This is a genomic window from Brevundimonas sp. (assembly GCF_046295595.1).
Lineage (GTDB): Bacteria > Pseudomonadota > Alphaproteobacteria > Caulobacterales > Caulobacteraceae > Brevundimonas.
Map to the genome: position 1 here is coordinate 1 of NZ_JBKBMX010000005.1, position 56,888 is coordinate 56,888.

Genomic DNA, 56,888 nt, shown 5'->3' on the forward strand with positions numbered 1-56,888 from the left:
GGTGGCGGTCTCGGCCGGCGGCCAGGGCGGGCGCGGCGGCGACGCCGACAGTCGCGGAGATACGCCCGGCGGCGACGGCGGGGCCGGGGGACGCGGCGGGGCGGTGGCCATCGTCAATCGCGCCGCCATCCAGACCGGCGGCGAGCGCGCCGGCGGCCTGTTCGCCTCCAGCGTCGGCGGCGGCGGCGGCCAGGGCGGCGCGGCCACCGCCATCTACGGCGCCTATGGCGGCGGCGGCGGGGCCTCGGCCGACGGCGGCGCGGCGACGATCGAGAATTTCGGCGACGTCGCCACCGGCGGCGGCTACGCCGCGGCGGTGATGGCCCAGTCGATCGGCGGCTTCGGCGGCGGCGGCGCGTCCAGCCTCGGCTTCTTCGGCGGAGCCTATGGCGGGGACGGCCGCAACGCCGGGGCGGGCGGCGCGGTGCGGGTCGACAACGCCGGCGACCTGACGACCGACGGCTACCAGTCCTACGGCCTGTGGGCGGGATCGGTCGGCGGCGGCGGCGGGGTCGCCGGCGGCGGCCTGGGTCTGGTCAGCCATGGCGGCACGGGCGGGGGCGGCGGCGATGGCGGCTCCGTCATCGCCTCCAACACCGGCCAGATCCAAACGCGCGGCGACACCGCGACCGCCATGCTGGTGCAGTCGGTCGGCGGCGGCGGCGGCTCGGGCGGCCTCGCCCTCGGCGCCGTCCTGACCATGGGCGGGACCGGCGGCGACGGCGGCGACGGCGGCGACGTCGCGGCCCGGCTGGCCGGCGGCCTTCACACCGAGGGCGCGGAGGCGCACGGCCTGTTCGCCCAGTCGGTCGGCGGCGGGGGCGGCTCGGGCGGCGCGGCCGGTTCGCTGTCGCTCAACCTCGCCATGGCCTTTGGCGGGCAAGGCCAGGGCGGCGGCGACGGCGGGGCGGTCAGCGTCAACGCCGGCCTCGCGGCCGATGCGCCCGGAGCGATGATCCGCACCGAGGGTGATCGTTCGGTCGGCCTGTTCGCCCAGTCGGTCGGCGGCGGCGGCGGCTCCGGCGGCCTCGGCGCGGCCCTGTCGGCCGGCTATATCGGGTCGATCAGCGCCAGCCTCGGCGGCTCGGCCGGAACCGGCGGCTCCGGCGGCGACGTCGACGTCGCCTTCAACGGCGGCGTCGAGACCTCCGGCGATTTCGCCGCCGGCCTGTTCGCCCAGTCGGTGGGCGGCGGCGGCGGCAACGGCGGCCTGTCGATCGCCGCGGCCGGCTCCGACCAGGTCGCGCTCAGCGGCGCCATCGGCGGCCGCGGCGGACGCGCCTCCAGCGGCGGCGATGTCGAGGTCCGGACCCGCGCCGACCTCGTCACCCATGGCCGGAACGCGGCGGCGCTGCAGGCCCAGAGCGTCGGCGGCGGCGGCGGCTCCGGCGGGTTCGCCGTCTCCGGCGCGGCCTCCAGCCTGACCTCCGCGACCCTCGCCCTGGGCGGCGAGGCCGGCCCGGGCGGCGACGGCGGCCTGGTGCGGGTCGATCACTTCGGCGACCTGACCACCACCGGCGACCTGTCCTACGGCCTGCTGGCCCAGTCGGTCGGCGGCGGCGGGGGGTCCGGCGGCTTCACCGCCTCAGCCTCGTTCGTCAGCGGGCCCCTGACCGCCAACCTCGGCATGTCCGGCTCTGGCGGCGGGGCCGGCCACGGCGGCGCGGTCGAGGTCGGATTCGACGGCGCGGCGACCACCGCCGGCGCCGGAGCCCACGCCCTCATCGTCCAGTCGGTCGGCGGCGGCGGCGGCGCGGGCGGGCTTACGGCGGGGGTGGCGGTCAGCCTCGCCGGCGCCGCCGTCAACGCCCGACTGGGGGGTACCGGCGGAGCCGGCGGCGACGGCGGAACCGTGACCTTCGACGGCCGCGGCGCTCTGGTCACCACCGGCGAGCTCGCCACGGGCGCGCTGATCCAGTCGGTCGGCGGCGGCGGCGGCTCCGGCGGCCTCGCCCTGGCGCTGACCGGCACCGGCGGCCGGCCCAATATCTCGGCCAGCCTCGGCGGCTCGGGCGGCGTCGCCGGCTCGGGCGGAACCGTCACCGCCCGCTTTGAGGGCTCGATCGAGACCAGCGGCGCCAGCGCCAACGCCCTGCTGGCCCAGTCGGTCGGCGGCGGCGGCGGCCAGGGCGGCTCGGCCCTGTCGCTGCAGGGCGGCGGCGGCGGCTCGTTCAACCTCAACGCCAACGCCGGCGGCTCGGGCGGGATCGGCGCCGTCGGCGGCGCGGTCGATCTGACCAGCCGCGGCCTGTTCGTCACCGGCGGCGACCTCGCCTCGGCCATCGTCGCCCAGTCGCTCGGCGGCGGCGGCGGCTCGGGCGGCGCAGCCCTGCAACTGACCGGCGGCGGCAATTGGCAGATCGACGCCAATGTCGGCGGCTTCGGCGGCTCGGGCAACTCGGGCGGCGACGTCGTCCTCGACCACAGCGGCGCCGTCCAGACCCGCGGCATCCGCGCTTATGGGGTGCTGGCCCAGTCGGTCGGCGGCGGCGGCGGCGCCGGCGGCGCGGCCCTGCGCGGCACCGGGACCAGCGCCTATCCGAGCTTCGGCTTCACCGTCGGCGGCTTCGGCGCCGACGGTTCGATCGGCGGCGCGGTGTCGCTGACCTCGGCCGGCTCGGTCTGGACCGAGGGCGACGGCTCGCACGCCGTCCTCGCCCAGTCGGTCGGCGGCGGCGGCGGCCAGGGCGGCCTCGCCGGCAGCCTCAGCGTCAATGTCCAGGGTGGCGGCAGCCTCAATGTCACCGTGGGCGGCGGCGGCGGCGCCGGGGCCCACGGCGGGGCCATCGATCTGGCCACCCGTCCGGTCGCCGGAACCGACTTCATCCGCACCCGCGGCGTCGGCGCCTTCGGCGTGGCGGCCCAGTCGGTCGGCGGCTCGGGCGGGGAGGGCGGCTTCTCCATGGCCCTGAACGGCGGACGCAGCAGCACCGCCCTGTCGGTCTCGCTGGCGGTCGGCGGCGCCGGCGGCGACGGCGCCTATGGCGGCGCCGTGGACCTCGACAACCAGATCAACGTCCTGACCGATGGCGATTGGAGCTATGGCCTGTTCGCCCAGTCGATCGGCGGGTCCGGCGGGGCCGGCGGCTCGGCCGCCGCCTTCGACATCCAGACCGGCGACCGCTCGATCAACCTGACCGGCTCGGTCGGCGGGATCGGCGGCGACGGCGCCTACGGCGGGGATATCCGCCTCGCCAACACCGGCCAGATCCGCACCGAGGGCGACAATGCGGTCGGCGTCTACGCCCAGTCGACCGGCGGCGGCGGCGGCGCGGGCGGCTGGAGCTTCGCCGGCTCCCTCTCGGCCCAGGGCGGCAAGGCCTTCAAGGTCGCCCTCGGCGGCGACGGCGGAACCGGCGGCTTCGGCGGCGACGTCCTGCTCGACAATGACGGATCGGTGCATACGGACGGCCTGATGGCCACCGCCCTGATGGCCCAGTCGGTCGGCGGCGGCGGCGGGGTCGGCGGCTTCTCGGCCGGGGCCGGGATCAACGCCGCCACCGCTTCGTCCGCCATCAGCATGCAGCTGATCATGGGCGGCGCCGGCGGCTCCGGCAACCACGGCGGCGACGTCCGCCTCGACAACACCGCGGCGCTCAGCACCTTCGGCGTCAGCTCCACCGCCATGATCGCCCAGTCGATCGGCGGCGGCGGCGGCATCGGCGGCGGCGCGCTCGGCGTCCTGCTGACCGGAAACGGCGCCCGGGCCAACTCCGGCGTCGGGGTGCTCAGCGTCAACGTCACCATGGGCGGCAATGGCGGCACGGGGGGCGACGGCGGCGAGGTCGAGGCCCGCAACAGCGGCGCGATCTGGACCCGCGCCGCCGACAGCCACGGCCTGTTCGCCCAGTCGCTCGGCGGCGGCGGCGGCATGGGCGGGGCCAGCAACAACATCAACATGATCATCGGCGAGGGCTGCGGCCTGCCCCTGGTCTGCAAGGGCAGCCCCAACGCCGGCAACAGCTCGGCCCTGTCGGCCAGCGTCGGCGGCAAGGGCGGCGTGGCCGGCGACGGCGGCGCGGTGACGGTGGCCAACAGCGGCGACCTGCTGCTGGAGCGCGAGAATTCGCTCGGCATCACCGCCCAGTCGATCGGCGGCGGCGGCGGCTTCGGCGGCAATGGCGTCATCGGCCTCGGCGGTCTGGTCCCCTCGGCGGTCGATCTGGCGGTGACCATCGGCGGCGCCGTGCCCGATTATTCGACCTTCTGGGTCACGGCCAATGTCGCCGTCGGCGGCCAGGGCGGGGCGTCCGGCGAAGGCGGCGCGATCTCGGTCGACAATCGCGGCGACATCGCCACCCTCGGCGGCTATGCCGAGGCCATCTTCGCCCAGTCGGTCGGCGGCGGCGGTGGCCGCGGCGGGGTCGGCGCGACCGGCGCCACCGGCCGCGTCGGCGTCGGCGGCCGGGGCGGCGCCTCGGGCGACGGCGGCGTCGTGGAGGTCGCCAACGACGGCGTCCTGTCGACGAAGGGTGTCGGCTCGACGGGCATCTTCGCCCAGTCCGTGGGCGGCGGCGGCGGCATCGGCGGCAATATCAACCGCGCCATGGCCGAGCCCCTCAGCGACGATCCGCGCCTCGGCTTCTACAATTTCGGCATCGCCGTCCCGATCGGCGGGGCGGGCGGGGCCGGCGGCGACGGCGGCGCTGTCACCGTCACCAACACCGGCTCGGTCCTCACCGAGGGCGAGGGCGCCGTCGGCATCTTCGCCCAGTCGGTCGGCGGCGGCGGCGGCGTGCGTGGCCGTGTCGGCATCCAGACGCCCGTGACGCCGGACATCTTCGACAGCCTCGCCAACTGGATCGGCAGCATGGGCGGGGCCGGCGACGCGGGCGCGGTCCGGGTCACGACCGGCGAGGTCGTCACCCGCGGGGCCTATGCCGACGCGGTGTTCGCGCAGTCGACCGGCGGGACCGGCGTCGGCGGCGATGTCCACGTCTCGGTTGACGGCGACGTAATGGCCTTCGGCGAGGGCGCCCACGGCGTGCGGGTGCAGAGCGCCGGCATCGCCGGCGACGGCGACATCCTCGTCGAGGTCGCGCGCGGCGCCCGGGTCTTCGGCGGCGCCGGGACGATGGCGAGCGCCGTCTGGTTCATGGACGGCGAGGCGGCGGACGGCCGGAACAGCCTGCGCAACGACGGCGTCATCGCCGCGTCCGAGGGCGTCGCCGGCTACGCCGTGCGGGGCTCGACCGCCGAAGACTCGGTGCTGAACCGGGGCCTGATCTCCGGCAACATCGACCTCGGCGACGGCGTCAACCGGCTGATCAACGAGGTCGACGGCGTCCTGTGGTCGGGTCTGGTGCTCCGCCTCGGAGCCGGCAATACGCTGCACAACGCCGGTCTGGTCTCCATCCGCGGCGACGACGTCGGCCCGACAGTTATCACCGGCGACTACGCCCAGTCGGCCGACGGGCGTCTGCTGTTCCAACACGACGCCCTGACCAGCATCGGCGACACCCTGCGCGTCGTCGGCACGGCGGCGCTTCAAGGAACCGTCGTCGCCGATGTCGCCAATCTGGACCAGCTGGCGACCGGGCGGCACGCCACAGACCTGATCTCGGCCGACCAGTTGAGCCTGTCCGGCATTTCGCTGATCGCCCCGCAGTCGCTGGTGGTCCAGTTCTCGCTCGAGGATGTCCATCACAGCCAGGGCGACCGGCTGCGTCTGGTCTATGACATCGACTATTCGCCCGACCTGCCGGGGCTCTCCGGCAACCGCGCGGCGCTCGGCGACTATATCGGCCGCATCCAGGACGCGGGCGGGACGCCGGCCTTCCGGCCGATCGCCAATCTGATCCTCCAGGTCGTCGATCCGGAACAGCTCAAGGCGCTGTACGACAATCTGTCGCCGCAGCTGAACACCGCCTCGACCTCGGCCGACTTCGGCTCGCACGCCCGCTTCTCCGACAGCCTGTTCAGCTGCTCGCCGATGAGCGGCGCCGCCCGCGTCGAGGCCGCCGACGGACGCTGTGTCTGGGGACGCGGCGGTCGGCGCGAGGTCGAGCGCGACGCCGACGCCTCGGCGTCCGGCTACGACAGCGCGATCGACACCTTCGCCCTCGGCGTCGAGGCGCCGGTGGGGGCCGGCCTGCGCGCCGGCGTCGCCCTCGGCGCTGAACGGGAAAAGGTCACCCTCGCCGACCACACCGGCACGGGCGACATCCGCCGCAGCCAGCTGGGCGCGGTGATCAAGGCCCCGGGGCGTCTGGCTGACCTCGCGGTCTTCGCCACCGTCGGCTGGTCGGAGACCGACCTGCGGCGGGGCGTGGCGATCCCGACGCCGTCGCTGGCCCGTTCGGAACAGGCGGCGACCGCCTGGGGCGTCGGCGTGCGCGCAACGGGCGACTGGGGCGACGAGTCCGGCTGGATCCGCCCGATGGCCCAGGTCGACGGCCTGGCGGTCGACCGCGAGGCCTATGTCGAACAGGGCGGCGGCCCCGGCGCCCTGTCGGTCGAGGGGGAGCGCGAGGACTACTGGCGGGTGCGCGTCGGCGTCGAGACCGGGGCCGGCCTGCCGTTCGGCGACGGCATGATCCTGCGCCCGACCGCCCGGATCGGGGTCTCGCACCGGCTCGACACCGCCCACACCGCGGTCAACGCCGGCTTCGTCAGCGCGCCGATGGGGACCGGCCTGTTCGAGACCCGGATCCAGGAGGACGAGACGGTGCTGGAGACCGGCCTCGGCCTCGAGATCTCCAGCGGCCGGGGCGGTGCGGTGCGGTTCGACTATGCGCGGCGCGACGGCGACATCACCCGCGAGCAGAGCTTCACCGCCAAACTGGTCGTGCCATTCTAGCCCGACCGGCCGCCGCCCGCGCCGTCAGACCATCCGCGGCTCGAGGGTGGCGAAGACGGCGTGGGTGGCTCCGGCCGCCTGCGCTCCCAGCGCCCGCTCCGGCCGCAGGTTGATCAGCAGGATCTGGCCGCAGCTCTGGCGCGCCGCGGCGATCAGATCGACCGCGGCCTGCCAGTCCCGGGCCCCGTCATGGGCCACCCCGGCGAAGTCGATGGCCAGGCAGCTGACCCGCGCCCCGCGCAGTCGCCGGGCCGTGTCGATGTCCGGCGCGATGTGCAGGATCAGGCCGCGCGATCCGGTTTCGAACCGGCCGGTGATGTCGTCGATCACGTCCAGCGGCGCCTGTTCCGGGCCGCCGACCACCTCGACCAGCAGGCTGCCGGGGTTGGGACTGTGCTGCGCCTCGGCGCACAGCAGGGCGTAGCTTGCGCGATTCTCGGTCAACGACCGCCAGAAGGCCGGGACGATGCCGCAGTCGCCGGGCCCCAGCCGTAGCAACTCCATGCCGTGCTGCAGGGTCAGGGCGTCGATCCGCCTCAGATCGGCCAGTTCCAGCGTCTTGCGTTCGAACAGGGTCCGCTCGCCGCAGCGGCGGATGGACCGGCGCAGCCGGCGGCTGACCGGGGTCGAGGTGGACAGCTCGAACACCGGCTGGGCCGCCAGGGTGATGGTCAGATTGGCGCGCGCCCGGGTGGCTGTCGGGAAGGTGATGCTCTCATACGGCGCCCCGAACGCGCGCCGCGTCGGCGCGCCTCCGGGGCCGACGACCGCGCGCGGACTGCCGTACCGCCGCGCCATGCCGTCTTCGTCAACCATGACTGTTCCCCCGCGTGCTTAATTTCTGCGTCTAGGGGAACAGCGTTCGATTAAAGACGTGTTTAACGTCATGATTAACCATCATGGTTAACGCAGTAATCATTTCTGGTGTGACGCGCAGAGAAGAAGAAACTGGCACGGGAGCGGCTGCCTCTCCATGGTTTCACAAATACAAGCTTAGCAGTGAAGGATGATATAGAGTCGAACCGATTTGAGTTTCGTCAAACGGTAACTCAATATAGCAAAACGACGACGGTGCGAGAATCACCACGCGCGGCGAATACAACGGCGACGCTGAGTAAAAAGAACTCAGTCTTTTAGCTTAACCGCGGGTAGTTCGTTAAGGTTGCCGCGAATTCTGGGCGTCTTACCGCCAGCGTGACCCGTCGCCGTGCTTGCCGTTGCTCTCGAACTCGGGCGGCGCGGCCTTGTGGATGTATTGTTCGGACACCAGCCAGCCCTTCAGCGGCCGCAGCACGCCGAGGCAGCCGATCACCAGCAGCGGCATGGTCACCACCATATGCACCCAGATCGGCGGGTGAACGCTGAATTCGAACCACATGAAAAGCGCCATGCCCACCACGCCGACCAGGCTCATGCCGAAAAAGGCCGGCCCGTCCGCCGGCTCGGCGAAGCTGTAGTCGAGACCGCAGGCGGGGCAGGATCCGCGAATGGTCAGATAGCCCTGCAGCAACGGCCCGACGCCGCAACGCGGGCAGCGACAGCGCAGGCCGGTCGCGAGTGTGTTCAGGCGGGGATAGTCGGGGTCGGTCACGGCGTGTCCTGACGATCGGGAGGCTTGATGTCGGCCCGGCGGACCGGCCTCGCAAGCCGTCTCATTGTCGCGGGAACGCGGGGGCGGGGCGGCCGTTGCGCCAGCATGACCGAAACCCTGAACCCCGCCCTGACCGACGACATCGAGGCCCTGGTCGCCCGGGTGCTGGAGGCGGCCCACCAGCACGGTCTCAGCCTGGCCACGGCCGAGAGCTGCACGGGGGGGCTGATCGCCTCGGTCCTGACCGATGTCGAGGGTCGGTCGCACGTCTTCGAGCGCGGCTATGTCGTTTACACCAATGACGCCAAGGCCGACGAGCTGGCGGTCCCGCTGCGGCTGATCGAACAGCACGGCGCCGTGTCCGAACCGGTGGCGAGGGCCATGGCCGAGGGCGCGCTGCGGGCCTCCGGGGCCAGTCTGGCGGTGTCCGTAACCGGCTTCGCCGGCCGCGCCGGGGACGACGACGAGCCGGGCCGGGTGCATTTCGCCCTCGCCGCGACCGGAGCGCCGACCCGGCACGAAGAGCACCATTTCGGCGACATCGGCCGGGGCGCCGTTCGGCTCGACTGTCTGCGGGCGGCCCTGCGCCTGCTGGAACAGGCGGTCACCAACCGTTAACTGCGTTGAAAGGCGGCTCGCGCGAGGGTGCGCGCGCATGTCCGGGGCCTCGACCAAACGCATCCTGCGAACCACCGCCGCCGCCGCCGCGGCCGGCGCGATCGTGTTCGCCCCGCTGGCGCCCCTCGCCCAGGAAGCGACCGCCCCGCTCGACCCGATCACCATCCGCATCGGCGCCAATGCCGAATTTACCCGCATCGAGTTCGCCGGCGTGGTCGGCTCCCGTTCGCGCGTGCGGCGCGAGGGCGACCAGGTCATCGTCCGCATCGGCTCCACCGCCGCCCCCGACGTCTCGCGTCTCAAGGTTGATCCGCCCAAGGGCGTCAGCAAGGTCGAGACCCGGGCGGTCCCGGGCGCCACCGAACTGGTCCTGACCCTGACCGAGGGGGCTGACGCCCGCTCCGGCAGCGCCGACGGGGCCGTCTATCTGAACCTCTACGCCGAGGCCCCGCCCGCCGCGGCCGCCGGGGCCAGCCCCGCCCGCGCGGTGCCGGTCGTCGCCCGGGCGACCTCCGGCAAGGTCAGCCTCGCCTTCCAGTGGCCGTCGCCGGTCGGGGCCGCCGTCTTCCGGCGCGGCGAGGCGGTGTGGATCGTCTTCGACACGCCGGCCCGACTGGACATGTCCGGCGCCGCCCAATTGGGCCCCGCCTCCGACGTCCACTGGACCGCCGGCCCCGACCACGTCGCGGTGCGCGTCGCCGCCCCCGCCGGGGCCCCGGTATCGGCCGTCGCCAGCGGCTCGACCTGGACCGTCTCGATCGGCGGCGAGCCCGTCGCGGTGGAGGGCGTCCAGGTCGAGCGCGACGACACCGGCAAGCCGGTCCTCATCGCCCGCATGGCCGGCGCCACCAAGGCGATCTGGCTGACCGACCCGCTGGTCGGCGACCGCTTCGCCGCCGTCACCGCCCTCGCCCCCGGCAAGGGCTTCGCCGCCCGCCGCAAGACGGTCGACCTGGGCCTGCTGCCGACCGCCCACGGCCTGGCGGTCGAGACCGCCGCCGCCGACCTGGCCGTCCACGCCGACGGCGATCTGGTCACCCTCAGCCGGCCCGGCGGCCTGACCCTGTCGCCCCCCTCCGCCGGCCTCGACGCCGCGCCCGCCACCGCCGGCGCCCCGCAGCGCGCCCGCCATCCCGGCCTGATCCTGACCGAATGGGCCGACCCGGGCCATGCCGGCTTCCTGGCTCGTCACCGCCAGCTTCAGGACGCCGCCTCGGCCGAGGCCGTGGCCGCCGGCGAGGACCCCCGCGCCCCGGTCGAGGCCCGCTTCGCCCTTGCCCGCTTCCTCGTCGGGTCCGGCCTCGGCTATGAGGCGGTCGGCGTGCTCAACGCCATCGTCGCCCAGGCCCCCAATATGGCCGGCGAGCCCGAACTGCGCGGCCTGCGCGGCGCCGCCCGCGCCTCGATCGGTCGCTTCGAGGAGGCCCAGGGCGATTTCGCCTCCGCCGCTGTCGCCGGCGACCCGGCCTCGGCCGTCTGGCGCGGCTATATGGCCTCGGCCCGCGGCGATCATGTCGCCGCGCGTCAGGCCTTCGCCGCCGGGGCCGAGGCCGTCGACCTCTTCCCCAAATCGTGGCGCGCCCGGTTCGGGGCGGCGCACGCCTTCTCGGCCATGGAGACCGGCGACCTCGACGCCGCCCGCGCCCTGCTGGCCTACAGCTTCAGCCAGGACGCGCCCGCCGCCGACCAGCTCACCGCCCGCCTCGTTCAGGCCCGGCTGTTCGAGCTGGACGGCCAGACCGACCGCGCGCTCGCCGTCTACAATGCCGTCAGTCGCGCCCCGCTCGACGCCGTCGCCGTGCCGGCCAAACTGGGCGTGGTCCGCCTGTCCCTCGCCAAGGGGACGATGAAGCCGGTCGCCGCCGCCGCCGCCCTCGAGAGCCTGCGCTGGCGCTGGCGCGGCGACGCCACCGAACTGGCCGTGATCCGCCAGCTGGGTCAGCTCTACCTGTCGCAGGGCCTCTATCGCGAGGCCCTGACCGCCCTGAAGGGCGCCGGGCCCGGCCTGCAGCGCCTCGCCGGCGCCTCCGAGATCCAGGCCGACCTCGGCGCCGCCTTCCGCATGCTGTTCCTCGAGGGCGGGGCCGACGGCCTCCAGCCGGTCCAGGCCCTCGGCCTGTTCTACGACTTCCGCGAACTGACCCCGATCGGCGCCGACGGCGACGAAATGGTCCGCCGTCTCGCCCGTCGTCTCGTCGACGTCGACCTGCTCGACCAGGCCGCCGAACTGCTCAAATACCAGGTCGACAACCGCCTCGAGGGCGTGGCCAAGGCCCAGGTCGCCACCGATCTGGCCACCGTCTATCTGATGGACCGTCAGCCCGAGGCGGCGCTGCAGGCGATCTGGAGTTCGCGCACCACCCTGCTGCCGACGCCCCTGAACGCCGAGCGCCGCGCGCTGGAGGCCCGGGCGCTAACCGAGCTGGGCCGCTACGATCACGCGCTTGAGGTGCTGGGCTCCGACGCCACGCCGGAAGCGCGCGATGTCCGCGCCGAGGTGCTGTGGAAGCAGGAGAAATGGGCGGGCGCGGCCGCGATCTACGAGGCCCGGCTCGGCGACCGCTTCAAGGATCCAGCGCCCCTGACGGCGGACGAGGAGGCCCGGCTGATCCGCGCCGGCGTCGGCTATTCGCTGGGCCGGGACGCGGGCGCCCTGGCCCGCCTGTCCCGCAACTACCGGCCGTTCATCGCCGGGGCGCGCGCGAAGTCGGCGCTCTCGATCGCCCTCGACACGGGGCATGGCGGGGGACCGGACGTCGGCGACTTCGCCGCCCTCAGCGCCTCGGCCGACACCTTCGCTGGCTGGGTTTCGACCATGAAGGCCGACCTCCGACGGAAAACGGGCGGAGACCGACCCGCGGCCCCCGCCCGTCCCCAGGCAGCGGCGGCGGCCCCCGCGAGGCCCGCCGCCTGACCGGTTAAGGTCTTACTTGTTGACCGCGTCCTTGAGCGGCTTCGACACGCGGAAGCGCACGGCCTTGGAGGCGGCGATCTTGATGGTCGCGCCGGTGGCCGGGTTGCGGCCCTCGCGGGCGGCGCGGGCGGCGGTGTCGAACACGCCGAGGTTCGAGATGCGAACGTCGCCGCCGGCGGTCAGCGACTTCTGGATGTTCTCGACGATGGCGGTCAGGACCTTGCCGGCGTCGGCTTGCGAAACGCCCGCGTCCTTGGCGACGGCGGCGATGAGTTCAGCTTGGGTGGTCATTGTGGGTCGTTTCCCGATTGAAGCTCGCCCCGTGATTCAGGGGCGATGACGGACGGATTGACGCCGGTTTTTCTTCCCTTGGCAAGCGGCATTGCCGTTCAAACCCCCACGGGCTGGGGATTCACCCGGATCCGGAGGCCCGCTGGAAGCTCTCGACCAGGCTCCCGGCGACCAGTCTCCAGCCGTCGACGAGGACGAAAAAGATCAACTTGAACGGCAGGGAAATCACCACTGGAGGCAGCATCATCATACCCATCGACATGAGCACGCTGGCGACCACCAGATCGATCACAAGGAACGGAACGAAAAGGAGAAATCCGATTTCGAAGGCGCGCTTCAACTCGCTGATCATGAAGGCCGGGGTGACCACCCGCAGGGGCAGGTCGGCGGCGACCGTGGCGGCCTCGATATTGGACAGTCGGGTGAACAGGGCGAGGTCGTCCGGGTCCACCTGACCGAGCATGAAAATCTTCACAGGTTCCGACGCCGCATCGAAGGCCTGGGGCAGCTCCATCTGCTGGTCCAGCAGCGGTCGGATGCCCGAATCATAGGAGTCCTGCCACGTCGGGGCCATGACGATGGCGCTCAGAAACAGGGCCAGGGACACCAGAACCGCGTTCGGCGGCGACTGCTGCATGCCGAGGGCGGTGCGCAGCAGCGACAGCACCACGATGATGCGGACGAAGCTGGTGGTCATGATCACGATCGACGGCGCCAGCGACAGCACGGTCATCAGGCCGACCAGCTGGACGACCCGCTCGGTCAGGCCCGATCCGGTGCCGAGATCGATATTGATCGCCGAGCCCGACTGGGCGGCCTCCTGCGCCAGCGTCGCCAGCGGCCACAGCAGGCAGAAGCCGGTGGTCAGCAAGGACAGAACGGCGGCGCGCTTCAGTTCGGCGCGGCTGGGCAGGACGAAGACGTCCCTGAGGGTCACGTGTCCGCCCCCGGTCCCCGCGGCTCGATCAGCTCGCGGCCCTCGCCCAGAATCAGCAGCCGCTCCTCGCCGTCGATTCGCACCAGCACCAGCCGGCGCACCGGGTCCAGCACCAGGGTCTCGACCACGGCCATGCGCCGCTCGCCGCGTTCGGCGCTGAGCCGGGCCAGCAGTTGCGGCGCATAGCGGCGCGCGGCCCAGGCGGCCAGGCCGATGATGCCGAGAGTGAAGGCGAGGGCGAAAACGGCCCGCAGCAGATCGAGAAAATTCATGCGACAGCCCCGCCGGCGAAGCATGTCCGGCGCCCCAGCCTTCGGCGATCATGGTTAACGCGGGGTTGAGATAACCTCCCATTAACCATGGAGGCGGCAGTTTCTGCCCATCGACCCGTGGGCGACTCGCGCCCGCGCCCGTCGCGTGCATCCGTGGAGAGGGAGGCAGACCCCGTGGCCATCACCGACCTGCCGCTGCTTGGCCAGATCAAGGGCCGGCTGACCTGGCTGGACGAGCGCCAGCGCGTCATCGCCGAGAACGTCGCCAACGCCGACACGCCCGGCTACGCCAGCCGCGATCTCAAACAGCCGACCGACTTCGCCGCCGCCCTGCGCGGGGGCGGGCGGCTGACCATGACCCGCACCAGCGCCATGCATATCGCGCCGGCCGGGCCGGCGGCCCGTTTCGACGCCCACAAGGCCCCCGATTCCGAGACCACGCTCGACGGAAACTCCGTCGTGGTCGAGGAGCAGATGCTGAAGATGGCCGAGAGCCGCATGGCCTATGACGCCGCCATCGGCCTCTACCAGAAGTCCATGCAGATGCTGCGCATGGCGGCCAAGGCGCCCGGGCGCTGACAGGGGCCGCTGATCCCGTGAGGAATAACCGATGACCGATCCCGTTCCGCCCCGCAACGGCGCCATGGCCGTCGCCGCCGGCGCCCTCAAGGCCCAGCAGTCGCGCATGCGGGTGATCGCCGAGAACATCGCCAACGCCAACTCCACGGCGCTGGTGGCGGGCGGCGAACCCTATCGCCGGCAGGTGCCGGTCTTCCAGGCCCGCGAGATCGACGGCGTGACCGGCGTCACCCTCGCCGAGGTCCGTCCAGACATGGGCGACTTCAAGAGCGAATACGACCCGACCCATCCGGCCGCCAACGCCGAGGGCTATGTCCTGCGCCCCAACGTCGACACCCTCGTCGAGGCGATGGACATGCGCGAGGCCCAGCGCGCCTACGAGGCCAATCTCAACGTCATCGAGACGGCGCGGTCGATGGACACCCGCACCCTCGACCTGCTCAAGCAATAGAGGCTGAACGATGAATCCCTTGATGGCGGCCAAGGCCTATGCGGCGATCCAGGGCGGGGCCACGCCGACGGCGCCGGCCGCCGCGGCGGGCGGGCCCGGCTTCTCCGAACTGCTCGGCAATGTCATGGGCGACATGACCCGGACCTCGAAGGCCGCCGAGACGCAGATGACCGCCATGGTCCAGGGTCAGGGCAGCCTGATCGATGTGGTCACCGCCGTCTCCTCGGCCGAGGCCTCGCTGGAAACCGTCATGGCCGTCCGCGACCAGGTCATCTCCGCCTATCAGGAGATCATGCGGATGCCGATCTGACGGCTCAGCCCTCCAGCGACACCACCGGCTGGGTGACCCCGCTCGGCCGCCGCGAGCGCCCCTTCAGCCAGTCGCGGATGCGTGACTGCAGCGGATTGTCGATGGCGTGGTGGAAGGCAAAGGCGAACAGAAAGGCCGCCAGCACCCCGCCGGCCCACAGCGCCCACTGCGCCGCGACCGGCAGGGCGAAGCGGGCGATCGCGACATTGGTCACGCCGAACCATGCGATCCGCACCACCTCATTGGTGATGAACATGGCGAACGAGACCTGCGCCGCCCGTTCGACCCATTTCGACGGCCGCGGCGTCGGCGTCGCGCCGGCCGCGAGGATGATGACCGCGATACAGGCCAGCGACACCAGGGCGTGCTTGTCGAAAGCCTGCACAAAGGCCAGCAGCAAGGCCGCGCCGATCCCGGCCCAGCCGGCCAGCCGCGGCGAGATCCAGACCTTCTGCGCGAACCAGGCCAGCGCCACGCCCAGCGCGAACAGCGGCAGGGCGCGGACGAAGCCATAGCCCATCGGCATCTGATAGACCGGATAACCCAGCAGGCTCCAGCTCAGCTGGTTGGCCAGCAGATAGCCGCCGACGCCCAGCGCCAGCACGCTCCACGGCCCCAGCCGCATGACGCCCTTCAGCAGCCACGGGAACACCAGATAGCAGCCGATCAGGGCCGAGATCGACCAGCTCGGCGCGTTCCAGCCATAGCCGCCGGGCACGCCGTAAGCCTGGGTCAGGGTCAGTTGCGCCCACAGCTGGTCCCAGCGGAACCACTCCGGCGAACGCGGCGCGACGCCCAGCGCCGTGCTGGCGAGGACCAGGCCGACGAGGGTCAGCCCCATCATCAGATGCGCCGGCACGACCCGCAGATACCGCTTGAGGAAGAAATCGCCGCCCGACATCCGGCCCGTCGCCACCGAGGCGCCATAGACCCGCATCAGCACATAGCCGCTGTCGATCAGGAAGAAATTGGTCAGCAGGAAGCCGCCCCGCTCGAACACCGGATGCAGTCCCTCGGCCAGGGCCACCGGCCCCGAACCCTGGAAGTGGTGCAGGATGATCAGTCCGGCCACAATGAAACGCAGGGCGTCGAGCCATCCCCCCCTGACGATGGGAAGTGTCTCATTCCGGGTCGAAATCGCCGTCCAGGCCATTGGAAACGTCTCCTTGGAGGCGAATTCCGCAAGGACCGGGCCGTTCACGGCGACGACGGCAGGCCCCAGTTCTCCGGCGCGAGCACCGCCGCGGGCAGGGCGACATCTTCCGGCGACAGCCGCCCGCGGATGACCGAGGTGGCGACGAGGTCCTGCGCCGTGTGCCCCCAGGTGGTCGTGGTCATTCTCAGCGGAACCGCGTGCTGCGTCAGGCAGAAGCTCGTGCTGCCGTCGGTCGGGTGGGGTTCCATATTGTGCCACCGGCAGGTGAGGCCGTTGATGCGGAGGGGCGCGTGACGCTCCATGAGGCGGGGTTTCATATCGTAGGCTTGCGGAGCCAGCAGGCTCAGGCGCTCGTAGCCGCCGTGCGGGTCTATCGTCAGATGGACGGAGGCACCGCTCTCGCGGTCGAGAACGCTGATGGAGCGGGGTTCATCGACCCGTTCGACTGAGCCCACGCGACGATACCTCCTCCCACTTCCTATGCGAGAGCGCTCGAGGCCGCTGCTCAGGATCACCTCGACCGAGTCCGCGCCCGCCCGGGGTCGTGACAGCGGCCAGAGCGCCGGATCCAGCAGATCGTCCGGCGGAGTCGTGAGCGTGGCCGGGACCGGCTCGCGCCGGACGCTGACGGCGCGGTGCTCGACGCGGTGGTCAGTGCGCCACAGCTCAATCCCGTCCGGCGTCAGGCAGCTTCGGCGCCAGGTATTCAGCCTCCAGACTTCGCAGGTCTCGCCCAGGATCGTGCGGCGTTCTCCCGTCGCGCGCCCGCCGTGCGGAAGCGCGCTGTTTCCGTCAGCGAACAGGAAGATCTCGCTGTAGCCTCCGCCCGGCGCGCGCTTGTAGCGGACCAACAGAGGACGGGTCAGGCTGACGTGCACATCGTTGACCAGGACCCAGTCGTCGTGGCGGCGCACCGTCCGGTGTTCGCCCGCGCCGGCGCCCACGGACTCCATGACCACCACATGATCCGGAGCCGTATGGGGCGAGAACGGCGCGACGCTGTCGAGCGGGCCGGGGTCGGCCGTCGTCGTCGGCCCGTAGGTTTCGTCCTCGACACGCCAGGGCGAGCTCATCGCGACGGCGAGGAGTCGCTGTTCATGGTCGAGGTTCGCCGGCACGAGCGGGCGCGCGGGCTCGGGCGCGTCGCCACAGCCGGCCAGAATCAGGACGAGGGGCAGCAGGCGGCGCATGGCGGCAGTCTGACGGTGTCGCGATGAAGGCGGGGTTAGCGGCAGGCTAAACGAGAGCCGGCCTACCCCCGCACCAGCCGCAGAAACTCTTCCCGCGTCCGCGGGTCGTCGCGCACCACCCCGCTCAGATGGCTGGTGGTCAGGCTGGCGCCGGGGGCGTTGACGCCGCGCAGGGTCATGCAGCTGTGCTCGGCCTCGATCACCACGCCGACCCCCTGGGGCCGCAGCACTTCCTCGATGGCGACGGCAATTTCCGATGTAAGCTTCTCCTGGATCTGCAGCCGCCGGGCGTAGCCGCGCACCACCCGCGCCAGCTTGGAGATGCCGACGACCCGGTCGGTCGGCAGATAGCCGACATGGGCCACGCCGACGACCGGCAGCATGTGGTGCTCGCAGAAGCTGACGAAGCGGATGTCCTTCAGCACCACCAGTTGGTTGTAGCCGCCGACCTCCTCGAAGGTCCGCTCCAGATAATCGCGCGGGTCGACCTCATAGCCGGCGAACAGCTCCTTGTAGCTGCGCGCGACGCGGGCGGGCGTGTCCAGCACCCCCTCGCGGTCGGGATCGTCCCCGGCCCAGCGGATCAGGGTGCGAACGGCGGCTTCGGCCTCGGCCTGGGAGACGGTGGTGTCGGTCATGCCGCACCCATACATGCATCTCCCCCTGTGCGAGAAGGCGGACCTTCAGTCACATGGCGAGGCGCGTCGCTAACGGCCCGTTAACCACGCTCCCGGCATTTTCTGCCCGGTAGTGAAGGGCCCGCCATGGGCCCGCGTAGTCTCGGGGCGTGGAATGAACGGCGCGGAAGTTCTGGATGTGGGTCGCGACGCCCTGTGGCTGACCATCCAGCTGTGCGCGCCGATCCTGATCGTCGGCCTCGTCGTCGGCGTCGTCATCGGCCTGTTCCAGGCCCTGACCCAGATCCAGGAACAGACCCTGGTCTACGCCCCCAAGATCATCGCCATCTTCGTCTCCCTGCTGCTGTTCCTGCCGCTGATGGGGGCGCTGCTGGGCGGTTTCATGCGGACCATCGCCGCGCGCATCGCCGGCATGTAGGGCGTGGAGCCCTGGGCCACCGCCGATCAGGTCTGGCAAGGGGCCCTGATCTTCGCCCGCATCGGCGCCATCCTGCTGATGCTGCCCGGCGTCGGCGAAAGCTATGTTCCGCCGCGCATCCGCCTGTCCCTGGCCCTGCTGATTTCGCTGGTGCTGTGGCCGCTGGTCGTCGGCAGCCTGCCGGCCCTGCCGGCCACCTTGGGCGGCCTCGCCGGCTGGATCATCCGCGAAGTGCTTGTCGGCCTCGCCATCGGCGCCCTGCTGCGCAGCTTCCTGACGGTGCTGGCCACGGCCGGCGAGGTGGTGGCGCTGCAGACCACCCTGGCCTTCGCCCAGACCGCCAATCCGATGCAGGCCCAGCCGGGCAGCACCATCTCGGCCTTTCTGATGCTGCTCGGCACCACCCTGATCTTCGCCACCAACACCCATCACCTGTTCATCGCCGGCCTCGTCGGCTCCTATGAGCTGATCGCCCCGGTCCGGCCGCTGGTCACCGAGGACTTCGCCACCATGGCCGTCCGCACGGTCGGCGACGCCTTCATGCTGGGGGTCCAGCTGTCGGCGCCGGTGCTGGTCTTCGCCATCATCTTCAACCTGGCGTCAGGCCTCGTCGGCCGGGTCATGCCCGCCTTCCAGGTCTATTTCGCCGCCGCCCCGCTCAGCATCATCCTGGGCCTTTCGATCTTCGCCCTCAGCCTCGGCGTTCTGGGCACGGTCTTCATCGACCGCTACCGCGCCCTGGCCAATGTCTTCGTCGGAGGCGCCGGTGGCTGACGCGCCGGATCCCGACTCGAAGACAGAAGAGGCGACACCGCGAAAACTCGCGGATGCGCGCAAGAAGGGCGATGTCGCCAAATCGCCCGATGTCGCCGCCGCCCTGTCGTTGATGGGCGCGGCCGCCGTCGTGCTGATGTCCGGCGGCTGGTTCGCCACCTCGATCGCCAACCAGCTGCTGCCTTTCATCGCCGAGCCGCACGCCATGACCGGCGGCCTCGAGGCCGGGGCCGGCGTCGAGATCGGCGTCCGCGCCCTGTGGGCCGTCGCTCCCTTCCTCGGCGCCGTCATGCTGGCCACCATTCTCGGCGGCGCCGGCGGCAACATGGCCCAGTCCGGCCTGCTGTTCACCGCCGAAAAGCTCAAGCCCGACTGGTCCAAGGTCAGCCCGCTGAAGGGCTTCAAACGCATCTTCGGCCCCGACGGCCTGGTCCAGTTCATCAAGACGTTCCTCAAGCTGATCGCCGTCGGCGTGATCTGCTGGCTGGTGCTCAAGCCGCATGTGCGGGAGCTCGAAAACCTCGCTGCCATGTCGCCGGCCCTGATCCTGCCGTTCGCCCGCGACCTCGCCATCGCCCTGATGGTGTCGGCCCTGATCTTCCTCGGCTTCACCGCCGGGGCCGACTACATCTGGCAGCGCTACCGCTTCGCCGAGCGGATGAAGATGACCAAGGAAGAGACCAAGGAGGACTACAAACAGTCCGAAGGCGACCCGCATGTGAAGGCCAAGCTGAAGCAGATCCGGGCTCAGCGCAGCCGCCAGCGGATGATGCAGAACGTGCCCAAGGCCACGGTCATCGTCACCAACCCGACCCACTATTCCGTGGCCCTGCGCTACGAGGCCGGCGACGCCGCTCCGGTCTGCGTCGCCAAGGGCGTCGACACCCTCGCCCTGCGCATCCGCGAGGTGGCCCGCGAGCACAAGGTGCCGATCGTCGAGAACGTCCCCCTGGCCCGCGCCCTCTACGCCGCCGTCGACATCGACGAGACCATCCCGCGCGAGCATTTCGAGGCCGCCGCCCGCGTCATCGGCTTCGTCATGCAGAAGCGGAGAGGGTGGTAGGGCCTATTTCCCGCCCGCCAGCGGCAGCGGGATGATCTGCGCCCCGCCCTCGTGCGCGACCCGCGCCACCTGAACCACCGGCAGGCGCACCGTCACCGCCGTGCCTTCGCCCAGGGTGCTGTCGATACTCATCCGCCCGCCGTGCAGTTCGGCGAAGGCGCGCACCAGCGACAGGCCCAGACCCGTGCCCTGACGCCGCTGCTCGATCGCTCCGGCCTGTTCGAACGGCCGGCCCAGCCGCCGCACATCCTCGGGCGCGATGCCCACGCCGGTGTCGGCGACGACGATCTCCAGATAGGGCCCGACGGCCTCGACCGTGACCGTCACCGTTCCGCCGGCCGGGGTGAATTTCACCGCATTGGACAGCAGGTTCAGCGCGATCTGCCGCACCGCCCGCTTGTCGGCCGAGACATCGACCGGCTCGGCCGGCAGCACCCCGGACACCGACACGCCCTTGTCCTCGGCCGTGACCCGCACCAGGGCGATGGCGGCCGAGACCAGTTCGCGCGCGTCGAACCGCTCCAGCGTCAGCACATAGCGTTCGGCCTCGATCTTCGACACGTCCAGCACGTCGTTGATCAGCTCCAGCAGATGCCCGCCGGCCTCGTGGATATTGTCGACATAGGCGGCGTAGCGGTCCGGCATCGGTCCGAACAGCCGCTGGCGCATGATGTCCGAGAAGCCCAGCACGGCGTTCAGCGGCGTCCGCAACTCATGGCTCATATTGGCGAGGAAGCGGCTCTTGCCCGCCTCGCGCGCCTCGGCCTCGGCCCGCGCCGTCTCCAGCCCCAGTTCGCGGACATACTGGCCGGTGCCGTCGAAGGCCTGGGCGATCAGCCGCGGCGCCTCATGCCCCGGCTCGTCCAGCCGCCGCAGGATCAGCTGCACCCGCCGGTCCAGCGCCATACGCGGGGCGAAGGTGGCCGAGGCGTCCTGCCCCTGCAGCGCCCGGTCGATGGCGGCCAGCAGGCGAGGGCGGTCGGGCGCGTGCGCCGCCGCGATCAGTCCCAGTTCGAACAGGGGGTCGACCGGCAGGGCCGGCGGCGGCGCGCCATAGGCCGCCAGCACCCGGCCGGAGCGCTCCAGCACCAGCGTCAGTCCCGGCTGGGCCGCCAGCAGCCGTTCGACCCTTGCCGCCGCGCCCTCCGCCGCCGCCAGCCGCGCCTCGCCCTGCCGCCACGACAGCCGCACGGCCAGGGCCGCGGCCCCGGCGGTCAGGGCAGCCGAAATCGCCGCCAGCACGGGCAGGTGCGGGCCCGCCACGCCCAGCCCCGCCGCCGCCAGTCCGGCGAGGGCGGCGAAGGCCACCGCCAGCGCTCCGAACTGCACCCGCCGCACCCCGCCCAGCGCCAGTCCGGCGGTCAACGGCAGGAAGACAAACCCCGCCAGCGGTCCGGTCAGCCCCCCCGACAGACTCGCCGCCACCGCCGCCGCCAGCCCCCACAGCCCCAGCAGCGTCATCCGCTCGGCGCCGCCGTCGCGCTGCAGCAGCGCCAGCCCCGCGACCCCGGGCACGACCATCGCCAGCACGCCGTAGAATACCGGCCCCTCGACCCCGTCCAGCCAGCGGGCGCCCAGCGCCAGCAGCGCCGCCGCCACGGCCCAGCCGGCGTGCCAGGCGGCCAGCGCCGGAAGGTCGCCGCCGGGCTCTCGCGCGGTCGGCGTCTCCGGGGCGGCGGTGTCGGCGGCGGGATTCAAGGGCGGGGCGGACCATGGCGGACGACGGGACAGGGACGCCCGGCCGTCGAGCCTAGCCCCGCGGGCGAGTCGTCCAAAGCGCACACCCGTCACAGGGGAGCGCCGCGACGGCCGGCGGCCCGAAATCTGGGGAGCGACGGCGTGGTTGTCGTTAACGCCGGCGCGGCCTATCTGCCCCCGATGCACGACCCCGACGCCACCATCGACGCCGCCCTCGCCGAACTGGTCGAGGAGTTCGACCTGCTCGGCGACTGGGAGGGCCGGATCGAATACGTCATTGAGCTGGGCAAGGACCTCGAACCCCTGCCCGCGGCCGATCGCACCGAGGCCAACAAGGTGCCCGGCTGCGCCGCCCAGGTCTGGCTCGCCGTCCGGCGCGAGGGCGACCGCCTGCATTTCCGCGCCGACAGCGACAGCGCCCTGTCCAAGGGCAATATCGCCCTGCTGCTGCGCCTGTACTCCGGCCGCATCCCGGCCGAGATCCTCGCCTTCGACGCCCGCGCCGCCCTCGACCGCCTCGGCCTGCCCTCGGCCCTGACGCGCCAGCGCGCCAACGGCCTCAACAGCATGGTCGGCCGCATCCGCGAGGCGGCGCTGGCGGCTCAGGGATTAGGGATTAGGGATTAGGGATGAGGGATGAGGGATGAGCGATCCGGGACTGGGGCTCGGCGTGGCGGGACTTCTTGCGGCCAAGGCCAAGCTGCGGGCAGTCCAGTCACTGCCCCAATCCCTAATCCCTCATCCCTCATCCCTCATCCCTCATCCCTCCCTCACCCCATCCCGTAATACCCCGCCAACGCCCGGAGCCCCGCCTTCAGCACCGCCTTGCCCGACCGGCGGCGCAGACCCAGGTCCTGCTCCGCCGCCTGCAGGGCGCTGGCGTGGACGCAGACCGCCTCGACCATCCGCCGTCCCGGCCCGCAGGCGGCCAGCGCCGCCTCGACCCGCCGCGCCGCCGCCATGGCCCGGTCGCCCGGCTCGACCCGCGCCGCCGAGCCGCCGCCGGCGCGGGGCAGGGCGTCCCAGCGCATCGTCAAGGACGGTCCGGCGAGGGCGATCTCGGCGTCGGCCGCCAGCCGTTCGGCGGCCGCCCGCTCAGCCCGCTCGATCCACGGCCGTCCGTCCGCGTCGCGTCGCCCGGACAGCCAGGCGATCGGCGAGACCGTCAGATTGGCGCGGTGCGACCGCATCCGGCCGTCGCCGTCCATCACCGTCCGCACGCCCTCGGTGACCCCCGGCCGGCCGGCCGCCGGCGCCTCCGCCTGGGCAGGGTTCGTCCGCGCCGTCCAGCCTCCGCCCGGCCGGGCCTTCAGCCCCGGATCGTCGACCAGCCGTCGCCAGCCCGCCTCGTCCAGCCTCATCAGCACCCGCGCGCGCCGGTCCCGGCCGACGCGCAGCGCATAGCCGCCGTCGCCCGCCGCCTCGATCCAGCCGCCCGGCCGCGCCAGCAGCCGCCGCGCCCGCCGGTCCTCGCCGCTCATGCGGTCAGCTCGCACGCCGGCGCCTCCAGCACCGCCCGGGCGCTCTGCTCCAGTCGGTCCAGCAGGTCGTCCAGCGCCGGGAGGTCGCGCCCGTCCTCGGCCCAGCGGCAGGCGGCGGCCGCCGTCGCCCGGTTCAGCCCGAAGGCGTGGCCAACCCGGTCCATCGGCCAGTTGAAGGTCACATAGGCCAGATACATCGCCAGCCAGCGGGCCCGGCACGCCCGACCTTCCAGCCGCGCCTGCGTCTCCATCCGTTCGCGCGGCACGCCCGTCGAGGCCGAGACCAGCTGCAGGGCCAGTCCCGCCCGGATCCGGTCCTCGCGCCAGATTTTCGCCAGTGCTTCGTCCACCACGTCTCTCCCATTCTGCGGACCCAGCGGCGACGGGTCCGGAATAGGAATATATGTCTACGATCCGTCGAAATCGGACGTATCAGACACGCGGGGCGGCAATTCGTTAAAATTCGCGCGCCGTTGACTCGCGACTCTCGACGCCGATTCGCAAATCAGCCTACGATTCGTTTTGGGACAGGCGTTAACCCTTCTTAAGGTTTTACCCGGTTAACGTTCGAACAAGGTTACCCGGAAACGGGTCAGTCATACTCAAGCTTAAGCTCTGCCTTGGAGGGCATCAATGCGCGTCCTGCTTATCGAAGATGATCATGCGACCGCGCAGAGCATCGAGCTGATGTTGAAGTCGGAAGGCTTCAACGTCTACACCACCGACCTCGGCGAGGAAGGCATCGATCTCGGCAAGATCTATGACTACGACCTGATCCTTCTCGACCTCAACCTGCCCGACATGAACGGCCTTGAGGTTCTGCGCCAACTGCGCGTCGGCAAGGTCAATACGCCGGTGATGATCCTGTCCGGCTCCTCCGAGATCGAGACCAAGGTCAAGACCTTCGGCGGCGGCGCCGACGACTACATGACCAAGCCCTTCCACAAGGACGAACTGATCGCCCGCACCCACGCCGTGGTGCGTCGCTCCAAGGGTCACGCCCAGGCCATCATCCACACCGGCGAGATCGCCGTGAACCTGGACGGCAAGACGGTCGAGGTGAACGGTCACCGCGTCCACCTGACGGGCAAGGAATACCAGATGCTGGAGCTGCTCTCGCTCCGCAAGGGCACCACCCTGACCAAGGAAATGTTCCTCAACCACCTGTACGGCGGCATGGACGAGCCCGAGCTGAAGATCATCGACGTCTTCATCTGCAAGCTGCGCAAGAAGCTGGCCACGGCCGCCGGCGGCAAACACTACATCGAGACCGTCTGGGGCCGCGGCTATGTCCTGCGCGACCCGTCGGAATCCTCGGCGCCGATCACCGTCGCGGCCTAGGTCGGCTCAAGCCGCGAGCCTCCGCGAGGCGAGCGATAGCCCACAACGACGAACGCCCGCCGGATCGCTCCGGCGGGCGTTTTTTTCGCGCCCCGTGAAGGTGCGATCGAACAGTCGGCCGGTCGAGGGCGCTCTCATGGACCGATGTAATTCGGCCCTTATACCGACGGGCCCGGTTTGTTAAGAAATCGCTGAAACGCCGCGGATGAGGCGGCAGGAAACGAGGGGTTTCTGATGATCGCATTTCGGGTTTCGGGCCAAGCGCTCCGCCGGTGCCTGCTCGGTTTGGCGGGGGCCATGGCGCTGGCCATGCTGGCGACCCCCGCGGCGGCCCAGACCTGCGGGTCGGGCGCCGCGACGGGCGTCAATTCGGTCGCTTGCGGGACGAATGCGGACGCCTTCGGTGCGAATTCAACAGCGGTGGGCAACGACGCCGATGCCGGGCCGGACGCCACGGCGATCGGGTCGACCGCGAACGCGACCGGCGACGGCAGCACCGCCATGGGTAGTGAAGCCAACGCCCTTGGCGACCGCGGCACGGCCGTCGGCAACGATGCGTCGGCCATCGGGGCCGACGCCGTCGCGCTCGGCGTTCAGGCCCTCGCCAATGACGATCTCGCAACGGCCATAGGCCCCTATGCAAGCGCGATCGGTCTGCGCTCGGTGGCGATGGGCGCCAGCGCCTCGGCCAACGCCAACGAGACCGTCGCCCTCGGCTACAATTCCTATGCGGGCGACGACATGGCGACGGCGATCGGCCGCTACGCCCTCGCAAACGCCGCATGGACCACCGCCCTGGGCGCCTCCGCCAATGCCTATTTCGACTATTCCAGCGCGTTCGGCGCGGGGGCGCTCGCCAACGGCGTCGGCTCAACCGCCCTCGGCTCGGGGGCGCGCTCTGCGGCGGGCGCCGTCGGGGCCGGCTATAACAGCTCGGCGACAGGCGATCAGAGTGTCGCCATCGGCCAATCCGCCTCCGCCACCCAGACCCGCGGCGTCGCCATCGGCGGCTGGATCGATCTCGACAGCGACGGCATCGCCGACGCGGGCGAGTTCACGCGCGCTTCCGGGCTTGACGCCATCGCCCTGGGGACCATCGCCAGCGGCGGCGGCGCCCGCGCCGTGGGGATCGGCTACAACGCCAGCGCCGCCGGCGGCGGCGCGCTCGCCCTCGGCGCCTCGAGCAGCGCCGCCGGAACCAACGCCACCGCCGTCGGCCAGGGCAGCAGCGCCGCCACCACCGGCAGTGTCGCTCTCGGCTCCACCGCCAACGCCAGCGGCAATTCCGCCATCGCCATCGGCGGCGGCTTTCAGGGCGGCCCCGGACCGACCGCGGCGGGCGGCGATTCCATCGCCATCGGCTCCGACGCCGGCACCGCGGTCGGCGCCGGCGGCGCCATCGCGCTCGGCGGAGCCGCCTATGGCGGCGCCACCAACGCCGTCGCCCTTGGCCAGCAAGCGCGCGCCGAGGCGGTCAACTCGACCGTGATCGGCGATTCGGCCCGGGCGTCGGCCTCGGGCGCCGTGGCGCTGGGCGCGGGGTCTCTGGCCGACGTCGCCGACACGGTCTCGGTCGGCAACACGACGACGCAGCGCCGCATCGTCAATGTCGGCGCCGGCACGCTGACGGCGGACTCCACCGATGCCGTAACCGGCGGGCAGTTGTTCACCACCAATGCGAACGTCGCGGCGGCGCAAAGCACCGCCGACACCGCCCTCGCCAACGCCGCCACGGCGCAGACCGCCGCGGACACGGCCCAGGCCACCGCCGACATCGCGCGCAGCGAAGCCGCCGCGGCCCAGGGCACGGCCAACACCGCCCTGAGCCACGCCGCCGCGGCGCAATCGCGCGCCGACTTCGCCGCGATCGAAGCCGCCGACGCGCGCGGCGAGGCCGTCGCCGCACAGGCCCGCGCCGACGAGGCGCGCGACCTCGCCAATCAGGCCTTGGCGAGCGGCGCGGTGACGGCGCAGACGGCGCAGGCCGCGCTCGCGAACGCCGAGACCGCCCAGCGCACCGCCGATTCTGCCGGCGTGCGCGCCGACGCCGCCCAGCAGGCGGCGAACAACGCCGCGATCGACGCCAGTCTCGCCCGCTCGGTGGCCGACAACGCCCTGGTCAACGCCGCCGCCGCCCAGACCTCCGCCGATCGCGCCCTGGCCCGCACCGCCTATGTCGAGATGAACATGACCGGCCCGCTGGCTCTGGCCAGCGGCGCCAATGCGATGGCCATGGGCAGCGGCTCGGTCGCCAGCGGCGCGCGCTCGGTCGCCATCGGAACCGACGCTGTGGCCGAGAATGGCGCGGCCGTGTCGATCGGCGCCGGCAACCGCGCCTCGGGCGCCGGCGCCGTGGCGATCGGCGATCCCAATATCGCCACCGGGCGCGGCGCCGTCGCCATCGGCGCCGACAACACCGCGACCGGCGACGGCGCGATCGCCCTCGGGGCCGACAGCATCGCCAATGGCCGCTCCGCGATCGCCCTCGGCTTCGGCGCCCGGGCCGACGCGGCGGGCAGCGTCGCCATCGGCGAGGGCTCCGTGGCCAGCCGCCCCGGACAGGTCGCGCTGGGCGGCGCCGGCTCGACCTACACCCTGGCCGGCATCGGTTCGACCGCCAGCCGCGCGGCGCAGTCGGGCGACACCCGCTATGTCACCGCGGACGCCGGGGGCAATCTGGCGCTGGCCGACTTCGGCCCCGCCGCGATCGATCAGCTCGACCAGCAGATGCGGGCCGATCGTCGCGAGATGCGCCGGGGCGTCGCCACCGCCATCGCCATCGGCACGGCCCCGATCCCCTCGCGGCCGGGCCGGACCAGCTATGTCCTCAACGGCGCGACCTACCGCGACGAACAGGCCATCGGCGGCGCGATCGCCCGCCGGCTCGATCTCGACGCCCCGCTCGCGCTGACGGCCGGCTTCTCCTACGGCGGCGGCGACAACGCGGCCTTCAGAGTGGGGATCGCCGGGGAGTTTTGACGGCGGGCGCAACCCTCGTCCCGGTTCAGGCCGGGCAGGGCGCTCGTCCTTCGGGGGCGAGGCTCACTGCAGCAGACCCGCCGCGCGCAAGGCGTCGTTGATCACCCGGCTTACGCCGTCAGCCGGGCCAGGCCGTACCGGCGCCGGGCGCTCCATAGCCGCCGGACGGGGCGGCGGGCGCGTCCCTGACGGCGCCGCCGCGGCGTCCCGTTCGACCAGACCCCATCCGAGCGCGATCTCGAAACTGGACGAAACCCCCGTCTCCGGCGTGTAGAGCGAGGCGTGGCCGCAGCCGTTGGGTCCGGTCGCCCTGACCGGCGCGCCATGGCCAAGGCCGGGGACGCGATGCAGCTCCACCGCCGGCTCGCCGTCCGGCGCCAGCCAGACGAGGAAGTCGCGCCCGTCCGGCGTGCGGGCCGTCTGCGCCGGCCCCGTGGCGCCGTGCACCGCGCGCCACTGGGCGGCGACCGCCTCCCCGGCGGCCGGGCGCACCACCCGGTCCGCCTGGCCGTGCCAGACGCTGACGGTCGGCCACGGCCCGGCGTGAGCGCTCGCGCCGCGCACGGCGGCTCCCAGCGTCGCGGCGGACGGCGCGGCCGTCATCGCCATCGCCTCCATCGCCTCGGGCACGGACGCGGCGACCCCAAAGGGCAGGCCGGCGACGATCGCGCCGCCGGCGAACAGCTCCGGGTAGGTCGCCAGCATCACCGAGGTCATCGCCCCGCCCGCCGACAGGCCGGTGATGAACACCCGGCTCGCATCCAGATCGTACGCGCCGACCGTGTGCGCGATCATCTGCGCTATCGACTCCGCCTCGCCGGCGCCGCGCCGGATGTCGCCGGGCTGGAACCAGTTGAAGCACAGGTTCGGATTGTTCGGCCTCGCCTGTTCCGGCGTCATGACGACGAAGCCGAAGCGGTCGGCGAGGTCCAGCCAGCCGGCGGCGGCGGCGTACTCCTCCGCCGTCTGGGTGCAGCCGTGCAGCACGACAACCAGCGCCGCGCCCGGTCCTCGATCCACCGGCGCATGCACCTTCATCACCAGCCGGCCGGGATTGGAGCCGGATCCCGCCACGGTCCGGAGTCTGCCGGCGCCCGCGGCGTCCGCGCCGGGCATGCGCGGCATCCTGAGAGCGGCGACGGTCGGGCCGAGACGGGGCATGAAGACTCCTCACAGGCCGACAGGGCCCTGCATCCCATATGGATGCTGCGGCGCAGCATTTCATGGTGCATCGCAATATTATTCACCGGACGGCCGTTCGGGCAATCCCCGCGCCCGCACGGCGCCATCCGTTTTTCGTTTCTGAAAACGGTCGAAAAGCCGTCACAGGAACGAGTCGTGTCGCGGGTAGTTCACTGCGCCCAAGGCGAGGATTCCATGGACAGCTACTACTGCATCGTCGGCACGGACGCGGAACCGGTGGCGGAGCTGTGCGTGCTGGACGCGCGCGACGACCTGACCGCGCGCGCCCGTGCGCTCGAGGTCGCCGACACCGTCGCCGGCTGGGCCCGGGTCAGCGTCCATGCCGGCGAGCGGGTGGTCAGCCGGATCGAGCGCGCCGTGGCGCCCACCGCCCTGCCGCTCGCGGCCTGAGCCCGGCTCCGGCCCGGCCCGGTCCCCCGAGACCATCGGGAACAGCCCCCCGCGCACAACGTTACATGGGCCCCGTCGCCGCCGCCACGCGTGCTGACGCCTCCCCCGAGCCCAGGATACCGCCGCCGTGTTCGACGCCGAGCCCAACCTCGCCGATTTCGATTTTGCAGCCTCCGTCGCGCACAGCCTGTCCCTGCGGCCGCGCCGGCTGGCCAGCAAATGGCTGTATGACGACGCCGGCGCCGCCCTGTTCGAGGGCATCGTCGCCTCGGACAACTACTATGGCGCCCGGGCGGAGCGGGAGATCCTGCGGACGCACGGCCCCGATATCGCCCGCGCCCTCGGCGCCGGCGGCAGCCTCGTCGAACTGGGCAGCGGCGCCAGCGTCAAGGTCCGCCATCTGCTCGACGCCATGCCCGACCTGACCCGCTATGTCCCGGTCGACATCTCCCAAGCCCAGCTCCTGGCGTCCGCCGCGGCCATCCGCCGCGACTATCCCGACCTTGAGGTCGTGCCGATCAGCGCCGACTTCACCAAGGATTTCGACCTGTCCGCCATCGTCGGCGACAGCCTCGTGCTCGGCTTTTTCCCCGGCACGACCCTGTGCAACTTCCTGCCCGAAAACAGCGAGGCCTTCCTGCGTCGCATGCACGGCCAGCTGGGTCCCGACAGCCTGTTCCTCGCCGGCGTCGACCTGCAGAAGGACCCGGAGGTCCTGCGCCGCGCCTACAACGACCCGGGCGGCGCCATCTGGGACTTCAACCTCAACATCGTCGACCGCATCAACCGCGAGCTCGGCGCCGACCTCGACAAGGCCGACTTCCGCCACGAGGCCATCTACAACACCGAGGCCCACCGCATCGAGGCCGGCATCTATCCGTTACGCGACCTGTCGCTGACCATCGCCGGCCAGACCTTCGACCTGCCGGCCGGACAGCCGATCGTGCTGGAATATTCCCACAAATACACCCTCGACAGCTTCGCCGCCCTCGCCGCCCGGGCTGGCTGGCGCACCCTCGACGCCTGGACCGACAGCGAAAACCTCTACTCGGTCCACCTGCTGACCAACCGGACATCCGCATGACCGCCGCCGTCACCACCAACGACCATCCGCTGGCCCAGGCCTTCGAGAGCTTCGTCCGCGACCAGGCCTTTCCCTGCGTCGGGGCCAAGTCCGCCCTTGCGCGCAGCCAGATGGACATCATCGTCGCCCGCGACATCACCTCGTCTTGGGACGACTTGCGCATCCACCCCGGCCTGTTCGAGGCGGCTCGCCGCTTCACCGTCGACCCGACCCTGTTCCAGAGCTTCGTCGTCATCTTCGAGGGCCCGCGCGACCTCGACGAACTGGCCTTCGAGCGCGCCATGTGGGACCGCATCCAGTCGCTCGCCGACAAGGACGCCTTCAACGGCGTGCCCTATGACGCCACCGTCGACCCGGACCCCAACAGCCCGCATTTCTCGCTCAGCTTCGGCGGCGAGGCCTTCTTCGCCGTCGGCATGCACCCGGGCGCCAGCCGGCCGGCGCGGCGCTTCCACACCCCGGCGGTGGTCTTCAACCTGCACCGCCAGTTCGAAATGCTGCGCGCCGCCGGCACCTATGAGAAACTGCGCGCCAGCATCCTGCAGCGCGACGTGACCCTCGCCGGCGCCGTCAATCCGATGCTGGCCCGCCATGGCGAGACCTCCGAGGCGCGCCAGTACAGCGGCCGCGCCGTCGACGAGTCCTGGTCCGCCCCCTTCGACCCCCAGTCCGTGAAATGCCGCCATGCCGAATGAAATCCCGCCCCGCTCCGGCGTCGCCTTCGAGCTCAAGGCCGGCCAGCGGCTCAAGGTCATCGACCCGCGCGGCGAACAGGTCAGCGACCTGCTGGCCTTCAACCGGCACGACATCGCCGAGGTCATCTCCTCCGGCCGCACCCTCGACTACGCCAGCCGCATCTATCTGACGACCGGCGACGCCCTCTATTCCAACCGCTCCAACGTCATGCTGCGCATCGGCGAGGACCGGGTCGGCCGCCACGACTTCCTGCTGACGCCCTGTTCGGCCGACACCTTCCGCATCATCTACGGCGACACGGACCCGCACCGCGGCTGTTTCGGCAACCTCGCCGAGGCCCTCGCCCCGTACGGCGTCGTCCCCGACCAGATCCCGACCGCCTTCAACGTCTTCATGAACGTGCCCGTCGACGGCGCCACCGGCGCCCTGACGGTCGAACCGCCGCTCAGCAAGGCCGGCGACTTCACCGTCTTCGAGGCCAAAATGGACCTGATCATCGGCCTGACCGCCTGCTCGGCCCTGCAGTCGAACAACCACTCATTCAAGCCGATCCACTACGAGATCCTCTGAGGGACTGCGGCCGGCTCGCGACCATCAGGACCGGTCCGCGGCCTCCGGTCGATACAGCCAGTCCGCCGGCAGCCCCATCCGCACGCAGGCCCGGGCCGACGGCAGCGTCTCCAGCGCCAGCCGGTCGGCCGCCCGGCCCGTGGCCCGCACCACCGGCCGCTCCCACGGCGCCAGACCCTCGTCGGCGAGGTCCAGCCGCGCCCGCGCCCAGCCCGGCAGCACATCGACCGCCGCCCGCACCAGCAGCGGCTGCGCCAGCCGCATCCCGGCGGGCAGGGCGGGGGCCCTGCGGATGATCTCAAGAAACTCGCGGATCACCGGCGACGCCGCCAGCTTCGGCGCCATGGCGTCGAAGGCCCGCTCCACTTCGGCCTCACTCATCGGACTGTTCAGCGCCCCGTACAACCGCGCCGCCGGCTCCGCCTCGGCGTAGAACCGGTCGCGCTCCGCCGGCGACAGCGGCGCCACGAACCGGTGGTAGCCCTGCAGAAAGCCATACGAGGCCGTGGCCTGCACCCAGTCCAGCAGTTCGGGATCGTCGGCCGCATAGGCCGCGCCGTCGTCCGCCGTTCCGGTCACCCGGGCGTGGCGGCGGTTGACCCCGGCGATCATCGCCTCGGCCGTCTCGCGCGCCGCATAGACGGTGATCATCGCCGCCAGCCCGGTGCGCCTCAGCCGCGTCACCGGCTCTGTGCGAAAGCTCGTATGGTCCCAGACTCCCGAGCGCACGCGCGGCTCGGCCAGCTCCAGCAGCACCGCCGCCACCCCGCCGATGAACAGGGCGACCGGGTTCTTGAACACCCGCCAGGACACCGAGTCCGGCGCCGCGAGGGCGGGCGCCCCGGCCGGCGCGGCGAAATCCACCGCCATCCCGTCGGCCCGCATCAAGGCTCCGGCCATTGTCTCAATCCGCCGGTGGAGCGGCGCAGGCAATCGCAGGGGGATCTGGCTCATTCCGGTCTCAATGGCTGAATTTCCGGCGCAGTTCCGCTGCGTATCGTCGCGCACGAAAACGCCCGCCGGATCGCTCCGGCGGGCGTTATTCGTTCTAGTCCCTAGACCCTGGACCCTAAGCCCTACCCCTTGGACGCATACCCCTGTCCGCCATTCGACGGACGCCGGCGCCGCGGACGGCGCTTGATCTCGCCGTCCGGCTTGGCCGCCACGGCCACAGCGACATTGCCGCCGCCCTGACGCGGATCGTTGTTGGACGGACGCGGACGCTCGCGCGCCAGCGGGTCGAAGGCGCGTTCCGGCGTCGGCCGAACGTCGCGGCCCGGGCCCGGCTTGCGGACGCGGTGCGGTTGCCCGCCGCCTTCCAGCTTGACGCCGTCGCGGCGCGGATTGCGGTTGCGATGCTCGCCGCCGCGGCCGCCCCGGCCGTCACGGTCCTCGCGGTCCGGCATGGTCGCCTTGGTGCCGACGCCGGCCGCCATGATCGAGGCGTCCAGCAGGCCCAGGGCCTTGTCGTTGCGGCGGTCGATGGCCGGGATCTTCTGGCGCGTGACCTTTTCGATGTCGCGCAGCAGTTTCATCTCGTCGCCGGCGACGAAGCTGATCGCCGTGCCGTCGGCGCCGGCGCGGGCGGTCCGGCCGATGCGGTGGACATAGGCTTCCGGCACGAACGGCAGTTCGAAATTGACCACGTGCGAGACGCCGTCGACGTCGATGCCGCGCGCGGCGATGTCGGTCGCCACCAGCACCCGCAGCTTGCCCTTCTTGAAGGCCTCCAGCGTGCGCTCGCGCTGCGGCTGGCTCTTGTTGCCGTGGATGGCGCCCGACTCGACGCCGCCGGCTTCGAGATAGGCCGCGACCTTGTCGGCCCCGTGCTTGGTCTTGGTGAAGACGAGGCAGCGGGTGAAGCGGGCGTCCGAGAACATCTCGGTCAGCAGGGCGCGCTTGCGGCCCTGTTCGATGTGGATCACCGACTGGTTGATGCGCTGCACCGTGGTCGCCTGCGGCGTCACCTGGACCTTGACCGGGTCCTTCAGCAGCTCGCCCGCCAGCTTGCCGATCTCGGTCGGCATGGTGGCCGAGAAGAACAGGTTCTGGCGCTTGGCCGGGATGCGGCTGACGATCTGGCGGATCGGCTTGACGAAGCCGAGGTCCAGCATCTGGTCGGCCTCGTCGAGGACGAAGATTTCGGTGCGGCTCAGGTCCAGGGTCTTCTGCTGCATATGGTCCAGCAGACGGCCGGGCGTGGCCACCAGGACGTCGAGGCCCTGTTGCAGGGCGCGCTCCTGCGGCCCGTATTTGACGCCGCCGAAGATCACGGCGACGCGGAAGCCGAGGTGTTTGCCATAGCTCTTGAAGCTCTCGGCGATCTGGCTGGCCAGTTCGCGCGTCGGCGACAGGATCAGCACCCGCGTGGTGCGCGGCACCGGCGGGGTGCGGTTCTCGGCCAGGCGGTGCAGGATCGGCAGGGCGAAGGCGGCGGTCTTGCCGGTCCCGGTCTGGGCGATGCCCAGCAGGTCCTTGCCGGCCATGACGTCGGGGATGGCCTGCTGCTGGATCGGCGTCGGCGTCGTATAGCCTTCCGAGATCAGCGCCTGCAGGAGGGCCGGATTCAGGCCCATGGTGTCGAAGGTCTTGTTGCTCACGTGGAACGTTCTTTCGCGTATGCGGCGACGCGCATCGACCGGCTGACAAGCCTAAGGCCGCGCACCGCCAGTCCCGATGGGATGTCAGCGTGACATCGTCGGGGTGGATCGGGCGCCGCCCCGCGTGTCCGGGCAGCGAATGAATTCTGGAGGACCGGCCGCTGCTACAGTCAGGTCTCCGGTTCGGAAGACCCACACGCGCTGGAGGCGGACGGCGATCGCGATTGTGCGATGCAGCACAAGTGACGCGTCAATACGGCCAAGTCAAGGCCGGGGCGCGCGCTGTCAGCTCACCTCCCCATTCGCGAAGGCGAATGGGGAGGCCGTGACAGCGTTCACCTCCCCGTCGGCGAAGGCCGATGGGGTGGAGGAACGGTCGCCGGAGGCGACCGGACGACGAGATCGCGAAGCGATCAGGAGGGGGCGGCTCCGTCAGACGTGGGTTCGCGCCGGACTCACTCACCGCCGGCGCCGCCCCCACCTGATCGTCGCTGACGCGCCGATCTGTCCTCCCCATTCGCTTCGCGAATGGAGAGGTGAGGCCCGTGACGCTGTGCTTACAATCCGCGAATCTATAGTCTAGTGATCAAAATATTCCCGTTCATATTCAACGCGCTAGCCTTTTCTCAAACCGCTTTGTCTGTACTAGGGCGGGCCTCCCGTAAAATGCGCCCTGTCCCGTCGAACGGGGAGGCGCAAAGGCCTTGCGTCCTTTGGCGGCGGGATGTGGAGAAGCGGGGGCCCGGTTCCCGGCGGTCAGCTCAGGATCGCCAACGCCCGGGGTCTGTCCGGCTGAGGAAAAGGCCGGATGCGATGTCAGGGGCGAGGGGGATACTCGCCCGGTCCGGGGACTGTGTCGCAAGCACGGCCCGCCCGCCGGAGGCGCTGCGGTAAGGCGATAAGACCGCCACCCGACGCAAGCTTCCGTCCGCCTCCACGCGGAGTGTCAGTCTGCGTCGAAACGGTACACCACAACGAACTCCGGGCGCAGGCCCGGCGCTCCGCACGCCTTCCCATCCCCGACTGTCCGCAGGCGGCGAAGAGTCATGCCCCAATCGCAAATCCCCCTCGACTTCCCCCGGGTCATCACGGAATGTTACAGGCCTGCCCAGAAGGAGACGCCCATGTCGATGACGCCGCGCGCCGGACTGCAGGTCGCCGAAGACCTCGCCGCCTTCATCGAGACCGAGGTCCTCCCCGGCCTCGACCTCGACGCGGACCGCTTCTGGGCCGGCGCCGCCGACGTCTTCGCCCGCTTCGCCCCGCAGAACCACCGCCTGCTCGCCGTCCGCGACGACCTGCAGGCCCGCCTCGACGCCTGGCACGCCGACCGCCGCGGCCAGCCCCACGACCCCGCCGCCACGGCCGCCTTCCTGCGCCAGATCGGCTACCTCGTCGACGAACCCGCCCCCTTCGCCATCGGCACGCACAACGTCGACGCCGAGGTCGCGACCCTCGCCGGCCCGCAGCTGGTCGTGCCCGTCCTCAACGCCCGCTTCGTGCTCAACGCCGCCAACGCCCGCTGGGGCAGCCTGTATGACGCCCTCTACGGCACCGACGCGCTCGGCGACCTGCCGCCGGCCGGCGGCTACGATCCCGAACGCGGCGCCCGCGTCGTCGCCCGGGCGAAGGCCTTCCTCGACGCGGCGGTCCCGCTGGCCGAGGGCTCCTGGTCCGACCTGCCCGGGGCCGTCGGCGACCTCGCCCTGCGCGACCCCGCCCAATACGTCGGCCGCACCCATCGCTCGCGCCTGTTCCGCCACCATGGCCTGCACATCGAGGTGGTGTTCGACCCCGACCACCCGATCGGCCGCGACGACCCGGCCGACCTGTCCGACGTCCTGCTCGAAGCCGCCCTGTCGACCATCGTCGACCTCGAGGACTCCGTCGCCGCCGTCGACGCCGCCGACAAGACCGCCGCCTACCGCAACTGGCTCGGCCTGATGAAGGGCGACCTGGTCGAGACCTTCACCAAGGGCGGCGAACGCCTGACCCGCACCCTCGCCCCCGACCGCGCCTTCACCGCCGCCGACGGCTCGACCATCACCGTGCCCGGCCGCTCACTGCTGTTCGTGCGCAACGTCGGCCACCTGATGACCACCCCGGCGATCCGGCTGCCCGACGGCTCCGAGGCGCCCGAAGGCATCCTCGACGCCCTCGTCACCAGCCTGATCGCCATGCACGATCTGAAAGGGCAGGGGGCCGTCCGCAACAGCCGCGCCGGTTCGATCTACATCGTCAAACCCAAGATGCACGGCCCGGAAGAGTGCGCCTTCACCGACGCCCTGTTCGACGCCGTCGAGGACGCGCTGGGCCTCGCCCGCCACACGATCAAGGTCGGCGTCATGGACGAGGAGCGCCGCACCTCGGCCAATCTCGCCGCCTGCATCCACGCGGTTCGGGACCGCATCGTCTTCATCAACACCGGCTTCCTCGACCGCACCGGCGACGAGATCCACACGGCGATGCAGGCCGGCCCGATGGTGCGCAAGGGCGACATCAAGACCTCCGCCTGGATCGCCGCCTACGAAGCTCGCAACGTCGCCATCGGCCTGGCCTGCGGCCTCGACGGCAGGGCCCAGATCGGCAAGGGCATGTGGGCCGCGCCCGACCGCATGGCCGAGATGCTGGACCAGAAGGCGGCCCATCCGAAGACCGGCGCCAACACCGCCTGGGTGCCGTCGCCGACCGCCGCCACCCTGCACGCCCTGCACTATCACCAGACCGACGTCTTCGCCCTGCGCCCCGACATCGCCGCCCGCCCGGTCCCCGGCCTCGACGCCCTGCTGACCCCGCCGCTCGCCGCCGGCCAGAACTGGTCCGACGCCGCGGTCGCCGAGGAGCTCGACAACAACGCGCAGGGGTTGCTCGGCTATGTCGTCCGCTGGATCGACCAGGGCGTCGGCTGCTCCAAGGTGCCCGACATCCACGACGTCGGCCTGATGGAAGACCGCGCCACCCTGCGCATCTCCTCCCAGCACATGGCCAACTGGCTGCTGCATGGCGTCTGCACCCCCGAACAGGTCGACGCGGCGCTGTTGCGCATGGCCGCCAAGGTCGACGCCCAGAACGCCGCCGATCCCCTGTACCAGCCCATGGCCCCCGACCCGGCGAACAGCCTCGCCTTCGCCGCCGCCCGCGCCCTCGTCTTCGAGGGGGCGACCCAGCCCAACGGCTACACCGAGCCCCTGCTTCACGCCTTCCGCCGCCGCGCCAAGGGCGGCTGAAAACGCCCGTCTGAAGAACGGTGATTGACAGCGTCATACAGTATGCGCCATACACTGTGTGGCACACACTATGTGGCGGACAGGGCACCAGCATGAGCGTCGATCCGGACCTCTTTGAATCGATGCGGCTGGAGCTGCGCCGCGGCTCTCTGGTCTTGGCCGTGCTCGCCTGCCTGCGGACCGAGCGCTACGGCTACACCCTGCGTCAGGCCCTTGCTGCCGATGGTCTGGAGATGGAGGAATCGACCCTCTACCCCCTGCTGCGCCGGCTCGAGAGCCAGGGCCTGCTGGATAGCGAATGGCGCGAGGAGGAGAAGCGCCGGAAACGCTTCTACGTCCTGTCCGCCGCCGGAACCGAAATGCTGGCCGCGCTGGCCGACGAATGGCGGGGCATCAACACCTCGCTCGACAAGATTCTCTGAAAACCGGGGCTGAAGGGGAAACCGCCATGGACCTGATCGATCGCTACCTCAACGCCGTCGCCGCCCAGCTCGGGCAGGACGAACGCGCCGACATCATCGCCGAACTGCGCGACCTGATCCTCAGCCGCTTCGAAGCGAAGGAGGAGGAGCTGGGCCGCGCCCTGACCGACGACGAGAAGGAAGCCATCCTGCACGAGATCGGCCATCCCCTGGTCGTCGCCGCCCGCTATCGCAAGGGCCCGGACGCCCTGATCGGACCCGAGCTCTTCCCCTACTGGCTGTTCGCGGTGAAGGCCGGACTGCTGCTGATGGCGGCGGTGCAGGCCCTCGTCCTGCTGCTCAATCTGGTCAGCGGTCACGCCGACCCCGGCCAGTCGATCAGCCAGGCGATCAACGGCTTCATCAGCTCCGGCCTGACCCTGATCGGCATCGTCACCGTCGCCGGGGCGGTGATGGAGCATGTCGGCTACCGGCCGCGCTGGATGACCCAATGGCGGGTCAACGAACTGTCGGCCTTCGGCCTGTCCGACCCCGCGGCCTGGGGTGTGGCCATGGGCAAAACCCGGCCTGCGAAGGCGAGCTGGGCGCCGCGGCTTCGGCCGGTGCGCTGGCCGGGCGGGGAATACCTCTTCTCCTTCCTCGCCGTCGGCGTCTTCGTCCTCTGGTGGATCGGCCTCCTCCACTTCCCCGGCCTGCTGCGTGTCGGCCTGCGCGGCGAGGATGCGGCGGTCACCGGAGCGCCGGTCTGGACCGCCCTGTACGGCCCGATCCTGTTCTACGCCCTGGCCCAGATGGCCATCGACCTGGCCAGCCTGGCGCGCCCCCACGCGATCCGCATGCGCGCCGCCGCCCAGATCGTCATCGCCGGCGCCGGCCTTTGGTTGACCTGGGCCATCTTCGAGGCCGGCCACTGGTTCACCCTGACCCGCGACGGCGAGACCGCGCAGATCGCCGGCGACTGGGTTCTGCTGGACTTCGGCCGCCTGCGGGCGCTCGGCGAGGGCAGCCAGGATCTGGTCGGGGTGGCCAGCACCCTGTCGCTGATCATGACTTGGGCGCTGGCGATCTCGGCCATCAGCCTGGTGTTCAAGATCTTCGCCAACCTGTGGCGGATGGCCAGACCCGACCCCGGCCCCGCCGCCTGAGCCGCCGTGTCCGAAAACCGCGAGACTCGCGACCGGGCAGAGATCATCCTGCCGCCATGGACACCGTCCGCGATCTGGATCAGGAGGCCTGCTACCGCGCCGTGCTGACGCGGGACGCGCGCTTCGACGGCCGCTTCTTCGGCTGCGTCAAGACCACCGGCATCTACTGCCGCCCGGTCTGCCCGGCCCGGACGCCGAAGCGCGAGAACATGTTTTTCGTCCCCACCGCCGCCGCGGCCGAGGAGGCCGGCTTCCGCGCCTGCCTGCGCTGCCGTCCCGAGACCGCGCCCGACATGGGGGCCTGGCGTGGCACCTCGAACACGGTCAGCCGCGCCCTCGCCCTGATCGAGGCCGGGGCGCTGGATGAGGGCGACGTCGACGCCCTCGCCGGCCGTCTCGGCGTCGGCGAGCGCCACCTGCGCCGCCTGTTCCGCCAGCACCTCGGCGCCGCCCCCGTCAGCGTCGCCCAGACTCGCCGCGTCCTGCTGGCCAAGGCGCTGATCCACCAGACCGACCTCAGCATGGCCCAGGTCGCTCTCGCCTCCGGCTTCGGCAGCGTCCGCCGCTTCAACGAGACCTTCCAGGCTCTCTACGACCGCCCGCCCTCGGCCCTGCGCCGCCGCGGCGACCGGGTGCACGACGGCGGCGTCCGCCTGGCCCTCTCCTACCGCCCGCCCTATGACTGGGACGCCATGCTCGCCGCCCTCGCCGCCCGGGGCGACCGCGTTGACGGCCGCAAATGGTCCCGCGCGCTGACGCCCTCGATCGACGGAGCGGACGGCTCGGTCACTGTCGAGCCGGCGGAACCGGGCCGGGTCGCGGTCTGCGTCGAGATCGCCGACCTGAAGGCCTTGCCGGGCGTGCTTGCCCGGGTGCGCCGCGTGTTCGACCTGTCCGCCGACCCCGACGCCATAGCCCGCGACCTGTCGGCCGACTCGGTCCTCAAGCCGCTGCTGGCCGGGTGCCCGGGCCTGCGACTGCCGGGCGACTGGATCGACGACAGCCCCGAACCGCCGAACGACCGCCTCGACGACGCCGCCCTCGCCGCCCGCGCCGCGGCATGGCGGCCATGGCGCGCCTACGGCGCCCTGCATCTCGCCGTGGCCGGGATCACGGGCGCGGACCTGATGGAGAAGAGTGATGCCCAACGCGCAGCCTGAAACCCTGACCCTCGACCGGATCGCCGCGCCCATCGGCGAGGTCCTGCTGGTGACCGACGCGGACGGCGCCGTCCGGGCGCTCGATTTCGCCGACTATGAGGCGCGGATGCTGCGGCTGCTCGCCCGTCATCTCCCCGGCTTCGTGCTTGAGGCCGGCCGCGCGCCAGACCCCGTGCGCCGGGCCGTGACCGCCTACTTCGAAGGCGATCTCGCGGCTTTGGACGATCTCGCGGTCAAGACCGGCGGGACGGCCTTCCAGCGCACCGTCTGGGCCGCCCTGCGCGCCATCCCGGCCGGCCAGACGCGCAGCTACGGCCAGCTCGCCGCCGCCATCGGCGCGCCCCGCGCCGTCCGCGCCGCCGGCCTCGCCAACGGCCAGAACCCGGTCGCCCTGATCGTGCCTTGCCACCGGGTCATCGGCTCAACCGGCTCCCTGACCGGCTATGCTGGCGGACTCGAGCGGAAGATGTGGCTGCTCAGGCATGAAGGAGCCCTCACTTGATGGCTCGGAAACGCCGTACGCCTCTTGATTTCCTGCCCTGACGGCCTAGATTGCTCCTGCTTATGCTGAAAGTGAGCATAAGTCGGCGGACGCCTCTCACGGCCTCCGCCGTTCTTTGGACCTCTGATTTGCTCAGATCGAGCAAAAGGACTGCCATGGCGGACGGAATGTTCGGATTGTCTGAGGCCCTCGCCCGGGAAACCGCGCCGGTGTGGGCCAAGGTCAAGGATCATGTGACGCCGATCGAATGGCCGGCCCAGGCCGCCCTGATCCACGAGATCAACGCCCTGAAGCGCGAGCGCGACGCGGTCATCCTCGCCCACAACTATATGACGCCCGAGATCTTCCACGGCGTCGGCGACTACGTCGGCGACAGCCTCGGCCTGGCCAAGGAAGCCGCTCGGTCGCCGGCGAAGGTGATCGTCCAGGCCGGCGTGCATTTCATGGCCGAGACCTCGAAGATCCTGTCGCCCGACAAGACGGTGCTGATCCCCGATCTGAAAGCCGGCTGTTCGCTGGCCGAGGCGATCACGGGCGCCGACGTGCGGCTGATCAAGCAGCGCTATCCGGGCCTGCCGGTGGTCACCTACGTCAACACCACGGCCGATGTGAAGGCCGAGACCGACATCTGCTGCACCAGCGCCAACGCCGTGCAGGTGGTGGAATGGGCGGCCAGGGAGTGGGGCGTCGAGCGCGTCATCCTGATCCCGGACGAATTCCTCGCGAAGAACGTCGCGGCCCAGACCAACGTCGGCATCATCGCCTGGAAGGGCCGTTGCATCGTCCATGAGCGGTTTACCGCCTCCGACATCGCCGAGATGCGCCAAGCCTATCCGGGCGCGGAAATCCTGGCTCACCCCGAGTGCCCGGAGGAGGTGCTATCGGCGGCCGACTTCGCCGGTTCTACCGCGGCGATGACCGACTACATCACCAGCCGCAAGCCGAAGCAGGTGGTGCTGATCACCGAATGCTCGATGGCCGCCAACATCCAGGGCGACGTGCCCGAGGTCAGCTTCATCGGCCCCTGCAACATGTGCCCCTATATGAAGCGGATCACCCTGGAGAACATCCGCGACTGCCTGCTTCACATGCATTTCGAGGTCACAGTGCCCGAAGAGATGGCCGAGCGCGCCCGGCTGGCGGTGCAGCGGATGATCGACCTGCCGCCGCCGCCGGTCCCGGCCCGCTATGACCTGGTCAAGGCCAAACACCATGTCGCGGTGGAGCTGATCTGATGCACTACGGTCCGCCGGTCCGCGCCGTCGCTGCGCTCGATCGCAAGTCCCTGCGGCTTCCCGCCGTCCTGGCCTTGTGGCTGCGGACGGACGAGGCCAAGTCACGGGCATGACCGAAAGCAACACGCCCCGCCGCCCGGGTCCCTGGGACCCGCGCCCCGAAGATGTCGCCGCCGCGCCCGCGCCGCCGGAACCGGCTCGCGCCGCCGAGTCACCCCTGGACAAAGGTCAGAACCCGGTCTGGGCGGCGGTCTCCACCCTGCTGCTGGGCGGCTTCATCTGGTGGATCAGCGGCAGCTGGGTCATTGCCGTGGCGCTGATCTGGGGCCTGCTGGTCCACGAATACGGCCACGTTCTGGCGATGAACCGGCTCGGCATGGGCCCGGCCCGAATCTACATCATTCCCTTCCTTGGCGGCCTGGCGAAGAGCCAGCGACTGCCGCAGAGCGAATGGCACGGCGTGCTGGTCTCGCTGGCCGGCCCGGCCTTCGGCCTGCTCGCCGCTATCCCCTTCTTCGCCGGCTTCGTCGCCACGGGGCAGGCGGCCTGGCTGCTCGGCGCCGCCGTGATCGCCGCCGTGAACCTGATCAACCTCGCTCCCGCGCCGCCGCTGGACGGCTCAAAGGCCCTCGGACCGGTGCTCGCGCGGATCCACCCCCGGGTGGAGCAGTTGGCCATGCTGGCGGTGGGCGCCCTCATCGTCTGGTGGGGCGTCGTCACCGGCCGCTGGATTCTGGCGGCCTTTCTGGCGATCGCCCTGATCGGCCATCTCAAGCGCGGCGCGTGGCGTCCGGACGGCCGGCCGCTCAGCGGACGCGAATCCGCGTTCAGCGTCGGTCTTTTCGTCATCACCACGGCGGCCTGCGTCGGCGTCGGCCTCGCCGCCCTGATGCCGCTCGGTGGCGGCTCCCTGCCGGTCGCCCTCGATATCGCCGGCCGCTATCTCGGCATCGGTCGTTGAACCGTATCGAACATGACGGCCCGCTGATCATCGGCGGTGGGCTGGCCGGCCTTTCGGCCGCGCTGGAGGCCGCGCCGCGCAAGGTCCTCGTCGTCACCCCGGCGCCCCTGCTTCAGGCCTCATCCTCCGCCTGGGCCCAAGGCGGCGTGGCGGCGGCCCTGTCCGGGGCCGACACGCCGGCGCTGCACGCCGCCGACACCCGGGCCGCCGGCGCCGGTCTGGTCGAGACCGAGGCCGCGCGGCTGCTCACGGCCGATGGCCGCGCCACCGTGGAGTGGCTGGCTGCGCTGGGCGCGCCGTTCGACCGAGATGCGGCGGGTGGCTTCGCCGTCAGCCTCGAAGCGGCCCATTCGCGGGCGCGGGTCGCCCGGGTCGGCGGCGACGGCGCCGGTCGCGCCATCCTGTCCGCCCTCGTGGCGGCGGCCCGCGCCGCCCCTCACATCGAGGTGTGGGAGAACGGCCGGCTGCGCGGCCTGATCCAGGACGAAACCGGCCGCATCCGCGGCGCCGTGATCGAGCGCGACGGACGGCGGGTCCAGGTCCTGGCCCCGGCGGTGGTGCTGGCCACCGGCGGCGCCGGCGGCCTCTTCGCCTGGACCACCACCCCGGCCGAGCTGCTCGGCGAGGGCATGGCGCTGGCCTTTCAGGCCGGGGCCGAAGTCCTCGACCCCGAGTTTGTCCAGTTCCATCCGACCGCGATCGACGTCGGCCTCGACCCCATGCCGCTGGCCACCGAGGCGCTGCGCGGGGAGGGCGCCCGGCTGATCGATCGTGGGGGACGTTTCCTGCTGGGAGAGGCGGACGACGCCGACCTGCAATCCCGCGACGTCGTGGCGCGTGCGGTGCACGCCGCGCGCATGGACGGCCGCGGCGCCTTCCTCGACGCCCGCACGGCCATCGGCCCGGCCTTCAAGCACGAATTTCCCGCCGTCTTCGCCGCCTGCATGCGGGCTGGCCTGGACCCGCGCCAGACGCCGATCCCTGTCGCCGCGGCGGCCCACTATCATATGGGCGGAATCGCCGCCGGGCCCGACGGCCGCACGACCCTGTCCGGCCTGTTCGCGGTCGGGGAATGCGCCGCCACCGGCGTTCACGGCGCAAACCGCTTGGCCTCCAACTCCCTGCTCGAGGCCGCCGCCTTCGGCCGCCGCACCGGGCGGGCCGCCGCCGGGGCGCCGCCGGTCTCCGGGCCGGTGCTCCCGGCTCGCGCCGCCCCCGACCTCTCGCACGCCGATCTGCAGACCCTGCGCGCGACCATGAGCGACGAGGTCGGGGTCATGCGTTCCGCCGCCGGATTGACCCGCGCCCTGGCGGTGCTGGATCGGCTCGATGCGCGGAACCCGGACGCCGCGTCCCTGGTCGCCGCCCGGCTGATCGTCGAGGCCGCCCTGGCGCGCCGCGAGAGCCGCGGCGGCCACTACCGGACCGATTTCCCCGCCGCCGCGTCCGAGGCCCGGCATACCCGGCTGCGGGCCCGAACCCCGGCGATGGCCGGATGAGCGAGACGACCATGATCCGGCGACTGCCCGACCTGCTGATCGAACCGGTCGTGCGGATGGCCTTGGCCGAGGACCTCGGCCGCGCCGGGGACATCACCGCCCAGGCCTGCATCCCCGAAGGCGCGCGCATGCGGGCGGTGTTTGCGGCGCGTCAGCCCGGGGTTCTGGCCGGAGTCGACTGCGTCCGGCTCGCGCTCCTGGCCATGGACCCCACGGCCGCGATCGATCTCAAGGCCCACGACGGCGACGCCTTCGAGGCGGGCGCTGTGCTGGTCGAGGCCGAGGCGGACGCCCGCGCCTTCCTCGCCGCCGAACGGACGGCGCTGAACCTGCTGGGTCGGCTGTGCGGCGTCGCCACCCTGACCCGCGCCTATGTCGAGGCCGTCGGGGGGACGGCCGCGCGCATCGCCGACACCCGCAAGACAACCCCCGGCCTGCGCGCGCTGGAGAAGCACGCCGTGGCCTGCGGCGGCGGCGTCAATCACCGTTTCGGTCTGGATGACGCCATCCTGATCAAGGACAACCATGTCGCCGTCTGCGGCGGCGTCGGCGAGGCCATCCGCCGCGCCCGGGCCATGGCCGGCCATCTGGTCAGGATCGAGATCGAGGTCGACGGCCTCGATCAGCTGGACGAGGCCCTCGCCGAACGGCCAGACGTGATCATGCTCGACAACTTCTCCCTCGACGACCTGCGCGCCGCCGTTGCCCGGGCGGGCGCCTCATCTTTCGGTCGGCCGATTTTTGAGGCTTCGGGCGGGGTGAACCTCCAGACGGTGCGCGCCATCGCCGCGACCGGCGTGGACGTGATCTCCGTTGGCGCGCTGACCCATTCGGCCCCGTCGCTGGATGTCGGTCTGGACGCGCTCTGAAAGCGCGGCGGTAAGGAACGGCCGCCGCCGGGTCCCGTTTTCCTGAACACGCCCCAAGGAGCAGACCATGACCCAGGCCCCGAAAATCCCCGCTGAAGAACAGAGCGTCCCGGGCGAGAAGCCGGATGTCTCGGGCGATGCGCCGGATCGCCGCGACCGCCGAACCAACGTCCACGACGGCCAGCCGGGCGACGCCGACGTCAACACCGACCAACAGGGGCGGTTCGCCAACATCAAGCAGAACACCACCGCCCAGGCCCGTTAGGATGGCCGCGCAGTTGCGGACGCCCCGCGCCGTGGAGCCGGGAGATGACCCGCGTCCGCGCGATGGAAACCCGCGCGTAAACCGCTTTGGCCCGCTTCGGGGCGCGTTCCTGACCGAGTGGAAGGTTGACGAGCGTCACCGCTGAGGATGCCGACGTGGGTCTTGCCTCAGGCGGAGGGCGTGGCCTGTGCGGCCGGGGGCGCGGCGGGGGACGCGCTCGCCGGTTCCTTGATCTTCACGGCCGGCGTCGCGGGCGCCGCGGAAGGCGGGGGGGCAGCGGCCGGGACCGGCGTGTCGCCGCCTTCCTGGGCAAGCAGCAGATTATAGGCGATGGCGCCAGCGTCGCGCACGGCGCCGCCCGGGTCGAGGCTGGCCTGGATCAGGCGCGGCGCTTCGGCCTCGGTCGACGGACGGGCGGCGTAGCTGAACGCCGCGCCGGAGCCGGAGCGTCCGCCGAAGCGATAGAACAGGTGGTCCCCGACCTGGCTGACCCGCACCAGCGAGTGGCGCCAGCGCGGCGACACGCCGGTGGTGTGGAAATGGGTGGCGTTGCCGACGCTGGCGTAGACGCTGCCGGACAGGGCGCTGGACGCGATGTCGCGGGCCCGGTTCCAGGCGGCGCTGTTGACCGGGCCGCGCATCGACCCGTCGCAGGTGAAGCTGAACTGGCAGCCCGTACGCCGCCCGGCGCCCTGGAACACGACGCCGCAGACGCTGTTGGGGAAGGCCCGGTGACGAACGCGGTTCAGCACCACCTGGGCCACCGCCTTCATACCCTCGCGACCCTCGCCGCGGGCTTCGTAATAGGCCGCCTGGGTCAGGCATTCCAGATCGCGCGAGGCGTCCAGAGCGCCGCCGAGGCGGAAAGGCTGGGCGGCGAGGGGGCCGGTCAGGCTGACACGGCGCAGGCTGTTTTCCGGCGACTGGGCCCGGAGTTGCTCGAGACGGGCGGTCAGCAGTTCGGCCTGACGGTCGCGCTGGGCGGAACCGGCCACGGTGTAGGGGTCGTGCCGGCGGGCGATGGTCAGGGCGCTTTCGTCCAGACCGCCCGCGGCGGCGGCCAGCGCCTCTTCGGTGAAGCCGGCGGCGGTGGCGCTTTCGATTCGCTCGGCCTGGGCCCGCACCGTCGTCGCCTTGGCCGCGGCGCCGCCCAGATAGGCGCAACCGATCGCCAGACCCACCATCGCGCCGAAGGTCGCCGCCGCCGCGCCCGGCCGGATTCTGGCCTTGCGTTCGGCAGGAGACGTCGCACGCGAATGCGAGGGTTTGGACAAAGGCTCAATCCTGTACAGCAGGGCGCAGCGCCGCCCCCGGGTAGTCTCGCGGCGGGGGCGACGCTTCGGTCGCGGCCCGGCTGCGGTAGAACAACGATCAGCGAACAGGCTGGCTCGTCGGGACGCGCCTTAAGCCAGCCATTTATGGCGTCATTGTGGTTGATTCGCAAGATTCATGTGCGCTGAAACATACGCGGGTCACGCTCTGGTATCCCCCAGCTGTTCACGCGTCGCGAATGGATGATCTACCAAGTGAGTGAGTCTGATACTGTATTTTGTGACCCAAGCTCAACATAGCGCGGTTTCCAAGGACCCATTGGTGATTGCCGGCCATGGGAACTATTGTCATCGTTTCGCCTCCGTCGGAGGCGTCATCTTGAGCCGCTGTCGCCGGAACACCTTGGCCGTGGCGGCGTTTGGGCTCGATATCCAGGAGCTTCCCATGAAACGCACTGCCTTGATCCTCGCTTCAGCCGTCGCCGCCGCCAGCGTTGCCGCGTGCGGCCACACCATTGAACAGAAGGCCGCAACCGGGGCCATCGCCGGCGCGGTGGTGGCCGGACCGGTCGGGGCCGCCGTGGGGGGCGCGGCCGGCGCCGCGGTCGGTCAGGCCGAGAAGCCGAACTGACACAGTGTAAGATCGATTGCGGGGCGGAGGCTGTTCTCCGCCTCGCAACCTTGATTTTCACCCCCATATGGGCTTAGCCCACCCGGCGTTGGCTGAGCGTCGCTCGCCCTGCGCGTTCGCGCACCTGACAAATCATCAAGGACATCGACGACCGCTCGCATGAGAGATCTGAAACAAACCGGCTTCAACGACCGCATCACCGCCCAGCAGGACGCCAAGAAGGCTCTGCTGGCCCGCTTCAAGCCCAAGCCCGCCGCGCCCGACCCCGAGTTCGAAAAGCTGCAGGAGAAGCGCGCCGCCGAGAAAGAGGCCCTGCGCCAGCAGCGCGAACTCGAGAAGGCCGAGGTCCGTCGCCAGAAGGCCGAGGCCGAGGCGGCCCGTCTGGCCGCAGACCACGAGGCTCTTGAGGCCGTCGAGGCCGAGAAGCGCGCCGCCCGCAAGGAGCGCAAACAGCTTTCCAAGGAAGAACAGAAGGCGGCCCGCGACCAGCGCTACGCCGCTCGCAAGGCGCGGCAGCGCTAGGTCGACGTCAGGGCGCGTCGCCGCATGCCGGGGGCGCGCCGATGTCAGGCGGTCCCGTCCTCGCTATCGCCCAACACCGCCGCCAGTTGCTGGCCCGAATAGGGCTTGCGAATGAACGGCCATGGCGCGTCCGCCAGCGCCGCGTCGACATCGTCTCCCGCATAGCCCGACGTCAGCACGATGCGCATGTCCGGCCACACGCGAGCGCATTCACGCGCCAGTTCGATGCCGGTCATGCCGCCCGGCATGACGACATCCGACAGCATGATGTCGAACCGCTCCTCGTTCAGCAGTTCCAGGGCGTGCGGCCCGTTCTCGGCCGCTCGAACTTCCAGTCCCAGACCCTCCAGCAGTTCCTGGGCGACGGCCGCCACGCCGGGATCGTCCTCGACCAGCAACAGCCGGCGGCCGGCCGCCACGGTGCGCAGTTCCGCGGCAGGCGTGGAGGGCAGGACGCCCTCCGTTTCCGCCAGCGGCGGGAGATAGAGACGGATTTCCGTGCCGCGACCGACGGTCGAGGTCACCCTCACGCCGCCGCCGCTCTGCCGCGCGAATCCATACACCTGGCTCAGCCCCAGCCCCGTCCCCTTGCCGACCGGCTTGGTCGTGAAGAAGGGCTCGAAGACGCGTTCGATAACCTCGGGCGCCATCCCTGAGCCGTTGTCGGACACGATGACGCAGACGTAATCGCCCGCCGGAAGCTCGGCGATCTCGCTCGGCGCCACCGGGCAGGTCAGGGTCTGGATGCTGAGTTTGCCCCGGTCGCCGAGGGCGTCGCGGGCGTTGACGACCAGATTCAGCAGGGCGGCTTCAAACTGGGCCGGATCGACGCTGACCCGCGCTCCGCCGCGTCGCAGCTTCAGCTTGAAGTCGATGGCCTCGCCCAGCGCCCGGCGTAGCAAGGGCTCGCTTTCGCGGATCAGCTCATTCAGGTCGGTGGGCTCCGGCCGCAGCGCCTGGCGCCGTGAGAAGGCCAGAAGCTGGTGCGTCAGGCGCTCACCTCGCCGCGCCGCCGACAACGCCGCCTCGCCCAGCTTCTTCTGGCGCGCGGCGTTGTCGGGGGCCCTCAGCATCATGTCGAGCGCGCCGATCACCACCGTCAGCAGATTGTTGAAATCATGCGCCACCCCGCCGGTCAGACGTCCGACGGCCTCCATCCGCTGGGCATGCATCAGGTCGGCCTCGGCCTTGGCCTTCTCGGCCAACGCCTCGCCGACCCGCTCTTCGAGCAGCTCGTTGATCCGCTTCAGGTCGTCCTCGGCCCGCTTGGCCTCGGTGACGTCGATATTGGCCCCGACATAGCCCTGGAACCGACCGTCGCCGTCGAAGCGCGGCACGCCTTCGCAGCGCAGCCAGCGCAGACCCAGCACCGGGTGGTTCACCCGAAGTAGCCCCTCGACCCGGTCACGGACCTTGAAGGCCCGTCTGTAGTCGGCCTCGAATTTCGCCAGATCTTCGCTGTGAACCAGCCGCCGCCAGCCGTAGCCCAAGGCGTCCTCAGCCCCGAGACCGAAGAAGGTTCGGTAGCGGCGGTTCGCGAAGGTGATGACGCTGTCGACATCGCTCATCCAGATCAGCGCCGGTGCGCTGTCGGCGACAGTGCGGAAGCGGGTCTCGGATTCCAGCAGGCGCGCCTGTGCCTCGCGAATGTCCGTGACGTCGAAGGCGACGCCGACAAAGCCGATGACATCGCCATCGGCTCCGAACCGGGGCCGGGAGAAGGACTTCAGCCACCGGTATTCACCGTCATGGCGGCGGTAGCGCGCCTCCATTGAGAAAGGCTGGCGGTTGGCTTCGCCGGCAAGGGAGTCCTCGAGGACGCGATCCTGATCGTCGGGATGGATGATGGCGCGCCAGTCCAGAAGCCGGGCATCTTCATATGAGCCGCCGCTGTAGGCGACATAGGCCTGGTTCACGAACGCCCGGCTGCGATCCTGTTGCGTCACCCAGATGAACACCGGCGCCGTGTCGGCGATGGCGCGAAACCGCTCTTCGCTTTCGCGGACTTCGGCCTCGGCGCGCGTCCGTTCGATTTCGGCCCATGTCCGGCCGGCGACCTCCTGAAGCAGCTCCAGTTCGTCGTCCGTCCACTCCCGGACCCGGGAGTCGTGCACATAGAGGAAGGCGCGCAGGCGTCCGCCGCGGATCAGGGGCGCCCGCATCAGGGAGCGAGTTTGCAACCGCTCCAGCAGTTCGACCGCGTCCTGGGTGCGGGGGTCCCGCCGGACATCGGCGATGCGGACCGGCCGGCCCTCAGAAAGGTCCGAGATCAACTCCGCCCCGAGATCCTCCAGCGAGAAGAGTCCCTGGGCGCTGACCACATCGGCCGTCCAGTCGCGGCTCATCGACACCTGCTGGCGGTCCTGGTCGACCTCGCCGTACCCGACCCTCTGGGCCTGCAGTTCGGTTCCGAGGGCGCGCTCCACCGCGGTCATGACCGCGTCCGGCGAGGTCAGGTCGCGGAGGGAATCAGCCAGCGCGAGCAGGAACGACTGACGCCGCTCCTGCCGCGCGATCAGCTCGATCGCCTCGTGCGTATCGGTGACGTCGAATGACATGCCGACGTAGCCCCTGAAGGTTCCGTCCGCATCGAAGCGGGGATTCACCGCGACGCGCATCCAGCGCCACAGGCCATCCGCCCGCCGGAAACGCGCCTCGAAGGCGTAGGGCAGGTGGTCGGGGCGGCGTTCCGCCTGAACCGCGTTCACCCCCTCGACGTCGTCCGGGTGGATGGCCTCGCGCCAGATGTGGCCCAGAATGTCGTTCGCCGGACGTCCGTAGAAGGCGATTAGGGCGGCGTTGACGAACTCGACCTCTCCCCCGGCGTTGGTCAGCCACACCGGCGAGGGCGCCGTGTCCGCCATCAGACGGAAGCGGGCCTCGCTTTCGCGCAGGGCCGCCTCGGCCGAGCGGGCGTCGGTGACGTCGACATTGACGCCGATCATGCCGCGATAACGCCCGTCCGGGTCGATCCGCGGACGCGCTTCGGTGTGCAGGATTCTCCAAACCCCATCGGCGCGCCGGAAGCGGGCTTCCACCTCGAACGGCGCGGCGCGCCCGGCGGCCTCCCGGGTGCCGGCCGCGACCCGTTCCTGATCCTCCTCGTGAATATAGGCGGCGAAGTCGAACGTACCGTCTATGTCCGCCACGCCCCAGAAGCGCTTGAGCGCCGCGTTGAGGTGGACGCAGCGTCCCTGTTCGTCGCTCATCCACAGCATCACCGGGGCCTGCTCGCTGATCAGGGACAGGCGGCGCTCGCTGTCGGTAGCCCGGTCGGCGGACAGGCGCAGGGCCTCGATCGACGCGTCCAGCCGTCCGAGAACCTTGCGCAGGGCGGCGGCGACGAGGGTGCAGAACAGTCCGACCACGATGAAGTTCGTCGTCGCTACAACGCCCAGTCGGTTGCTCACCCCCGCGCCCATGGAGCCGGAACCGACCAGCGCCCAGCCGCCGAACAGGCAGACGGCGACTGCCACCACCCCCGCAATGCGTCCACCGGCCAGCGCCGCGACGATGACGGCTGGCAACAGGATCATGAATCCGGTGACGTCGGCGTAGAAGGCCGCCAAGGCCATCCGAAGCAGCAGCATGACCGCCGCGCAGCCGATCCCGATCAGCACCGAGGCCCACCAAGGCCTGGAGCGCACCCGCGCCAGGCGCGTCAGGCCCGCTTCTATGTCAAACACTCGCCGAAACACCCCGACCGCGCCCATTCAGCCCCCGCTCGCGCGCACGCGATCTGCGGCAACGTATCGGTCGCCCTTGCGTTCCGGCAAGCTTGGCTTTTGTTGGACTGCTTCGGTTCCGGCTTGCACGTAGGCCGGTCGTGCTTACCTCCAGTGACGACCTTACAACACCAGGAGCCAGCATGAACGCCAAGATCGACACCGGCCTTTCGAAGGCCGACCGCACGGATGTCGCGCAGGAGCTGACCAAGGTCCTGGCCGACAGCTTCGCCGTCTACCTCAAGACGCATGGCTATCACTGGAACGTCCGCGGGCCGGAGTTCTTCAGCTTCCACAATCTGCTGGAGCAGCAGTACCGCGACATCTGGGCGGCGCTGGACGATATCGCGGAACGGGTCCGCGCCCTCGGCGTCCTCGCGCCCCAGAGCTATTCGGCCTTCGGCAACCTGACCGCCATCAAAGACGGCGACCCGGAGAAGGACGCCCAGGCCATGCTCAAGGAGCTGATGCAGGACCACGAGACCCTGATCGCCACCGCCCGCAAGGCCTTCGAGGCCGCGGACGCCGCCGGCGACGAAGCTTCTGCGGATCTGATGACCCAGCGCCTCGCCGCGCATGAAAAATTCGCCTGGATGCTGCGTTCCACCCTCGGCGAGCGTTGAGTCTTGACCGAGCGGTGGTTTTCCGCCTGAAAACCGCCTCGCTTGAAGCGTATCGCAAACGGTCCGGCGTCCTCGCCGGAGCCGGGAGTTCGAATGGTCAGGTCTGACTGGACATCGCTGCTGAAGACCAGCCGCCGGTTCGCCGCCGCGGCGCCCGCCGCGCTGGCCGCCATCGGCGTGGCCATGGCCGCCAGTTCGACCGTTCGCCCGGAGATCGACCGCCGCGCCGAGACCGTGCGTCAGCTGACCGACGGCGACCGGGGCGCCAAGGGTCTCGCCGCCATCACCGCCCGCATGACGCCGTCGCAGATCGCCGTCGCCCTGCGTCACGATCCGGGCGAGCGCCGCGCCGCCCTGTACGGCCTGACCCCCGGCTGGGAGACCCTGTCCCTCGGCGGCAAGCCGTCGCTCGACTTCGGCGCCTCGGGCCTCGATGCGCACAAGCTGAACGCCGCCATGCCCGCCTCGGGCCTGCTGCGCCCCGCTCAGCCGTTCCCGTTCAAGCCGGCCACGGCCGAAGACCGCCGCCGCGCCGTCCGCTGCCTGACCCAGGCCATCTATTACGAGGCGGCGCTCGAGCCAACTGAAGGCCAGGAGGCGGTGGCCCAGGTCATCCTCAACCGGGTCCGCGATCCCAACTACGCCAACACCGTTTGCGGCGTGGTCTATGAAGGCGCCGAGCGCGTCACCGGCTGCCAGTTCAGCTTCACCTGCGACGGTTCGCTGGCCCAGGGCCCCGTCGCTTGGGCCTGGACCCGGGCCGCCCGTGTCGCCGAGCAGGCCTTGGGCGGCTATGTCGCCACGAAGGTCGGGACCGCCACCCATTACCACGCCGACTACGTCCACCCATGGTGGGCCCCGACGTTGAACAAGCTGACCCAGATCGGGGCGCACATCTTCTATCGCTGGAAGGGCGTGTACGGCGAGCCGGCGGCCTTCCGTCAGGCCTATGCCGGTCGCGAGCCGCGCATCGACGAGGCGCGCTTCGCCCGTCCCCGCATCGATCTCGCCTCGGCGGCCGAGGCCGAGGCCGCCCTCTCCGAGGCGGCCGCCGGCGGCGACGCCGCCATGCGGACGGTGGAAATCGACGGCCAGACCCGCGTCGTCGGCGTGGTCTCCCTCGGCGGACGTCAGCAGCCGACCCGCGACCAGATCGCCGAGATCAACCAGCGTCTGGCCGACTTCGAGGAACCGGCCAGGCCCGCGCCCGCCCCGTCGGCCGCCACGCCCGGCGTGACCGTCCTGGACGTCGAGGAAGTCGGCCGGCCCGCCTCCTGACAATCCCCCTCAGCCTTCCTAATAGTCCCTTACTGCAACGCCCGGGCGCGCTTCGCATTAGTCAAGCTGGCGGCGTTTCGGTGTCGGGGCGCACAATCATGGACCCTCGATGACGACCTGGACTGAGGACGATCGGCTCAAGGCGCTGCGAGCCTACGATATCCTCGACACCGGTCGCGAGGCCGACTTCGACGATGTGACGGCGCTGATCGCCCGCCTCTGCGACGCGCCCATCGCGGTGATCACCCTGGTGGACGCCGATCGCCAGTGGTTCAAGTCAGAGGTCGGCCTGGGCGTCAGTGAAACGCCGCTGGAAACCTCTTTCTGCCGCCATGTCCTGCTGGAGTCGGACCGCCTCGTGGTGCCGGACGCCACCGCCGACGCCCGCTTCGCCTGCAATCCGCTGGTCACCGGGACGGAAGGGCTGCGCTTCTATGCCGGGGTCGTGCTCAGGACCGAGGAGGGCCTGCCGCTCGGCACCCTGTGCGTGCTCGACACCAAACCCCGGCCCGAAGGTCTGACCGCCCTGCAGACCCAGGCGCTGGAGGTGTTGGCGCGTCAGGTCATGGGGATGCTCAACCTGCGCCGCGCCCTCGCCGCCGGCCGTCGCGGCGACGCCGAACTGCAGCGCGCCATGGACGCACTCGCCGAGAGCGAAACGCGGTTCCGCGCCATCGCAGAGTCCATGCCGCAGATGGTCTGGTCAACCCAGCCGGACGGCTTCCACGATTACTACAACGCCCGCTGGTACGAGTTCACCGGCGTTCCGGCCGGCTCGACCGACGGAGAGGGCTGGAACGGCATGTTCCATCCCGAGGATCAGGAGCGGGCCTTCGGGGTCTGGCGCCAGAGCCTCGAGACGGGCCAGCCCTATGAGATCGAATACCGTTTGCGCCGCCATGACGGCGTCTACCGCTGGACCCTCGGGCGCGCGCGCCCGATCCGCAACGAGGCGGGGGAGATCACCCGCTGGTTCGGCACCTGCACCGACATTGACGATCTGAAGCGGTCGGATCAGGCCAAGGAGTTGCTGAGCCAGGAACTCAGCCACCGGATCAAGAACATTTTCGCCGTGGTCTCGGCCCTGATCGCCCTGTCGGCGCGTCAGCACCCCGAGGCCAAGGCCTTCGCCGCGGCGGTGCGCACCCGCATCAACGCCCTGGCGCGGGCGCATGAGTTCGTCCGCCCTCACACGGAGACCTCGCAGCCGACCGTCGGCTCGATGACGCTGCACGCCTTCCTCGCCGATCTGTTCAAGGCCTACAGCGACCCGAACGGCGCCCCGCGCATCGTTGTCAGCGGCGACGACGCCACCTTCGACGACCAGGCCGCGACCTCGGTCGCCCTGCTGTTCCATGAGCTGGCGACCAATGCGTCAAAGTACGGCGCCTTGTCGCAGGAGGGGGGGCGGGTGACGCTTCAGACCCGCCGTCTGGGCGACCGTTTTGTCCTGACCTGGACGGAAACCGGCGGGCCGTTCCTCGATGGACCGCCGACGCATGTCGGCTTCGGCTCGTCTCTGGCCAGCCTCTCGGTTGAGGGCCAGCTCGGCGGTCGGCTGGAACGAAATTGGGAGTTGTCCGGTTTGCAGGTCATAGCGGACCTCCCCGCCACCGCCCTGTCCCGCCGCCGCGCGGCGTTAAATGGCTGATGACGGAACCGCTGGTACGACTGCACGCTAACCCTGCATCGCCACTGTACGGCGGCGAACATTTGAACTGACTGATCCTGATGACCGCGCGTATCCTGATCATCGAAGACGAAGCCCTCGTGGCGATGGAACTCCGCTTCGTCCTCGAGGATCTCGGCCATCAGGTGGTGGGGACGGTCGCAGACGCCGCTACGGCGCGCGCCGTAGCGCGGGAGACCGAGGTCGATCTGGCGTTGGTCGACATCCACCTCTCCGACGGTCCTACGGGCGTCGCCTTGGCCCGCGAGCTGGGTGAGGAACTCGGCGTCTCGGTTCTGTTCATGACGGCCAACCCCGGCATGGTTCGCGGCGGCGTGGCGGGCGCCATCGGCGTGCTGTGCAAGCCGACAGACGAGGCCGCGGTCCAGAAGTGCGTCGGCTATGCGCTCGGCCGCCGCGCCGGCGCGCCGGTGCTATACGCCCCGCCCGAGTTGCAGCTGTTCGCCTGAGCCGACGGCGTCACCGTCTCACCAGACGCCGATCTTCTCCGCTTCCTTGTGCGAGATCGGATGGCCCTCGGCCTTGTGGTCCTGCTCGGACAGGTAACGCACCGCCTCCAGCGCCGCCATACAGCCCATGCCCGCCGCGGTGACCGCCTGGCGATAGATGTCGTCGGTCACATCCCCCGCCGCCCAGACGCCCTCGATGGCCGTCGCCGCCGTACCCGGTTTGACCACCAGATAGCCGCCCTGCTTGGTTTCCAGCTGGCCGGCGAACAGCTCGGATGACGGGGCGTGGCCGATGGCGATGAACACGCCGTCGGCGGCGAGGTCGCAGGTCTCGCCGGTCTTGACGTTCTTCAGCCGCGCTCCGGTGACATTGACGCCGCCGAAGCTGTTGGTCTCGCCGAGGATCTCATCGATGGCCGAGTCCCAGACCACCTCGACCTTGGGGTTGGAGAACAGCCGGTCCTGCAGGATGCGCTCGGCCCGGAACTCGTCGCGGCGGTGCACCACCGTCACCTTCGAGGCGAAATTGGTCAGGAACAGCGCCTCCTCAACCGCGGTGTTGCCGCCGCCGACGACGATGACGTCCTTGCCGCGATAGAAGAAGCCGTCGCAGGTGGCGCAGGCCGACACGCCGAAGCCCTGATACTTGGCCTCGCTCTCGATCCCCAGCCATTTGGCCTGGGCGCCGGTCGAGATGATCACCGTCTCGGCCAGCAGTTCGGTCCCCGAGTCCAGCGTCAGCCGGAACGGCCGCTGGGACAGGTCGGCCTTGACCACGACGTCCTCGATGATCTCGGTGCCGACATGCTCGGCCTGGGCGCGCATCTGCTCCATCAGCCACGGGCCCTGGATCACATCGGCGAAGCCGGGATAGTTCTCGACGTCGGTGGTGATGGTCAGCTGGCCGCCCGGCTGCAGGCCGGCGATGACGACGGGGTTCAGCAGGGCGCGGGCGGCGTAGATGGCGGCGGTCCAGCCGGCGGGGCCGGAGCCGATGATGGCGACGCGAACGGTTCGGGGAGTGCTCATGGCGTCTATTTAGGCGCTGATTCCGCTTCGCGCGATGCTAGGCTGTGATCCATTCACAGCCATGCGACGGAGAAGACTCATGGAGGGTCGCAGCTTTATGGGCGTCGGCAGTGCCCTCGGCCTGGCCATCGGCGCCGGTCTGGGTGTGGCGATGGGCAATCTGGCTGTCGGGATCGGCGTCGGGATGGGCGTCGGCGTGGCCATCGGCCTGACCATGGACGCCCGCAAGAAAGGCCGCAAAGGGGACGCCGGCGACGGATCTGGCGGCAGCGATCATCGTCATGATTACGACGGTGGCTCGGACGGCGGCGGCGGCGACTAAGAATCTCCCTCCCCCTCGGG

General features: G+C 70.9%; 50 protein-coding genes. 33 read left to right on the forward strand and 17 right to left on the reverse strand.

Annotated features, from left to right (window positions below):
* Positions 1–6,799: hypothetical protein (locus ACK4JY_RS04680; RefSeq protein ID WP_409603300.1), on the forward strand; the 6,799-nt coding region annotated here is incomplete at its 5' end.
* 24 nt (positions 6,800–6,823) lie between these two features.
* Here ACK4JY_RS04680 and ACK4JY_RS04685 read toward each other — a convergent pair.
* Both ACK4JY_RS04685 and ACK4JY_RS04690 read right to left on the reverse strand, forming a co-directional pair.
* The gene (locus tag ACK4JY_RS04685) at positions 6,824–7,615 is read right to left on the reverse strand and encodes a hypothetical protein (RefSeq protein WP_409603302.1); all 792 of its coding nucleotides are present in this window, start codon (positions 7,613–7,615) and stop codon (positions 6,824–6,826) included.
* Between the two features lie 367 nt (positions 7,616–7,982).
* Positions 7,983–8,390, reverse strand: a complete 408-nt coding sequence (locus tag ACK4JY_RS04690; protein ID WP_409603304.1) for a DUF983 domain-containing protein — start codon at positions 8,388–8,390, stop codon at positions 7,983–7,985.
* A 105-nt stretch (positions 8,391–8,495) separates the two neighbouring features.
* Here ACK4JY_RS04690 and ACK4JY_RS04695 point away from each other — a divergent pair, with 105 nt between their 5' ends.
* Both ACK4JY_RS04695 and ACK4JY_RS04700 read left to right on the forward strand, forming a co-directional pair.
* Entirely contained in the window at positions 8,496–9,008 is a 513-nt protein-coding gene (locus ACK4JY_RS04695; RefSeq protein WP_409603306.1) for a CinA family protein, read from the forward strand.
* 37 nt (positions 9,009–9,045) lie between these two features.
* The gene (locus tag ACK4JY_RS04700) at positions 9,046–11,922 is read left to right on the forward strand and encodes a tetratricopeptide repeat protein (RefSeq protein ID WP_409603308.1); all 2,877 of its coding nucleotides are present in this window, start codon (positions 9,046–9,048) and stop codon (positions 11,920–11,922) included.
* Between the two features lie 12 nt (positions 11,923–11,934).
* Here ACK4JY_RS04700 and ACK4JY_RS04705 read toward each other — a convergent pair whose 3' ends face one another.
* The 3 genes from ACK4JY_RS04705 to ACK4JY_RS04715 all read right to left on the reverse strand — a co-directional run bounded on the left by ACK4JY_RS04705 (position 11,935) and on the right by ACK4JY_RS04715 (position 13,422).
* Entirely contained in the window at positions 11,935–12,213 is a 279-nt protein-coding gene (locus ACK4JY_RS04705) for an HU family DNA-binding protein (RefSeq protein WP_409603310.1), read from the reverse strand.
* Positions 12,214–12,334: 121 nt separating this feature from the next.
* Positions 12,335–13,150, reverse strand: a complete 816-nt coding sequence (fliP, locus tag ACK4JY_RS04710; RefSeq protein WP_409603311.1) for a flagellar type III secretion system pore protein FliP — start codon at positions 13,148–13,150, stop codon at positions 12,335–12,337.
* Positions 13,147–13,422, reverse strand: a complete 276-nt coding sequence (locus ACK4JY_RS04715) for a flagellar biosynthetic protein FliO (RefSeq protein ID WP_409603313.1) — start codon at positions 13,420–13,422, stop codon at positions 13,147–13,149. Before ACK4JY_RS04715 ends, fliP begins: the two co-directional genes overlap by 4 nt.
* Before the next feature lie 174 nt (positions 13,423–13,596).
* Between ACK4JY_RS04715 and flgB the strand changes: the two genes are divergently transcribed.
* From flgB to fliE, 3 genes are all read left to right on the forward strand, one after another.
* Entirely contained in the window at positions 13,597–14,001 is a 405-nt protein-coding gene (gene flgB, locus ACK4JY_RS04720) for a flagellar basal body rod protein FlgB (RefSeq protein WP_409603315.1), read from the forward strand.
* Positions 14,002–14,065: 64 nt separating this feature from the next.
* Positions 14,066–14,452 carry a flagellar basal body rod protein FlgC gene (gene flgC, locus ACK4JY_RS04725; RefSeq protein WP_409603664.1) on the forward strand — a complete coding sequence of 129 codons (387 nt, stop codon included), beginning with the start codon at positions 14,066–14,068 and terminating at the stop codon, positions 14,450–14,452.
* Between the two features lie 10 nt (positions 14,453–14,462).
* Entirely contained in the window at positions 14,463–14,762 is a 300-nt protein-coding gene (gene fliE / locus ACK4JY_RS04730; protein WP_409603317.1) for a flagellar hook-basal body complex protein FliE, read from the forward strand.
* 4 nt (positions 14,763–14,766) lie between these two features.
* Here the strand turns inward: fliE and ACK4JY_RS04735 are convergent, their stop codons facing one another.
* From ACK4JY_RS04735 to folE, 3 genes are all read right to left on the reverse strand, one after another.
* Complete coding sequence (locus tag ACK4JY_RS04735; protein ID WP_409603319.1) at positions 14,767–15,915, reverse strand: acyltransferase family protein; 1,149 nt, start codon at positions 15,913–15,915, stop codon at positions 14,767–14,769.
* A 44-nt stretch (positions 15,916–15,959) separates the two neighbouring features.
* Complete coding sequence (locus ACK4JY_RS04740; RefSeq protein WP_409603321.1) at positions 15,960–17,108, reverse strand: hypothetical protein; 1,149 nt, start codon at positions 17,106–17,108, stop codon at positions 15,960–15,962.
* Between the two features lie 62 nt (positions 17,109–17,170).
* Positions 17,171–17,746 carry a GTP cyclohydrolase I FolE gene (gene folE, locus ACK4JY_RS04745; protein ID WP_409603323.1) on the reverse strand — a complete coding sequence of 192 codons (576 nt, stop codon included), beginning with the start codon at positions 17,744–17,746 and terminating at the stop codon, positions 17,171–17,173.
* Positions 17,747–17,900: 154 nt separating this feature from the next.
* Here folE and fliQ point away from each other — a divergent pair, with 154 nt between their 5' ends.
* The 3 genes from fliQ to flhB are packed head-to-tail and all read left to right on the forward strand — an operon-like array spanning position 17,901 to position 20,001.
* The gene (gene fliQ / locus ACK4JY_RS04750; RefSeq protein WP_409603325.1) at positions 17,901–18,164 is read left to right on the forward strand and encodes a flagellar biosynthesis protein FliQ; all 264 of its coding nucleotides are present in this window, start codon (positions 17,901–17,903) and stop codon (positions 18,162–18,164) included.
* 3 nt (positions 18,165–18,167) lie between these two features.
* Complete coding sequence (fliR, locus tag ACK4JY_RS04755; protein WP_409603327.1) at positions 18,168–18,938, forward strand: flagellar biosynthetic protein FliR; 771 nt, start codon at positions 18,168–18,170, stop codon at positions 18,936–18,938.
* Positions 18,931–20,001, forward strand: a complete 1,071-nt coding sequence (gene flhB, locus ACK4JY_RS04760; protein ID WP_409603329.1) for a flagellar biosynthesis protein FlhB — start codon at positions 18,931–18,933, stop codon at positions 19,999–20,001. Before fliR ends, flhB begins: the two co-directional genes overlap by 8 nt.
* Positions 20,002–20,004: 3 nt before the next feature.
* On the opposite strand, the gene ACK4JY_RS04765 is transcribed toward flhB, so the two are convergent.
* Positions 20,005–21,699, reverse strand: coding sequence for a sensor histidine kinase (locus ACK4JY_RS04765; protein ID WP_409603330.1), 1,695 nt, complete (start codon positions 21,697–21,699; stop codon positions 20,005–20,007).
* Between the two features lie 180 nt (positions 21,700–21,879).
* On the opposite strand from ACK4JY_RS04765, the gene ACK4JY_RS04770 reads away from it, so the two are divergent.
* The gene (locus tag ACK4JY_RS04770) at positions 21,880–22,326 is read left to right on the forward strand and encodes a SufE family protein (protein WP_409603666.1); all 447 of its coding nucleotides are present in this window, start codon (positions 21,880–21,882) and stop codon (positions 22,324–22,326) included.
* Positions 22,327–22,469: 143 nt separating this feature from the next.
* Here ACK4JY_RS04770 and ACK4JY_RS04775 read toward each other — a convergent pair whose 3' ends face one another.
* Complete coding sequence (locus tag ACK4JY_RS04775) at positions 22,470–23,195, reverse strand: DUF6456 domain-containing protein (RefSeq protein WP_409603332.1); 726 nt, start codon at positions 23,193–23,195, stop codon at positions 22,470–22,472.
* A complete protein-coding gene (locus ACK4JY_RS04780) occupies positions 23,177–23,530 on the reverse strand; it encodes a chromosomal replication initiator DnaA (RefSeq protein WP_409603334.1) in 354 nt (117 codons plus the stop codon). Before ACK4JY_RS04780 ends, ACK4JY_RS04775 begins: the two co-directional genes overlap by 19 nt.
* Positions 23,531–23,813: 283 nt before the next feature.
* On the opposite strand from ACK4JY_RS04780, the gene ctrA reads away from it, so the two are divergent.
* Complete coding sequence (gene ctrA, locus ACK4JY_RS04785) at positions 23,814–24,521, forward strand: response regulator transcription factor CtrA (RefSeq protein ID WP_409603336.1); 708 nt, start codon at positions 23,814–23,816, stop codon at positions 24,519–24,521.
* Between the two features lie 234 nt (positions 24,522–24,755).
* A complete protein-coding gene (locus tag ACK4JY_RS04790; protein WP_409603338.1) occupies positions 24,756–27,500 on the forward strand; it encodes a hypothetical protein in 2,745 nt (914 codons plus the stop codon).
* A 63-nt stretch (positions 27,501–27,563) separates the two neighbouring features.
* Here the strand turns inward: ACK4JY_RS04790 and ACK4JY_RS04795 are convergent, their stop codons facing one another.
* Complete coding sequence (locus ACK4JY_RS04795; RefSeq protein WP_409603339.1) at positions 27,564–28,661, reverse strand: alpha/beta hydrolase family esterase; 1,098 nt, start codon at positions 28,659–28,661, stop codon at positions 27,564–27,566.
* A gap of 177 nt (positions 28,662–28,838) precedes the next feature.
* On the opposite strand from ACK4JY_RS04795, the gene ACK4JY_RS04800 reads away from it, so the two are divergent.
* From ACK4JY_RS04800 to ACK4JY_RS04815, 4 genes are all read left to right on the forward strand, one after another.
* Entirely contained in the window at positions 28,839–29,093 is a 255-nt protein-coding gene (locus ACK4JY_RS04800) for a hypothetical protein (RefSeq protein ID WP_409603341.1), read from the forward strand.
* 127 nt (positions 29,094–29,220) lie between these two features.
* Positions 29,221–30,177 carry an L-histidine N(alpha)-methyltransferase gene (egtD, locus tag ACK4JY_RS04805; RefSeq protein ID WP_409603343.1) on the forward strand — a complete coding sequence of 319 codons (957 nt, stop codon included), beginning with the start codon at positions 29,221–29,223 and terminating at the stop codon, positions 30,175–30,177.
* On the forward strand, positions 30,174–30,872 hold the full coding sequence (gntA, locus tag ACK4JY_RS04810) for a guanitoxin biosynthesis heme-dependent pre-guanitoxin N-hydroxylase GntA (protein WP_409603345.1): 699 nt from the start codon (positions 30,174–30,176) through the stop codon (positions 30,870–30,872). Before egtD ends, gntA begins: the two co-directional genes overlap by 4 nt.
* Complete coding sequence (locus ACK4JY_RS04815; RefSeq protein WP_409603347.1) at positions 30,862–31,443, forward strand: DUF1989 domain-containing protein; 582 nt, start codon at positions 30,862–30,864, stop codon at positions 31,441–31,443. The genes gntA and ACK4JY_RS04815 overlap by 11 nt, the downstream gene beginning before the upstream one ends.
* Positions 31,444–31,467: 24 nt before the next feature.
* Here the strand turns inward: ACK4JY_RS04815 and ACK4JY_RS04820 are convergent, their stop codons facing one another.
* Positions 31,468–32,343 (reverse strand): oxygenase MpaB family protein, encoded by an 876-nt coding sequence (locus tag ACK4JY_RS04820; RefSeq protein WP_409603349.1) that lies wholly within the window; start codon positions 32,341–32,343, stop codon positions 31,468–31,470.
* A 176-nt stretch (positions 32,344–32,519) separates the two neighbouring features.
* Positions 32,520–34,043 carry a DEAD/DEAH box helicase gene (locus tag ACK4JY_RS04825; protein ID WP_409603351.1) on the reverse strand — a complete coding sequence of 508 codons (1,524 nt, stop codon included), beginning with the start codon at positions 34,041–34,043 and terminating at the stop codon, positions 32,520–32,522.
* Between the two features lie 1,124 nt (positions 34,044–35,167).
* Between ACK4JY_RS04825 and ACK4JY_RS04830 the strand changes: the two genes are divergently transcribed.
* The 10 genes from ACK4JY_RS04830 to ACK4JY_RS04875 all read left to right on the forward strand — a co-directional run bounded on the left by ACK4JY_RS04830 (position 35,168) and on the right by ACK4JY_RS04875 (position 45,328).
* Positions 35,168–37,270, forward strand: a complete 2,103-nt coding sequence (locus ACK4JY_RS04830) for a malate synthase G (RefSeq protein WP_409603353.1) — start codon at positions 35,168–35,170, stop codon at positions 37,268–37,270.
* A 92-nt stretch (positions 37,271–37,362) separates the two neighbouring features.
* A complete protein-coding gene (locus ACK4JY_RS04835) occupies positions 37,363–37,692 on the forward strand; it encodes a PadR family transcriptional regulator (protein WP_409603355.1) in 330 nt (109 codons plus the stop codon).
* A 26-nt stretch (positions 37,693–37,718) separates the two neighbouring features.
* A complete protein-coding gene (locus tag ACK4JY_RS04840; protein WP_409603357.1) occupies positions 37,719–38,837 on the forward strand; it encodes a hypothetical protein in 1,119 nt (372 codons plus the stop codon).
* Between the two features lie 56 nt (positions 38,838–38,893).
* Complete coding sequence (locus ACK4JY_RS04845) at positions 38,894–39,997, forward strand: bifunctional transcriptional activator/DNA repair enzyme AdaA (protein WP_409603359.1); 1,104 nt, start codon at positions 38,894–38,896, stop codon at positions 39,995–39,997.
* Positions 39,978–40,499 carry a methylated-DNA--[protein]-cysteine S-methyltransferase gene (locus tag ACK4JY_RS04850; RefSeq protein ID WP_409603361.1) on the forward strand — a complete coding sequence of 174 codons (522 nt, stop codon included), beginning with the start codon at positions 39,978–39,980 and terminating at the stop codon, positions 40,497–40,499. Before ACK4JY_RS04845 ends, ACK4JY_RS04850 begins: the two co-directional genes overlap by 20 nt.
* Positions 40,500–40,654: 155 nt before the next feature.
* Complete coding sequence (gene nadA, locus ACK4JY_RS04855; RefSeq protein WP_409603363.1) at positions 40,655–41,734, forward strand: quinolinate synthase NadA; 1,080 nt, start codon at positions 40,655–40,657, stop codon at positions 41,732–41,734.
* 109 nt (positions 41,735–41,843) lie between these two features.
* Complete coding sequence (locus tag ACK4JY_RS04860; protein ID WP_409603365.1) at positions 41,844–42,695, forward strand: metalloprotease; 852 nt, start codon at positions 41,844–41,846, stop codon at positions 42,693–42,695.
* The gene (locus tag ACK4JY_RS04865; RefSeq protein ID WP_409603367.1) at positions 42,692–44,194 is read left to right on the forward strand and encodes an L-aspartate oxidase; all 1,503 of its coding nucleotides are present in this window, start codon (positions 42,692–42,694) and stop codon (positions 44,192–44,194) included. The genes ACK4JY_RS04860 and ACK4JY_RS04865 overlap by 4 nt, the downstream gene beginning before the upstream one ends.
* Before the next feature lie 11 nt (positions 44,195–44,205).
* Complete coding sequence (gene nadC / locus ACK4JY_RS04870; RefSeq protein WP_409603668.1) at positions 44,206–45,063, forward strand: carboxylating nicotinate-nucleotide diphosphorylase; 858 nt, start codon at positions 44,206–44,208, stop codon at positions 45,061–45,063.
* A gap of 67 nt (positions 45,064–45,130) precedes the next feature.
* On the forward strand, positions 45,131–45,328 hold the full coding sequence (locus ACK4JY_RS04875) for a hypothetical protein (protein ID WP_409603369.1): 198 nt from the start codon (positions 45,131–45,133) through the stop codon (positions 45,326–45,328).
* A 167-nt stretch (positions 45,329–45,495) separates the two neighbouring features.
* Here the strand turns inward: ACK4JY_RS04875 and ACK4JY_RS04880 are convergent, their stop codons facing one another.
* Positions 45,496–46,602 (reverse strand): cell wall hydrolase, encoded by a 1,107-nt coding sequence (locus ACK4JY_RS04880; RefSeq protein WP_409603371.1) that lies wholly within the window; start codon positions 46,600–46,602, stop codon positions 45,496–45,498.
* A 442-nt stretch (positions 46,603–47,044) separates the two neighbouring features.
* On the opposite strand from ACK4JY_RS04880, the gene ACK4JY_RS04885 reads away from it, so the two are divergent.
* Entirely contained in the window at positions 47,045–47,230 is a 186-nt protein-coding gene (locus ACK4JY_RS04885; protein ID WP_409603373.1) for a hypothetical protein, read from the forward strand.
* Between the two features lie 159 nt (positions 47,231–47,389).
* Positions 47,390–47,752, forward strand: a complete 363-nt coding sequence (locus ACK4JY_RS04890; protein ID WP_409603375.1) for a DUF6481 family protein — start codon at positions 47,390–47,392, stop codon at positions 47,750–47,752.
* Between the two features lie 44 nt (positions 47,753–47,796).
* Here ACK4JY_RS04890 and ACK4JY_RS04895 read toward each other — a convergent pair whose 3' ends face one another.
* Entirely contained in the window at positions 47,797–51,438 is a 3,642-nt protein-coding gene (locus tag ACK4JY_RS04895; protein WP_409603377.1) for a PAS domain S-box protein, read from the reverse strand.
* A 182-nt stretch (positions 51,439–51,620) separates the two neighbouring features.
* Between ACK4JY_RS04895 and ACK4JY_RS04900 the strand changes: the two genes are divergently transcribed.
* The 4 genes from ACK4JY_RS04900 to ACK4JY_RS04915 all read left to right on the forward strand — a co-directional run bounded on the left by ACK4JY_RS04900 (position 51,621) and on the right by ACK4JY_RS04915 (position 55,517).
* Positions 51,621–52,100, forward strand: coding sequence for a Dps family protein (locus tag ACK4JY_RS04900; protein WP_409603378.1), 480 nt, complete (start codon positions 51,621–51,623; stop codon positions 52,098–52,100).
* 93 nt (positions 52,101–52,193) lie between these two features.
* Entirely contained in the window at positions 52,194–53,378 is a 1,185-nt protein-coding gene (locus ACK4JY_RS04905) for a cell wall hydrolase (RefSeq protein WP_409603380.1), read from the forward strand.
* A gap of 109 nt (positions 53,379–53,487) precedes the next feature.
* Positions 53,488–55,029, forward strand: a complete 1,542-nt coding sequence (locus ACK4JY_RS04910) for a sensor histidine kinase (protein WP_409603382.1) — start codon at positions 53,488–53,490, stop codon at positions 55,027–55,029.
* A gap of 80 nt (positions 55,030–55,109) precedes the next feature.
* Positions 55,110–55,517, forward strand: a complete 408-nt coding sequence (locus tag ACK4JY_RS04915) for a response regulator (protein ID WP_409603384.1) — start codon at positions 55,110–55,112, stop codon at positions 55,515–55,517.
* Between the two features lie 18 nt (positions 55,518–55,535).
* On the opposite strand, the gene trxB is transcribed toward ACK4JY_RS04915, so the two are convergent.
* Positions 55,536–56,546: a thioredoxin-disulfide reductase gene (gene trxB / locus ACK4JY_RS04920; protein WP_409603386.1), complete on the reverse strand. Its 1,011-nt coding sequence runs from the start codon at positions 56,544–56,546 to the stop codon at positions 55,536–55,538.
* A gap of 79 nt (positions 56,547–56,625) precedes the next feature.
* Here trxB and ACK4JY_RS04925 point away from each other — a divergent pair, with 79 nt between their 5' ends.
* The gene (locus ACK4JY_RS04925; protein ID WP_409603388.1) at positions 56,626–56,868 is read left to right on the forward strand and encodes a hypothetical protein; all 243 of its coding nucleotides are present in this window, start codon (positions 56,626–56,628) and stop codon (positions 56,866–56,868) included.
* Positions 56,869–56,888 lie beyond the last annotated feature (20 nt).

Bases quoted from the DNA above. Each gene is read 5' to 3' on its own strand.
- fliQ (WP_409603325.1), top strand. From the start codon at position 17,901: ATGAACGGCGCGGAAGTTCTGGATGTGGGTCGCGACGCCCTGTGGCTG.
- ACK4JY_RS04815 (WP_409603347.1), top strand. From the start codon at position 30,862: ATGCCGAATGAAATCCCGCCCCGCTCCGGCGTCGCCTTCGAGCTCAAG.
- fliE (WP_409603317.1), top strand. From the start codon at position 14,463: ATGAATCCCTTGATGGCGGCCAAGGCCTATGCGGCGATCCAGGGCGGG.
- ACK4JY_RS04795 (WP_409603339.1), bottom strand. From the start codon at position 28,661: ATGCCCCGTCTCGGCCCGACCGTCGCCGCTCTCAGGATGCCGCGCATG.
- ACK4JY_RS04860 (WP_409603365.1), top strand. From the start codon at position 41,844: ATGACCGAAAGCAACACGCCCCGCCGCCCGGGTCCCTGGGACCCGCGC.
- folE (WP_409603323.1), bottom strand. From the start codon at position 17,746: ATGACCGACACCACCGTCTCCCAGGCCGAGGCCGAAGCCGCCGTTCGC.
- ACK4JY_RS04820 (WP_409603349.1), bottom strand. From the start codon at position 32,343: ATGGCCGGAGCCTTGATGCGGGCCGACGGGATGGCGGTGGATTTCGCC.
- flgC (WP_409603664.1), top strand. From the start codon at position 14,066: ATGGCCGTCGCCGCCGGCGCCCTCAAGGCCCAGCAGTCGCGCATGCGG.
- ACK4JY_RS04900 (WP_409603378.1), top strand. From the start codon at position 51,621: ATGAACGCCAAGATCGACACCGGCCTTTCGAAGGCCGACCGCACGGAT.
- ACK4JY_RS04790 (WP_409603338.1), top strand. From the start codon at position 24,756: ATGATCGCATTTCGGGTTTCGGGCCAAGCGCTCCGCCGGTGCCTGCTC.
- ACK4JY_RS04735 (WP_409603319.1), bottom strand. From the start codon at position 15,915: ATGGCCTGGACGGCGATTTCGACCCGGAATGAGACACTTCCCATCGTC.
- ACK4JY_RS04740 (WP_409603321.1), bottom strand. From the start codon at position 17,108: ATGCGCCGCCTGCTGCCCCTCGTCCTGATTCTGGCCGGCTGTGGCGAC.
- ACK4JY_RS04830 (WP_409603353.1), top strand. From the start codon at position 35,168: ATGTCGATGACGCCGCGCGCCGGACTGCAGGTCGCCGAAGACCTCGCC.
- ACK4JY_RS04685 (WP_409603302.1), bottom strand. From the start codon at position 7,615: ATGGTTGACGAAGACGGCATGGCGCGGCGGTACGGCAGTCCGCGCGCG.
- ACK4JY_RS04885 (WP_409603373.1), top strand. From the start codon at position 47,045: ATGAAACGCACTGCCTTGATCCTCGCTTCAGCCGTCGCCGCCGCCAGC.
- ACK4JY_RS04705 (WP_409603310.1), bottom strand. From the start codon at position 12,213: ATGACCACCCAAGCTGAACTCATCGCCGCCGTCGCCAAGGACGCGGGC.
- ACK4JY_RS04840 (WP_409603357.1), top strand. From the start codon at position 37,719: ATGGACCTGATCGATCGCTACCTCAACGCCGTCGCCGCCCAGCTCGGG.
- ACK4JY_RS04890 (WP_409603375.1), top strand. From the start codon at position 47,390: ATGAGAGATCTGAAACAAACCGGCTTCAACGACCGCATCACCGCCCAG.
- ACK4JY_RS04715 (WP_409603313.1), bottom strand. From the start codon at position 13,422: ATGAATTTTCTCGATCTGCTGCGGGCCGTTTTCGCCCTCGCCTTCACT.
- nadA (WP_409603363.1), top strand. From the start codon at position 40,655: ATGGCGGACGGAATGTTCGGATTGTCTGAGGCCCTCGCCCGGGAAACC.
- gntA (WP_409603345.1), top strand. From the start codon at position 30,174: ATGACCGCCGCCGTCACCACCAACGACCATCCGCTGGCCCAGGCCTTC.
- ACK4JY_RS04700 (WP_409603308.1), top strand. From the start codon at position 9,046: ATGTCCGGGGCCTCGACCAAACGCATCCTGCGAACCACCGCCGCCGCC.
- ACK4JY_RS04695 (WP_409603306.1), top strand. From the start codon at position 8,496: ATGACCGAAACCCTGAACCCCGCCCTGACCGACGACATCGAGGCCCTG.
- ACK4JY_RS04770 (WP_409603666.1), top strand. From the start codon at position 21,880: ATGCACGACCCCGACGCCACCATCGACGCCGCCCTCGCCGAACTGGTC.
- nadC (WP_409603668.1), top strand. From the start codon at position 44,206: ATGATCCGGCGACTGCCCGACCTGCTGATCGAACCGGTCGTGCGGATG.
- ctrA (WP_409603336.1), top strand. From the start codon at position 23,814: ATGCGCGTCCTGCTTATCGAAGATGATCATGCGACCGCGCAGAGCATC.
- ACK4JY_RS04925 (WP_409603388.1), top strand. From the start codon at position 56,626: ATGGAGGGTCGCAGCTTTATGGGCGTCGGCAGTGCCCTCGGCCTGGCC.
- trxB (WP_409603386.1), bottom strand. From the start codon at position 56,546: ATGAGCACTCCCCGAACCGTTCGCGTCGCCATCATCGGCTCCGGCCCC.
- ACK4JY_RS04850 (WP_409603361.1), top strand. From the start codon at position 39,978: ATGCCCAACGCGCAGCCTGAAACCCTGACCCTCGACCGGATCGCCGCG.
- ACK4JY_RS04845 (WP_409603359.1), top strand. From the start codon at position 38,894: ATGGACACCGTCCGCGATCTGGATCAGGAGGCCTGCTACCGCGCCGTG.
- ACK4JY_RS04835 (WP_409603355.1), top strand. From the start codon at position 37,363: ATGAGCGTCGATCCGGACCTCTTTGAATCGATGCGGCTGGAGCTGCGC.
- ACK4JY_RS04875 (WP_409603369.1), top strand. From the start codon at position 45,131: ATGACCCAGGCCCCGAAAATCCCCGCTGAAGAACAGAGCGTCCCGGGC.
- ACK4JY_RS04910 (WP_409603382.1), top strand. From the start codon at position 53,488: ATGACGACCTGGACTGAGGACGATCGGCTCAAGGCGCTGCGAGCCTAC.
- ACK4JY_RS04905 (WP_409603380.1), top strand. From the start codon at position 52,194: ATGGTCAGGTCTGACTGGACATCGCTGCTGAAGACCAGCCGCCGGTTC.
- ACK4JY_RS04915 (WP_409603384.1), top strand. From the start codon at position 55,110: ATGACCGCGCGTATCCTGATCATCGAAGACGAAGCCCTCGTGGCGATG.